The following is a 57550-nucleotide window of genomic DNA, read 5'->3' as shown; positions in this document are numbered from 1 at the left end:
GCCGCAGTGGCCACAATGCCTGGGGGCACCTGGCCCGCGCCGAGCATTTGCAGCTCACCGGCAGAATGGATAGCGGTATTCGCCAACTGGGCATCGCCCGAGACGCTGCCCAGCAGGAGAACGACCAGCAGGCGCTGGCGCGCATCGAGCAGCGCCGCGAGGCGTTCATCGAGTACCGAGAGGCGCTGGAAAGGTTTTAGCCGCGCTGCCCAGCCACCGCTCAGCCAAATACGACAAGGCCCGGCGCCAAAGGGCGCCGGGCCTTGTGCATTCACGCCAGGCAGAGCCTATGCGTTGAAGTTCAGCATCCGCTCCAGCGGCTTGAGCGCCTGCTGACGCAAGGCCGCATCGACGAAAATTTCGCCGCTGCCTTCGCGCAGCGCGCCCGCCAGGTTATCCAGCGCGTTCATCGCCATCCACGGGCAGTGGGCACAGCTACGGCAGGTGGCCCCATTGCCTGCGGTCGGCGCTTCGAACAGCGTCTTGCCCGGCACGGCCTGCTGCATCTTGAAGAAGATGCCGCGGTCGGTGGCCACGATCAGCTTGTCGTTGGGCAGCGTTTGCGCAGCCTTGATCAATTGCGAGGTCGAACCGGCCACATCGGCGAGCTTGACGACCGCCTCCGGCGACTCCGGGTGCACCAGCACGGCCGCCTCGGGGTACAGGCGTTTCAGGTCCTCGATCCCCCTGGCCTTGAACTCCTCATGGACGATGCAGGCACCATCCCACATCAGCATGTCGGCGCCGGTTTTTTTCTGGATGTAGCCCCCCAGATGCTTGTCGGGAGCCCAGAGAATTTTTTCCCCCTTGGCCTGCAGGTGCTCGATCACCTCGACGGCGATCGAGGAGGTCACGACCCAGTCGGCACGCGCCTTGACGGCCGCCGAAGTGTTGGCGTAGACCACCACCGTGCGATCCGGGTGGGCATCGCAGAACGCGCTGAATTCGTCGATGGGGCAGCCGATATCCAGTGAGCAGGTGGCCTCCAGGGTGGGCATCAGCACCCGCTTTTCCGGGGAGAGGATCTTGGCCGTCTCGCCCATGAAGCGTACCCCGGCCACCACCAGAGTAGTGGCGTCGTGGCGAGCGCCAAACCGGGCCATTTCGAGGGAGTCTGCCACACAGCCACCGGTCTCTTCGGCCAGCTGTTGAATGGCATCATCGGTATAGTAGTGCGCCACCAGAACGGCGTTGTGGGCCTTGAGCAGCTGTTTGATCTCAGCCACGCGGGCTTCGTCTTCCGCCGGGATGCGCGTTGGGCAGTACGGGCTGGGAAGCGGTGCCTCCAGCGCCACTTGAGAAGTCAGAATAGTCATCGTGTCTACCACTGTGACGAACAGGGAATCCCCCCGTTAAACACCAGTTGCGACGTATGCGCTCCGCATGCGCCGCCCTCGGGGCAACTGGCCGCTGCGTCTGTCGCACTCGCCGGTTGCCGATCTGGCCTGCTATTGCGGGCCAGCGCTGCCGAGCATGATCGACAGCCAAATCCACACATCGTTACAGGTCCATTGTGGTGGACAAGTATTGCCTGCTGCAAGCAGAACCGCACGCTGCAGTGCGGCACGGTTTGCCGATGCACCCTGCCCATCGCCAGGGCAGAACGCGCATAGCAGAACGCCCCTGGCAGCAAGCTACCAGGGGCGTTGAATTTGGTGGGTCGTGTAGGATTCGAACCTACGACCAATTGATTAAAAGTCAACTGCTCTACCAACTGAGCTAACGACCCAAATCCTGCTGCTTTTCTGAGGGCTTTCGCCGCTCTGTACGGCGTTACCGTAGTGTATCACCAGATAACATCGCCGCTGTTCGAATGGTGGGTCGTGTAGGATTCGAACCTACGACCAATTGATTAAAAGTCAACTGCTCTACCAACTGAGCTAACGACCCGTCCGAACGGATGCATATAGTACGGATCACACCCGACAATAGCAAGCCTTTTTTGTCTTTCGTCTAAAAAAACCGCGCGGTGCTCGGTGTCCCCACACCGCGCGGCGAGCATCGCTTAACGACGCTTGGGCTTGCGCATGGCCTGAACCGGGCGACGCTTGTGCTTGTCGCGACTCCAGCGGTTTTTCTCGTCCGGCGTCAGCTCGGGCACCTTGCGGGTTTCCAGGTGGGCCAGGGTCGCCAGATCGTCGACTTCATCCTGGGAAAGCTCTACCCACTCGCCCGCCTTGGCACGCTTGTCGAGGAAGATATTACCGTAGCGCACGCGCTTCAGGCGGCTGACGGTGAGCCCCTGGGACTCCCACAAGCGGCGCACTTCGCGGTTGCGGCCTTCCAGAATCACCACGTGGAACCAGGTGTTGATGCCTTCGCCACCAAACTCCTGCACGTCGGTGAAACGAGCGGGGCCGTCTTCCAGCATGACGCCATCCACCATGGCGACGATATGCTCTCGCTTGACGTCGCCCATGACCCGCACCGCGTACTCACGCTCCACCTGGGTGGAGGGGTGCATCAAGCGGTTGGCCAGTTCACCGTCGGTGGTGAACAGCAGCAGGCCGCTGGTATTGATATCCAGCCGCCCGATGGCAATCCAGCGCTCGCCTTTCAGGCGCGGCAGACGCTCGAAGACCGTGCGACGGCCTTCCGGGTCCTTGCGGGTACACAGCTCGCCTTCCGGCTTGTTGTACATGATGACCCGACGCGGCACTTCTTCTTCCGGGCGCAGCGTGACCGGGCGGTCATCGAAGCTGACCTTGTCGCGGGCTTCCACGCGGTCACCCAGCTTGGCCACCTGACTGTTCACCTTCACCCGGCCATCGGCAATCGCGGTTTCCATTTCACGGCGGGAGCCAAGGCCCGCACGGGCCAGCACTTTCTGCAGCTTTTCGCTGGTGGGCGGCGTGGTGTTGTTACTCTGACTCATGGTCGTCTGACCTCACATCGTTGGTCTGCGTGCCCGCGTCCTCATCTCGACGCTGGGCACGTGCCGCAAGCCGTGCCTCCAGATCGGCAAAGCTCAGCGGCTGGGTTAACGCCGTCTCGGCGTGGGGGTCGGCACTCGCTGCCGACGTGTTCTGATCTTGCTGGGGTGGCGCATCCTGCACGGTTTCGACGGCTTCGTCCAGTGCGACATGCGTCGCAGCGGGCGGTTCCTCAGCCAATGCTTCTTCGTCGGCGGCCACCAGCGTGTGCATAGGCGGCAAGGCATCCAGCGTCTTGAGCCCGAAGTCGTCCAGAAAGCTGCGCGTCGTGGCATACACGGCGGGACGCCCCGGCACGTCGCGGTGCCCGACGATGCGTACCCAGCCCCGCTCCATCAGCGTGCGAATGATCGAGCTGCTGACGCTGACGCCCCGCACTTCCTCGATATCGCCCCGGGTCACCGGCTGGCGATAGGCAATCAGCGCCAGGGTTTCCAGCAGGGCACGGGAGTAGCGCTGGGGGCGCTCATCCCACAAACGCGACACCCAGTGCGACAGCCGCGGGCGAATGCGCAGCTGAAAGCCCGAGGCCGTTTCGACCAGCTCCAGCGCCCCGTCCTCGTGGCGCCGGGCCAACCGCGCGAGGGCGTCGCGCAGCGCCTTGCGAGACGGGCACTCATCCTCCAGAAACAGCGTCTCCAGCCGCTCCACGGGCAGCGGTTCTCCGGCCGCCAGCAGCGCGGCTTCGACAATATCGTCCAACGTGGTGTCTCTCACCGTGACTCCTCGTCAGGTTCGAAGGCAGACTCTTCGTCCGCAGGGTCATCACTTTCCCGCGCAAAGGGGTCCTCGTCTTCATCGGCCAGCGCCGCCTGCCGAGCACGCACATGGATCGGCGACAGCGGCGCGTTCTGGACGATTTCGATCATCGACTCCTTGGCCAGCTCCAGAATGGCCATGAACGTCACGACGACCCCCGCCCGCCCCTCCTCCAGGGAGAACAGCGCTTCGAAGGGGGTATAGCGCCCATGGGTGCCATCTTCGTGCAAGCGCTCCATGATCTTCAGCATGCGCTCCCGGGTCGAGAGCACCTCTCGGCTGATCTGGTGGGCCTGAGCCAGCTCGGCCCGCTTGAGAATGTCCGACAGCGCGCCCAGCAGTTCGTCCAGCTCGACATCGGGGTGAATCACGCGGGTTTCCAGCGGTGGCAGGCCCGCCTGCACGCTGAACCAGTCCCGGCCCACCCTGGGCAGGGCATCCAGCGCTTCAGCGGCCTCCTTGAGACGCTCGTACTCCTGCAGGCGGCGTATCAGCTCCGCCCGGGGGTCCTCTTCTTCCTCGCCTTCCGCCTTGGGGGGGCGCGGCAGCAGCGTGCGTGATTTTATCTCGGCCAGCATGGCCGCCATCAACAGGTACTCACCGGCCAGCTCGATCTCCATGGCCTTCATCATCTCCACGTACTCGATGTACTGATGGGTGATCACCGCCACGTTGATACTCAGAATGTCGAGATTCTGCCGACGAATCAGATACAGCAGCAGATCCAGCGGCCCCTCGAACGCTTCCAGGAAGACCCGTAGCGCCTCGGGGGGAATATAGAGATCTTCCGGCAGCTGCGTAATGGGCTCATCGAACAGGCGCCCAAGGGCCTCTACGGTGGGCTCCACCGTAGAGGGCATCGCGTCTTGATCCGGCACGGCGCTGGGCGTCTCGCTCACGCGGGTCGAGTCCTTGTCAGTTGAAAACGGCAGTGTAACAGCGCTCCATCAACGCGGCATCTCGGCCGCCTCGGCGGCTTTACGATAGCGGCCCTGATAGTCGAACAGCTTGTCGCGGATTTGAAAGTGGCGGCCTACCTTTCTGCCCACCACAAAGTCGGGATGGCGCAGGCGGGACTGGGCAGTCACCACGTCGTCTGGCGTTGCTGGCTGCCACGGCACGCCCGGCGCGCGCAGATGGGCGCGCAAGAAGACCGCATAAAAGGCGCGGCGCTGGGCGGCGGTCTCCAGGGCAAACCATTCACTCAGGCTCGCACCGTCTTCGTCATGGTAGGTCACTTTGAGACGCGGCAGGCCGCGCCCGTTGGTGGTCGCCTCCAGCTGCATGCCGCTCACCCGCAGCACTTTGGCGTCCTTGAGCCGCAGCGCCTCCTTGAGCTTGTCATCGGCATCCACCAGCAGCTTCTCGCAGCCATGGCAGCGGCGGGCAGCGATATCGTTCTCTGCCCCGCACGCATCACAGACCTTGAAGCGAAAGCGAAAGGTGCACTGGCTACGGCGTCCGGCGTCGTCCTCCACCAGCCCCTGGCAGCGGCGGCCAAAATGCTCGATCACCAGCTCGCCGTCGCGCTTGCCCCAGAACAGGTTGGCGTGCCCACACTCGGGGCACTCGACCTGCACCGGCTCGCTATCGCTGTCGGGACGCGGCTCGCCTACCTCAGGGGCATAGAGGTCCCAGGGGTTGCCCGCATAATCCAGTATCAGGCACGCCTCCTTGCCTGGCGAGAGGCGCAGTCCGCGCCCCACGATCTGCTGATAGAGGCTCACCGACTCGGTTGGGCGCAGGATCGCGATCAGATCCACATGCGGGGCATCGAACCCGGTGGTCAATACCGCCACGTTGACCAGATACTTGAGCTTGCGCGCCTTGAACGCATCGATCAGCGCGGTGCGCTCGGCGGAGACCGTCGCACCGGTGATCAGCGCGGATTGGTCGGCAGGCAGATACCCCATGATCTCTTCGGCGTGGGCGACCGTCGCGGCAAAAATCATCACGCCCTGGCAGTCGGCCGACTGCTCGACCACTTGGGCAATGATGCCCGGCGTGGCACGGCTTCCGGCCACCACCCGATTAAGCTCTTCTTCCCGAAACAGCCCGCTGGAAGAGGGAGCAAGCGCCGAGAAGTCGTACCCCTCAATGGCCATGTCCAGCCGCCGAGGAGCGGCCAGAAAACCCTGCTTGACCATCAGGCGCAGCGGCTGTTCGAACACGCAGTCGGTGAAGAAACTCTCTTCTCCCCCGCGCACCATGCCGTGGTAGTGGCGGTGGTAGATAAACCCCTGACCCAGCCGAAAGGGCGTGGCGGTGAGGCCGAGAATCTTCAGCTGCGGGTTTTGGCGCTGCAGATGGTCGATCACCTGGCGGTAGCTGGAATCCTCCTCCAACGACACCCGATGGCACTCGTCGATCACCAGCAGCGTGAAGCTGGCGTCGTTGAACTGCGCCAGGTTGCGCACCACCGACTGCACCGAGCCAAACACCACCTGCCGACTGGCCTCCTTGCGCTTCAACCCGGCGCTGAAGATATCCGCTACCAGGCCATAGGCCTGGTACTTGGCGTGGTTCTGCTCCACCAGCTCGCGAACGTGGGCCAGTACCAGCACCCGCCCACGGGCCAGCCTCGCCAGCTCGGCAATCACCAGCGACTTGCCGCTGCCCGTGGGCAGCACGACCACCGCCGGGTCGCTGGTGGCGCGAAAGTGGTGAACTACCCGCTTGACCGCTTCCTGCTGGTAGGCGCGCAGCTGCGGCGGCGCATCAGGCGAGAAAGGCGGCCCGGAGGCCGCCTTTTCAGGGTATGTCATGGCACACCAGCGTCATGCTGCGCCTGCCCATCAACCCAGCCATACCCGCGCATTGCGGAACAGCCGCAGCCAGGCGCCGTCCTCGGTCCACTCTGCCGGACGCCAGGAGTTGGTCACTGCCCGCGTCACCCGCTCCGGGTGAGGCATCATGATGGTCACACGGCCATCCGGCGTGGTCAGCCCCGTGATCCCCGACGGGGAACCATTGGGGTTGGCCGGATAGCGAGTGGTGACCTGACCGTAATTGTCGATGTAGCGCAGGGCAATTTGGCTGCTCGACTGCATGCTGCGCAGGTGCGCCGTATCGCGGAACTCGGCACGCCCTTCGCCGTGGGCCACGGCGATGGGCAGCGTCGAGCCTTCCATGCCGGCCAGCAGAATCGAGGGGCTTTTCTCTACCCGCACCATGGCCACGCGGGCTTCGAACTGCTCGGATTCGTTGCGCACGAAGCTGGGCCAGTTTTCGGCGCCCGGAATCAGCGTCTTGAGCTGAGACAGCATCTGGCAGCCATTGCACACGCCCAGCGAGAAGCTGTCGTCCCGGGTGAAGAACGCCGCAAACTGCTCGCGGGCGCGTTCGTTGAACAGCACCGACTTGGCCCAGCCGCCGCCTGCCCCCAGCACGTCGCCATAGGAGAAGCCCCCACAAGCCACCAGGCCCTGGAAGGTATCCAGCGAGACACGACCTTCCAGGATGTCGCTCATGTGCACATCCACCGCATCGAACCCGGCCTTGTGGAAGGCCCAGGCCATTTCCACCTGGCCATTGACCCCCTGCTCACGCAGGACGGCCACCGCTGGCTTGGCAGTGTTGACGTAAGGCGCACTGATGTCGTCATTGACATCGAAGGTCGGCGCCGCGCTGAGACCGGGGTCACGCACGTCGAGCAGGTTGTCGAATTCGTTCTTGGCGCATTCGGGGTTATCGCGCAGCGCCTGCAACCGGTAGCTGGTCTCGGCCCAGGTGCGCTGGGTCAGCTGACGGGTGGTTTCCAGCAGCGGCTCTTCGAACAGCGTCACGCGTACCTGATCGTCGTAGCGCGGGCGGGCAATCACCCCGCAGGTTTCGATACCGGCCATGGCGAACTGGGTCAGCACTTCTTCGGTGTGCTGGCGATTGACCTGGATCACCGCCCCCAGCTCTTCTGCAAACAGCGCATTGAAGGCTTCCACCGGCTCGTCGATCAGCCAGTCGAGCTTGATTTCGAGACCGGCATGACCCGCAAAGGCCATCTCCAGCAGCGTCACCAGCAGGCCGCCGTCGCTACGGTCGTGGTAGGCCAGCAGCTTGCCATCCCGGTTCAGGCCCTGAATGACCTCGAAGAACGCTTTCAGGTCTTCCGGGTCGTCCACGTCGGGGCATTCGTCGCCCACCTGGCCATACACCTGGGCCAGCGCCGAGCCGCCCAGCCGGTTCTGGCCGTTGCCCAGGTCGATCAGGATCAGGTCCGACTCATCCTGCTCGAGGTTGATCTGCGGGGTCAGCGTGGCCAGCGCATCGGTGACCGGCGCAAAGCCAGTGACCACCAGCGACAGCGGCGAGGTGATGCTCTTCTCTTCGGCATCATCGCCCTCCTGCCAGGCGGTACGCATCGACATGGAGTCCTTGCCCACCGGCACGGCAATCCCCAGCGCCGGACACAGCTCCATACCGACCGCATGCACGGCGTCGTACAGCGCCTGGTTTTCGCCGGGGTGGTCGGCGGCGCTCATCCAGTTGGCGGAGAGCTTGATGTCCGAGAGCTTGGCGATCGGCGCGGCGGCCAGGTTGGTAATCGCCTCTGCCACCGCCAAACGGGCGCTGGCGGCCGGGTCGATCAGCGCCACCGGCGGGCGCTCGCCCATGGCCATGGCTTCACCGGCATGGGTATCGAAGCTGGCGGTGGTCACTGCCACGTCGGCGACCGGCACCTGCCAGGGGCCGACCATCTGATCACGAGCCACCTGGCCTGTGATCGAACGGTCGCCGATGGTGATCAAAAAGCTTTTCGAGGCCACCGTGGGCAGACGCAGCACCCGGTCCATGGCTTCGCGCAGGTCCAGGTTGTCGAGCATCACGCCGGAAAGCTCGGGCGTCTGGCGCTCGAACGAGCGGGTCATCTTCGGCGGCTTGCCGAACAGCACGCTCATGGGCAAATCGACGGGTTTGGTTTCGAAGTGGCCATCGCGCACTTCCAGATGGTGCTCTGCCTGAGCTTCGCCCACCACCGCATAGGGGCAGCGCTCGCGTTTGCACAGCGCATCGAAGGTGTCGAGGTCTTCCGGGGCCACGGCCAGCACGTAACGTTCCTGGGCTTCGTTGCACCAGATTTCCAGCGGGCTCATGCCCGGCTCGGCGTTGGGCACGGCGCGCAGGTCGAACAGCCCGCCACGGTTACCGTCCTTGACCAGCTCCGGCAGCGCATTGGAGAGACCACCGGCACCCACGTCGTGGATGAAGCGAATGGGGTTTTTCTCACCCATTGCCCAGCAGCGGTCGATCACTTCCTGGGCACGGCGCTCGATTTCTGGGTTTTCCCGCTGCACCGAGGCGAAATCCAGATCGGCGCTCGACTCCCCCGACGCCATGCTGGACGCCGCACCGCCGCCCAGACCGATCAGCATCGCCGGGCCGCCCATCACGATCAGCTTGCCGCCCACCGGAATCTCGCCCTTCTGGACGTGCTGGGCACGAATGTTGCCGTACCCACCGGCAATCATGATCGGCTTGTGGTAACCGCGACGCTCGATGCCATTGGCACTGAGGGCATCCTGCTCGTAGGTGCGGAAGTAGCCGGTCAGGTTGGGGCGGCCGAACTCGTTATTGAAAGCCGCGCCACCAATCGGGCCTTCCAGCATGATGTTGAGCGCCGACTGCATGCGCTCGGGTTTGCCGTAATCGAAGGCCTCCCAGGGCTGCACGAACTCGGGGATACGCAGGTTTGAAACGGTGAAACCCGCCAGGCCCGCCTTCGGCTTGCCGCCGATACCGGTGGCGCCTTCGTCTCGGATCTCGCCGCCGGAGCCGGTGGCCGCCCCCGGGAAAGGCGCAATCGCCGTGGGGTGGTTGTGGGTTTCCACCTTCATCAGGATATGGATGGGCTCCTGATGAGCATCGTAGTGAGCGCGCTCACCCTCTGCGCCGGTCAGCGGCGTGGGGAAGAAACGACCGCCGTGACTGCCCTTGATCACCGCCGCGTTGTCACTGTAGGCCGACAGCACGTTGTCCGGTGAGGTGGCAAAGGTGTTCTTGATCATCTTGAACAGCGAATGGCTCTGGGCCTCGCCGTCGATGATCCAGTCCGCGTTGAAGATCTTGTGGCGGCAGTGCTCCGAGTTCGCCTGGGCAAACATCATCAGCTCCACGTCGCTGGGGTTGCGCCCCAGCTCGACGAAGGCCGCCACCAGATAGTCGATCTCGTCGTCTGCCAGCGCCAGGCCCAGCTCCCGATTGGCGACTTCCAGCGCGGCACGCCCGCCCTCCAGAATATCCACGCTGCCCAGCGGTGCCGGTGAGTGGTGGGCAAACAGCTGGCTGGCCGCCGCCGTGTCGGCCAGCACGTTTTCGGTCATGCGGTCGTGGAGCAGTGCACCGATGGCGTCCCACTGCTCTGCCGTGGCCGTGCCACGCAATGCAACACGGTAGTCGACGCCGCGCTCGATGCGATGGATCTGGCTCAGCCCGCAGTTATGGGCGATGTCCGTGGCTTTGGAAGACCAGGGCGACTGGGTGCCCAGGCGCGGCACCACCAGAAAACGCAGGGCTTGTTCGAGGGGTTCCTGGGCGGCTTGGCTGCCGTAATCGAGCAGCTTGGCCAGCCGTTCCTGGGAGGCGGTATCGAGCTCTTCGTGGTGGTCAATGAAGTGGACGTAGTGGGCGGACAGCGCTTCCACCTCTGGAACACATTCACGCAACACCGTTAGCAGCCGTTCATGACGGAAGGCAGAAAGGGCGGGCGCGCCTCGAAGTTCGAGCATATCTGGGAGCCTCTAAAGCAGGAAGAGTCGAGCAGGAAATCACCGGGCCGCTAAGCGACCGACACACGGACTGCGCACTATGATACTGGAAAGCGGCGGCCACACGAAATCAACAAGGTGACACGGCGATAAAGGCTGGGTATCGTGGCAGCTCGTTCCACGCCGACAAGACACCATGCCGACATTGATTTGCCGACATTTTAGCGCCTTTTATCGGGCATATTTCGCGATGATCGCGACTTTGTTGCTGGTTTTGATCCCGCGCCCATCGACCTTTCCCGACGGCGAACACCTCACCCGCGTGCTGGCCAAAGACTTCATCACCGTACATACCCGCAATACTCCCACCACCTACTACGAAGGCCGCCAGGGGCCAACCGGGTTCGAATACGAACTGATGCACCGCTTTGCGGACTCCCTCGGGGTCAGCCTCAATCTGAATGCCAGCCACCATCCGGACGGCGTCTTGCCTGCCGTGCGCGAACAGGGTGACCTGGGGGCAGCCGCGCTGCCGCTGATGGCCGACACCCCCGGCATTCACTACACGCGCCCGATCATCGAGATGCAGCCACTGGTGGTCTATCGGCGCGGCCTGTATGGCATCAACGCACCCGAAGACCTCGTCGGCTTGTCCATCGGCACGCTGAGCGAAGCGGGCACCAGCGATGCTCTGAAAGCCCTGCAAAGCGACTATCCCAGCCTGAGCTGGAAGGAGTCCAACGAACTGGAAGTGGCCGAGCTGATGGCCCGAGTCGAGAACGGCACCCTGGATGCGGCCATCATCTTCGACCACCAGTTCCGCCTGAACCGGCTGTTCTTTCCCAATGTCGAACGCGGTTTCTATCTGGGCGAGCCCCTCTCGCTGGTCTGGGCGCTGCCCAGCGGCCGAGGGCTGGGTCTACTCGACGCGGCCAACCAGTTCCTGCAGGAGCTGCATGAAAACGGCACCCTGGACCGTCTGATCAGCCGCTATTTTGGCCATGACGATTACCTGGAGTACGTGGGCACGCGCACATTTCTGGACCACCTGGATGAACGCCTGCCCCGCTACACCGAGCTCTTCAAGCAGGCCGCCCGAGACACGGGGTTCGACTGGAAACTGCTGGCCGCCGTGGGCTACCAGGAGTCCCACTGGGACCCTAACGCCGTCTCCCCCACGGGGGTGCGGGGCCTAATGATGCTGACCAACCCTACGGCCAGCGAGATGGGCGTTTCGGACCGCACCGATGCCGCCCAGAGCATCGACGGCGGAGCCCGCTATCTGCGCAGCATCAAGGACCGCTTACCGGACAGCATCACCGGCGAAGACCGCCTCTATATGGCCATGGCGGCTTACAACGTGGGGCTTGGCCACCTTTATGATGCCCGCAACATTGCCGAACGACGCGGCGGCGACCCCAACCTGTGGCAGGACGTGCGTGCCGCGCTGCCACTGCTGCAGCAGCGCGAGTGGCATAGCCAGACGCGCCACGGGTACGCCCGTGGCGGGGAGCCAGTGATCTACGTGCGCAACATTCGCCGCTACTACGAAATGATCGAATACGTGGAGCGCAGTCGACAGCAGTTTTTCCAACTGGAGCAGACACCGGCCAGTGAAGAGCCGCTGCTGCTGTTCGAGATCGTGCCGCCGCTCACCCCGTGATACCGGGGACGGCGCTAGCGCTTGTCGGCAAAGAACTGCTTGAGCAGCTTGCTGGCTTGCGCCGCCAGCACCCCGCCGGTGACGTCGACATGGTGATTGAACCAAGGCTGGGCGAGCAGATTGGCCTTTGACTCCACCATTCCCGCCCGTGGCTCGGCGGCAGCGTACACCAGCCGCTGAATGCGGGCATGCACCATGGTGCCGGTGCACATCATGCAGGGCTCCAGGGTCACGTAGAGCGTACAGCCCTCCAGACGGTAGTTGCCCAGCCGCTGCCCGGCATCGCGCAGCGCACGCACTTCCGCATGGCCACTGGGGTCGCAGCTGGACAGCGGCGCATTGTGGCCCACCCCGACGATCTCCCCCCCGGCGTCCACCACCACGGCCCCCACCGGCACCTCTCCGGCGGCCATCGCCAGGTGCGCTTGGTCCAGCGCGCGGTGCATGTAAAATTCATCGCTGCGTATCAAGACAAACTCCGTTAAGGTAGCAAAACGATCGTTTCAATGGCGTGATCGCCAAACGCTGAGGGCGGCCTCCTCAGTGATCAAGCAGACAGCACCAAGGATACCGAGAATGAACGATGCGCTGAAGTCACTGGTTAGCTTGCTGGAGCTGGAACCCCTGGAAGAGACGCTGTTTCGCGGCCAAAGCCAGGACCTTGGGTTTCCCCAGCTGTACGGTGGGCAGGTACTTGGCCAGGCGCTGGCCGCCGCCGCCCGCACCGTCCCCGAGGAGCGTCGCCCTCACTCCCAGCACGGCTACTTTCTGCGCCCCGGTGACCCCCATCGCCCGGTGGTTTACCAGGTCGATACCATTCGCGACGGCGGCAGTTTTACCACCCGCCGAGTCACCGCCATTCAAAAGGGGCGGCCCATCTTCTTCTGCAGCGCCTCGTTTCAAAGCCCGGAAGAGAGCATCAGCCATCAGCGCGCCATGCCTGACGTGCCCACGCCAGAAGCGCTGCTGGAGAGCGGTGACGCCAAGCACGCCCGCTTTCCGGGCCATCCCATCGAGTTCCTGCACCTGAAGAACAATCCGGACAGCGCCTCGCCTGCCGGGCAGTGCCTATGGTTCCGGTTCGCGGGCGGCCCGCTGCCCGACGACCCCGCGCTGCATCGCCACCTGCTCTCCTACGCGTCGGACTTCAACCTGCTGACCACCGGGCTGATCCCTCACGGCATCAAGTACACGGACCCGAAGCTGCGCATCGCCAGCCTCGACCACGCGCTGTGGCTGCACGAAGATACGCGGCTGGACGAGTGGCTGCTGTACGCCATCGACTCCCCCTGGAGCGGCAGTGCCAGAGGGCTGGCGCGAGGCCATATCTATCGCCGCGATGGGCAGCTGATTGCCTCGACGGCACAAGAGGGGCTGGTACGCTACCCGCTCACCTGACGCCCAACACCCATACGAACACCACACACGACAACGCCCGCAGAAAGCGGGCGTTGTCGTCATGGCGTCTCGAACAGCCAATCTCGTGTCAAGCGGCGCTTAACTGCCGTAGACATCGTTGATGGTCTTGAGCGGATAGTGCGCCGGGTAGGGCTTGCGGGCAACCCCGGAGTCCACCGCCGCCTGGGCCACCGCCGAGGAGACACGCTCCAGCAGGCGAATATCGACCGGCGTGGGGATGATGTACTCACGACCAAAGCTCATCTCGGTACGCTCGTAGGCGTTCAGCACTTCCTGGGGCACCGGCTCGCGGGCCAGATCTTTCAGCGCATGCACGGCGGCCAGCTTCATCGCTTCATTGATGCGCGTGGCGCGTACGTCAAGCGCCCCACGGAAGATGAACGGGAAGCCCAGCACGTTGTTGACCTGGTTCGGGAAATCCGAGCGGCCGGTGGCCATGATGACGTCCGGGCGCGCTGCCCGAGCCACATCAGGATGAATTTCCGGGTCCGGGTTGGTGCAGGCAAAAATGACCGGATCCGCCGCCATCTTCTTCACCTGCTCGGCAGACAGCAGCCCGGGGCCAGACAGACCGATGAACACGTCGGCACCGTCGATGGCATCGTCCAGAGTGCGCATGTCGGTATCACGGGCAAACTCGGCCTTGTACTCGTTGATGCCATCGCGGTCGGTGTGGATCACGCCGCGACGGTCGAGCATGACCAGATGCTCTTTCTTGGCACCACAGGAGATCAGCAGACGCATGCAGGCAATCGCCGCAGCACCCGCGCCCATGCAGACGATCTTCACGTCTTCGATGCGCTTGCCGGCGATATCCAGGGCATTGAGCATGCCGGCAGCGGTGACGATGGCCGTGCCGTGCTGATCGTCATGAAACACGGGAATGTTGCAGCGTTCGATCAGCGCCTTTTCGATTTCGAAGCACTCGGGGGCCTTGATGTCTTCCAGGTTGATACCGCCCCAGGTATCGGCGATGCGTGCCACGGTATCGATGAACGCCTGCGGATTCTCGGCATCCACTTCGATGTCCACCGAGTTGATGCCCGCGAAGCACTTGAACAGCACGCCCTTGCCTTCCATCACCGGCTTGCTGGCCAGCGGCCCCAGGTTACCCAGGCCCAGAATGGCACTGCCGTCTGAAATGACCGCCACCAGATTTCCCTTGCCGGTATAACGGTAGGCATTTTCCGCTTCGCGAGCGATTTCGCGAACCGGTTCAGCCACCCCCGGGCTATACGCTAGGGCCAGATCCCGCGCCGTCGCGGTGGGCTTGGTCAGCTCAACGGAGAGCTTACCGGGGATCGGTTTAGCGTGATAATCCAGAGCTGCCTGCTTATTTGCATCCGTCATGGTCAAGGTCCAATCAGCCTAAAGTAGAAAAGTCATATCAGAATATAGAAAAAACCCAAGCGTCTCAAGCAGCTAGTCAACCAGCCTATGAAACGTGCGTTTTAGCGGCTTTTCCCATCCATTCGGAACTTTTCAGCTTCATTTGCTGCAACTTATGCATAGCACCCTGACCCATAACGGTTTCGTTATGGATGCACTGCAGCATAAGCTGGAAATAGATTCCAAAACGACGAGCAGACTTATCCACACCCGCCGCGAGATAGCGGCTGTGGACAACGTCGCAACAGGAGGCTCAGGGCCATGGCTTCATCACACAGCGTTCGGCCAGCGTTCAGATGCCGGTGCCGCCAGGGAGCGGCCAAATAAGGCAGGGACAAAAAACCCACGCCGTAGCGTGGGTTTTTGCACAGGGCACATGGCGTGCCTGCGATGGGCTGAATCCGTCGGGATCAGCCGCGCTTGACGGCAGCGCCAAAACGCTTGTTGAAGCGCTCTACGCGGCCACCAGTGCTCGCCTGCTTCTGCTTGCCCGTGTAGAAGGGGTGGCAGTTGGAGCATACGTCCAGAGAGAAGTCCTGACCAGAAGTAGAACCAACCTGGAAGCTGGCACCGCAAGAGCAGTTGGCGGTGACCGTGTTGTAATTCGGGTGGATACCTTGTTTCATCTTGAGCCTCATGAGCTATATGCCGCCACCTGATCCGCTGCCAGGCACCGCATACGGGTGTGAAAAACTGCTAACCGGTTAGCCGCTCGATCCGATAGATTGAGAGCGGCCGCGCATTCTAGCAAACTAAACGCCGGAGGCCAATTGTCTGATTCTGTTTCTTCCCCGTCCGCCACGGCAGAGCGTACTCCGGGCGCTTTTCAGGTGCTGAAAGTGGCCTTGCCATCGCCGCTGCGCCGCCTGTTCGACTACCTGCCAGCACCCCGTGCGCCCGCCTGCGGCTGGCTGCCGGGGCTGCGGGTGCGGGTACCGTTTGGCCGCCGCGACGTGGTGGGGGTCGTCGTCTCTCTGGCTTCCGGCAGCGAGCTGCCCCGCGCCCAGCTGCGCGCGGTCAGTGAAGCGCTGGACGACGCGCCGCTCCCCGAAGACTGGCAGTGGCTGTGCCAGTTCACCGCCCGCTATTACCAGCACAGCCTGGGCGACACCATGCAGCACGCCATGCCCGCACGCCTGCGCCAGGGCCACCCCATGGTGGGCCGCACGCAAACCCTGTGGCATGCGCGTCAAGGCGATGACACGCCGCTACAGCGCGCGCCGCGGCAGGCCGAGCTCTACCGCCTGTTGCGCCAGCACCCCCACGGGCTGGCAGGGCGGGCCATCAGTGCCCACGGGTTCACCCGTGAACAGCTCCAGGCGCTGCAAAAAAAGGGTCTGGCCGAACCCCAGGAGATCACCCTGACGGCGGGGCAGCCCGTCTCCGGCAGCTTGCTGGCAACGCCGTCATTACCCCTCAACCGTGAGCAGGCCACGGCCCTGGCGGCGCTGCACGAAAAGCTGGACGGCTACCACCCATGCCTGCTGGAAGGCGTGACCGGCAGCGGCAAGACCGAAGTCTACCTGCAGTTGATCGAGGCGCTGGCCGCCAAGGGCAAGCAATCGCTGGTGCTGGTACCCGAAATCGGCCTGACGCCGCAAACCCTGGCGCGCTTCAAGAGCCGCTTCCGGGTGCCCGTGGTGGCCCTGCATTCGGGCCTCACCGACCCGGAGCGCCTGGACGTCTGGGAAGCCGCCGCCAGCGGGCGCGCCATGGTCATCATCGGCACCCGCTCGGCCATTTTCACACCGCTGGCCAAGCCTGGTGCGATCATCGTCGACGAGGAGCACGACGGCTCTTACAAGCAGCACGACGGGCTTCGTTACCACGCCCGGGATCTCGCCGTGGCCCGGGCACACCACCACCAGATCCCACTGCTGCTGGGTAGCGCCACCCCTTCGCTGGAAAGCCTTCAGCAAGCGCTCTCGGGCGTCTATCGGCACCTGCGCCTGACCCAGCGCCCCAGCCGCCACCCGCCCGCCAAGCTGGAACTCCTGGACATGCGCCATCAGCGTCGCCAGGGAGGCCTTCTGCCCGGGGCGCTGCAAGCCATCCGCCAGACGCTGAAAGCCGGCAAGCAGGCGCTGGTCTTCATCAACCGGCGCGGCTTTGCCCCCAGCCTGGCGTGCCACAACTGTGGCTGGCTGGCCGAGTGCCATCAGTGCGATGCCCGCATGACGCTGCACAGACAGCCCCCTCTGTTGGCCTGCCACCACTGTGACAGCCGACGCGCCCTGCCTGATGCCTGCCCCGAGTGCGGCAGCGGCGACCTGCGCGCACTGGGGAGCGGCACCGAACGTACCGAAGAGACCCTGCAGGGGCTCTTTCCTGACACCGTCGTACACCGTATCGACCGCGACAGCACCCGCAAGAAGGAGAGCTTCGAGCAGGTGCTCAAGGAGATCCATCGCGGCGAGCCCTGCCTGCTGGTGGGCACGCAAATGCTGGCCAAGGGCCACCACTTGCCCCATGTCACCCTGGTCGTGGTGGTCAATGCCGATGGCGGCCTTTATGCCGCCGACTTCCGCGCGCTGGAGCATAGCGCCCAGCTGCTGGAGCAGGTGGCTGGCCGAGCCGGGCGGGCCGCTCATCCCGGCCGGGTGCTGGTGCAGACCCTGCACCCCGACGACCCCCATCTGGGCCAGCTGGCCGAACATGGCTATGGCGCCCTGGCCCGCAACCTTCTGGAGGAGCGGCGCTTGGCACAGCTTCCCCCGTTTTGTTTCATGGCGCTACTGCGCGTCGAGAGCCCCCAGGAGCCTGCTGCCATGGCGCTGGCTCAGCAGGCTGCACAGGCCTTGCGCCAGTGGCTCACGGATGCCAACCTGCCGGTACGCTGCCTGGGGCCAGTGCCAGCCCCCATGGAGCGCCGCCAGAATCGCTACCACCTGCATGTCATGATCACGGCCCAGAAACGCAGCCACCGACACACGGCGGCCCACTGGCTGGTACAGTGGCTGGAAGCTCATCGCGATGCGCGCAAGGTGCGCTGGTCCGTGGACATCGACCCGCAAACACTGGCCTAGCCATGACCACGCCCGCGACGCCCAGCCTGCCCCGGCCTGGAATACGGCTTTGAAACTGCGCGCCAATTGCCGATAATGGCCGCTTTGACGCTGCACCATTTGGGCGCTTGCACACGCCGCCACCGAAGACACCCGGATATTGACATGAAAGACACGATTATTGCTTTGCTCGAAGGCGCCGTTGATGCGCTCAAGCACCAAGGCGTGCTGCCCAACGATGTACAGCCGGCCATCAAGGTCGACCCCACCAAGGACAAAGCCCACGGCGACTACGCCACCAACCTGGCCCTGATGCTGGCCAAACCCGCCAGCATGAAGCCCCGAGAGCTGGCCGACGCCCTGGTAGCCGCCCTGCCCGCCAGCGACGCCATTCAGAAAACCGACATCGCAGGCCCCGGCTTCATCAACTTCTTCGCCGCCGCCGATGCCGCCGCCCAGATCGTTGCCCAGGTGCTGGATAGCGGCGACGCCTTTGGTCGCAGCCTGATCGGCAAGGGTGAAAAAGTGCAGGTGGAGTTCGTCTCGGCCAACCCCACGGGCCCGCTGCACGTGGGCCATGGCCGCGGCGCGGCGATTGGCGACTGCCTCTGCCGCCTGCTGGAAGCCAGCGGCTATGACGTCACTCGGGAGTTCTACTACAACGACGCGGGCGCGCAAATCAACAATCTCGCGCTCTCCGTGCAGGCCCGTGCCAAGGGGCTGGGCCCCGAGGATGAGAGCTGGCCTGCCGATGGCTATCGCGGTGAATACATCGTCGATGTGGCCACCGATTACATGGCTGGCAAGACGGTCACCGCCGACGACCGCAAGGTGACGGCCAAGGCCGATGCCGACGACCTGGAAGCCATTCAGGCGTTCGCCGTGGCCTGGCTGCGCCGCGAACAGGATCTGGATCTCAAGGCCTTCGGCGTCGAATTCGACGTCTACTTCCTCGAATCATCTCTCTACGAGGACGGCAAGGTCGAGGCCACTGTCGAGACGCTGGTCGCCAACGGCCACACCTACGAGCAGGATGGCGCGCTATGGCTGCGCACCACCGACTTCGGCGACGACAAGGACCGCGTCATGCGCAAGCGTGAAGGCGGCTACACCTACTTCCTGCCCGACGTGGCCTACCACCTGAACAAGTGGCAGCGCGGCTTCAAGACCGTGATCAACGAGCAGGGCGCCGACCACCACTCTACCGTTACCCGCGTACGTGCGGGCTTGCAGGCACTTGGCGTGGGCATTCCGCAGAGCTGGCCCGACTACGTGCTGCACCAGATGGTCATGGTGACCCGGTCGGGCGTGGAAGTGAAACTGTCCAAGCGCGCAGGTAGCTATGTCACCATACGTGACCTGATCGACGAAGTCGGCCGCGATGCCACCCGCTTCTTCCTGGCCGCGCGCCGCGCCGACTCGCAGCTGACCTTCGATATCGACCTGGCGCGCTCCCAGTCCAACGACAACCCGGTGTACTACATCCAGTACGCCCATGCCCGGGTATGCAGCATGCTGCGCAAGGCCGAAGAGGCAGGCCAGCCCTTCGACCACGGCGTGGCGATGGCCAACCTGGCGCTGCTGGATAGCGATCAGGAAAAAGCCGTGCTCAACCGCCTGGCCCGCTACCCGGAAGTGGTGGAGCATGCGACCCGCAACCGCGAGCCTCAGCAGGTGGCCCAGTACCTGCTGGATCTGGCGGGCGACTTCCACACCTGTTACAACGCCGTCAAGGTCATGGTCGAGGACGACACGCTGCGCAACACCCGCCTGGCGCTCGGTCTGGCCACGCGTCAGGTGCTGCGCAACGGGCTGGATCTGATGGGGGTCAGTGCCCCAGAGGAGATGTAATTCATGGCCAGCCCGCGTAACAAGCCTTCCCGTCGAGGCGCCACCTCGCAGCGTAAATCTGCTCGCCGCTCCGGCGACGGGTGGCGTATTCCCGGCTGGCTGTGGGGGGTGGCCGGGGTGGCCGCTGGCTTCTTCCTGGCGCAGCATCAGCACGGCACCGCCCCGTGGCAGGAGCAGAGCAGCACGCCCCAGGCCACGGTGCTGCCCAAGCCCTCCAGCGATGAGCGCGGAGACGCCCAGGGCACTGGGCAGGCAGCCTCGGCAGAACCGGCCATGCCCACCTTCGAGTTCTACACGCTGCTCCCCGAAACCGAGGTCATCGCCCCAGGCGGCGCCATTCCGGCCAATATCACTCGGCCTGAGATCGCCGAAGCCGCCGCAGAGGCCGCCAGCAACGCGGCAGCCGCGGACGACGCCTCGCCGGGCAGCACCGGCAGCAGCGCCAACGACCCGATTGCTCAGGTCATTGCCGCCAACACGCGGCCCAACGAGCAGGCCGCCGTGGCGGCTACCCAGCCGCCTGCCGCTAGCAGCACTAGCACCAGCAGCAGTTCCAGCACGCCGAATCGCTACATGCTGCAAGCCGCTTCGTTTCGCGACCTCAGCGACGCCGAGCAGCTGCGCGGCCGGCTGCGCAACCTGAGTTTGCTGGCACAGATCAGCGAAGTGCAGGCCAATGGCGACACCTGGCACCGCGTGCAGGTGGGCCCTTACGAGGATACCCGGGAGCTGAACCGCGCCCAGGACCTGATGAGCACTCAAGGGATCGAACCCCTGCTGATACAGCTGCAGAACTGATCCATCCCCTGACCGCGCCTGAAGGCGCGGTTTTATCACTTGGCTTTCTCGAGCGGGCGGTTGATTTTTCATCAGCCGCCCGCATTTTGTTGGGAATCGCTTTTTTTACGGCCACCCAGGGTGGCCGATCAGTCATCGGGAGCGCGTCTCCCCCAAGGAGTTATCTCCATGACCACCATTGTCTCCGTTCGCCGCGGTAACCAGGTCGCCCTTGCTGGCGACGGCCAAGTATCGCTGGGCAACACCGTGATGAAAGGCAACGCCAGCAAGGTTCGCCGCCTCTATCGCGGCAAGGTACTGGCCGGTTTTGCCGGCGGCACAGCAGATGCCTTTACACTGTTCGAACGTTTCGAAGCTCAGCTGGAGAAGTACCAGGGCCATCTCACCAAGGCGGCCGTGGAGCTTGCCAAGGATTGGCGCACCGACCGCGCCCTGCGCCGCCTGGAAGCGCTACTGGCCGTGGCCGACCACAGCGCCTCGCTGATCATCACCGGCAACGGTGACGTGGTCGAACCCGAACGCGGCATCATCGCCATCGGCTCGGGGGGCAACTACGCTCAGGCCAGCGCCCGCGCGCTGCTAGAAAACACCGATCTCTCCGCCCGTGAAATCACCGAAAAATCCCTGCAAATCGCGGGTGACATCTGCGTATTCACTAACCACCACGTCACGCTCGAAGAGCTGAACATCGACGACCGTTGAGGCCCCTTTATGACTCAGATGACACCCCGTGAAATCGTCCATGCGCTGGACCAGTACATTATCGGCCAGCAGGATGCCAAACGCGCCGTTGCCATCGCGCTGCGCAACCGCTGGCGGCGCATGCAGCTCGACGATGACCTGCGCCCGGAAGTCACCCCCAAGAACATTCTGATGATCGGCCCCACCGGCGTGGGTAAAACCGAAATCGCTCGCCGCCTGGCCAAACTGGCCCGTGCGCCCTTCATCAAGGTCGAAGCCACCAAGTTCACGGAAGTGGGCTACGTGGGTCGCGACGTGGAGTCGATCATCCGCGACCTGATGGAAGCCGCCATCAAGATGGTGCGCGAGCACGCCAAGGAAGAAGTCGGTCACCGCGCCGAGGATGCCGCCGAAGACCGCGTTCTCGATGCGCTGCTGCCGCCGCCACGCGGCCAGGAAGAGCAGCCCCGGGACGATAGCAGCACGCGCCAGCTGTTCCGCAAGAAACTGCGCGAAGGCCAGCTGAACGACAAGGAAATCGACATCGAAATCACCGCCCAGAGCCAGGGCATCGACATCATGACGCCGCCGGGCATGGAGGAGATGACCAGCCAGTTGCAGAGCCTGTTCTCCAACATGGGCCAGCAAAAGCGTGAAACGCGTCGCGTTACCGTCAAGGAAGCCCTGGTGCTGCTGCGTGACGAAGAAGCGGGCAAGCTGGTCAACGAAGAGGAGATCAAGGCCCGCGCCGTCGAGGCCGTCGAGCAGCACGGCATCGTCTTCCTGGACGAGATCGACAAGGTGGCCAAGGGCAGCGGCCAGTCCAGCGGTGGAGAAGTGTCTCGCGAGGGCGTTCAGCGCGATTTGCTGCCGCTGATCGAAGGCTCCACGGTGTCGACCAAATATGGCATGGTGAAGACTGACCATATCCTGTTCATCGCCTCCGGTGCTTTCCACCTGGCGCGGCCTTCCGACCTGATCCCCGAGCTGCAGGGCCGCTTGCCCATTCGCGTGGAGCTGGATGCCCTTACTCCCGGCGACTTCAAGCGCATTCTCACCGAGCCTTCCGCCTCGCTGACCAAGCAGTATCAGGCGCTGCTGGGCACCGAAGGGCTGGACGTGGAGTTCACTCCCGACGGCATCGAGCGCATCGCGGAGATCTCCTGGCAGGTCAACGAAGGCACCGAAAACATCGGTGCGCGCCGTCTGCACACGGTCATGGAGCGGCTACTGGAAGAGGCCTCGTTCAAGGGCGGCGATATGGATAGCCCGCTGGTGATCGATGCAGATTACGTCAACGCGCAGCTGGGAGAACTGGCGGTAGACGAAGATCTCTCCCGCTATATTCTGTAACCTCTGTCGCACCCCGACACCTGGCTACCCTGGCCAGGTGTCGCTCGTGCCTGAGCGACGTAACGCCAACCATGAGTGCCCCGACCATGAACGCCTCCAACACCCACACGTCTACCCACACTCCCTCTACCCCCGATGCCCCGGTCCCCACCCGAGTGCACTACCACAAGCAGGCCCGCGAGCTGGAACTCGGCTACGCCTCGGGCGACACCTACCGGCTGCCCGTGGAACTGCTGCGCGTCTACTCCCCCTCTGCCGAAGTGCGTGGCCACGGTGGCGACACGGCGGTACTGCAAGTGGGCAAGAAGGACGTCGGCCTGCAGAACATCACCCAGGCGGGTAACTACGCCCTCAAGCTGCACTTCGACGATGGTCACGACAGCGGCCTCTACAGCTGGAACTACCTGCACGACCTCGCGACGCATCAACACGCTTACTGGAACAACTACCTAGAGCGGCTGGAAGCAGCAGGCGCCTCCCGCGAGCCTGCGGGCATTCAATTCAAGCAGCTGTGACGCCGCGCCCCAGGTGAAGCGCAGACAAAGCAGGCTCGAGAAGGCTACAATGTTGCCAATCAATGATTGCGATGACCTTATGGTCGACTACTACCGCCTCGAACTCGGGAGCTGAAGCCCCATGAGCCCCACGGAAAAACGCACCACCCATTTTGGCTACCAGGAAGTCCCGGTCGACGAAAAAGCCTCACGCGTCGCCGATGTCTTCCACTCGGTCGCCGCTCGCTACGACGTCATGAACGACCTGATGTCCATGGGCATCCACCGTGTGTGGAAGCGCCTCACCATCGAGCGTGCTGGCGTTCGTCCCGGCCATCATGTGCTGGACATCGCTGGCGGCACGGGGGACCTGACCCTCAAGTTCTCGCGTCTGGTCGGCCCCCGCGGCAAGGTCGTCCTGGCCGACATCAACGCCTCCATGCTCAAGGTAGGCCGCGACAAGCTGATGGACAACGGCGTCGGTGGCAACGTCGAGTACGTCCAGGCCAATGCCGAGTGTCTGCCCTTCCCGGACAACAGTTTCGACTGCATCACCATCGCCTTTGGCCTGCGCAACGTGACCGACAAGGACGCCGCGCTACGCTCCATGGCACGGGTGCTCAAGCCCGGCGGCCGACTGCTGGTGCTGGAATTTTCCAAGCCCAACAACCCACTGCTCTCCAGGGCCTACGATGAGTACTCGTTCCGGCTGTTGCCCAAAATGGGCGAACTGGTCGCCGGCGACGGCGAAAGCTACCGTTACCTGGCCGAATCGATCCGCATGCACCCCGACCAGGAAACCCTGAAGGGCATGATGGAAACCGCCGGACTCGATCGAGTGGAGTACACCAACCTGACCGGCGGCATCGTCGCCCTGCACCGCGGCATCAAGCTATGACGCCTCGCACGCTGACCCAACGGACGATGAGGCCCGCATGCTAGTCACCCCGACCCTGCTGCTGGCCGGTTGTGAACGTACGCTGAACGCACTGCTTGCCCGTGACCCTGCTGCTCCTGGGCGGCTGGCCGCGCTGGCGGGCAGCCGCCTGCTGGTGCGTCTGGAAAAGCCACAGCTGGCGCTGCTGCTTTGCTATCACAATGCCGGACTGGACCTGCAGCACGGCGACGACGTCGATGAAAGCGACGTGGATGCGGTGGTCGAACTGACCCCGGAAACCCTCTCGGAGTGGCTCAGCGGTGCCTCCGTGGAGCGGCTGATGTTCGAGGGCAAGCTGGCCATTCGAGGCCAGGTGCACTTGCTGGAGGCCACCCGGGAGCTGCTGCTGGACTTGGAGATCGACTGGGAAGGCGAGCTGGCGCACTGGCTGGGTGACATGCCCGCCCATTCGCTGGCCGAAGGGCTACGCCGAGCCGCGCGCTGGGGGCTGCGCGCCAAGGACGAGCTACTGCAGGATGTCTCGGAGTATGTCTTCGAAGAGGCACGCCTGCTGCCGGGCCGTCAGCAGCGCGACGTGCTGCGCGATCACCTCACCGAGCTGGAAATCGCCACCGACCGCCTGGATGCCAGACTGCAGCGCTTGAATCGGCGTCTCACGCAGTTGGCCAAGGCCAGCGCGCCCGAGGAGCCGAGCGAATGAGCCTGCGGCTGTTCAAGATTCTCTGGGTAGTCACGCGGCACCGTTTGGACACGCTCGTACCTGCCGAGCGCATGCCGCTCTGGCTGCGGCTGCTGACCCGTTTTTCGCCTCTCCAACTGGTGCCGGTGGGCAAGCGCAGTCGCGGCGAGCGCCTGCGGCTGGCGCTGGAGGCACTGGGCCCAATCTTCATCAAATTCGGCCAAATGCTCTCGACCCGCCGCGACCTGCTGCCGGAAGACATTGCCGACGAGCTGAAACGTCTGCAGGATCAGGTGCCGCCCTTTGCTGGCGAGCTGGCAGCGGCCCGGGTGGAGAAAGAGCTGGGCATGACCCTGGTGGAGGCCTTTGCGGCCTTCGACCGCGTGCCCCTCGCCTCGGCCTCCATCGCCCAGGTGCATGCCGCCACCCTGCACGGTGGCGAAGAGGTAGTGGTCAAGATCATTCGCCCCGGCATCGACCGAATCATGCGTCAGGACATGGGGCTGATGTACCAGGTGGCGAAGCTGCTGGCCAAAGTGCCCGAAGCCAGACGCCTGCGCCCGGTAGAAGTCATTCGCGACTATGAAGCCACCCTGTTCGACGAGCTGGACCTCTACAAGGAGGCGGCCAACACCTCTCAGCTCAAGCGTAATTTCAAGGACTCGCCGCTCCTCTTCGTGCCCACCATCTACTGGCCCTACACGCGGCGACACGTGATGGTGCAGGAGCGCATTCGCGGCGTACCGGTGGCCGACCTGGAGACCTTGCGGGCCCGCGGCACCAATCTGAAAAAGCTCGCCGAGCGCGGCGTGGAGCTGTTCTTCACCCAGGTATTCCGGGACAACTTCTTCCACGCGGACATGCATCCCGGCAATATCTTCGTCAACTGTGACGACCCGGACGACCCCCAGTACATCGCCATCGACTGCGGCATCGTGGGCAGCCTCACCCGGGAAGACCAGGATTACCTGGCGCGCAACCTGCTGGCTTTTTTCCATCAGGACTATTACGAGGTCGCCTCCCTGCACATCGAGTCGGGATGGGTGGGCGAGAACACCCGTGCCAACGAGTTTGCCGCGGCCATTCGTACCGTGTGCGAACCGATTCTGGAAAAGCCTCTGAAGGATATTTCCTTTGGGCAGGTGCTGCTGGGGCTGTTTCAAACGGCGCGACGCTTCAACATGGAAGTTCAGCCGCAGCTGGTGCTGCTGCAGAAAACCCTGCTCAACATCGAAGGGCTGGGGCGTCAGCTCTACCCGGAGCTGGACCTGTGGAGCACCGCCAAGCCCTACCTGGAGAAGTGGATGAGAGAGCGCGCGGGTATCGGCGGGCTCTGGGCATCGCTCAAGCGCCAGGCGCCGGAGCTTTCGCATCAGCTGCCAGAGCTGCCGGTACTGGCACATCAGGCGCTCAGCCGCATGGAACATGAACACCGCCAGCGGCATCAGCAGGTCACCGCGCTCAGCCAGATGCGCCACCAGTTGAAACAACAGGGCAAACGCCAGCATCGGCTGCGCATCGGTTTGGCACTAGTGGCCATCGCGCTTGCCTGGCAGCCGCTGAGCAGTTGGGCCGCCACCCAGGATTGGCCGATTCTGGCAGCTGCCGGGGTCGGGTTGCTGCTGCTGATCTGGCAGTGAGCCTTCCCAGCGCGTGCCGGATGACACTCTATTGCGATGAATAACGAGAACACCATGACAGATGCCAACCAAGCTCCCGTACTGGACGCTCTGGCCGACGTTTTGAAACAGCGTCGCCATGCGCAACCAGAAGAATCTTATGTTGCCTCCTTGCATCATAAGGGTTTGAACAAGATACTCGAGAAAGTGGGCGAAGAGGCCACCGAAACGCTGCTGGCCGCCAAGGATGCCGAGCACGGCGATGAGCAGGCCCGTCAAGCGTTGATCGCCGAAACGGCCGACCTGTGGTTTCATAGCCTGGTCATGCTGTCGCATCTGGATCTGGACCATCAGCCCGTGCTGGACGAGCTTGCGCGACGGTTTGGAATCTCTGGTCACGACGAAAAAGCGTCCCGATCACAACGTTAACCCTGCATCCATGAGGAAACGCATATGTTAGGTGGTATCAGTATTTGGCAGCTGCTGATTGTTCTGGGCATCATCATCCTGATTTTCGGCACCAAGAAACTGCGTAACGTGGGCACCGACCTGGGCGGCGCGGTCAAGGGCTTCAAGAAAGCCATGCACGAGGAAGAGAAGGACGGCGACAAGCCCTCTGACCAGCCTCAAGCCAAGGTCGCCCACGAAGAGAACGGCAACACCTATGACGTTCAAGCTGAGCAGAAATCAGCAGCAGACGTTCACTCTGGCGACCGCAACGAAGAGCGCAAATAACCCATGCTGGATATCGGCTTTCTTGAACTCATGCTCATCAGCGTGGTGGCACTGCTGGTGCTGGGCCCGGAACGCTTGCCCAAGGCGGCACGCACAGCGGGTTTATGGATTGGCAAGATCAAGCGTACGGTATCCGGTATGCAGCGTGAAATCAGTGCCCAACTGGAAGCCGAAGAGCTGCGGCAGAAGCTGAATGAGCAGCAGAGCAAGCTCAATGACAGCCTGAAAAAAGCCAAACAGGATGTCGAGAGCATTGCTGACGCCCCTTCAGCCTCGTCTGCCCAGCCTTCCGCCCAGGCAGACACCGAGCAGCGGGTCGCCAGGGCCAGCGCACGACTGGATGACGCCTTGCAGACCGTACGTGAAGACCTGCCGAGCGACACCGACACGGCCGATCAAAAGGATAGACCCCACTCATGAGCACGTCTGGCAACTCCCAGCCACCGCACAACGACCAGGGCCAGGCGCCCCTCATCGAGCATCTGATCGAACTGCGTTCGCGTTTGATGAAAGCGGTCGTGGTGATTCTGGTGATTTTTCTGGGGCTCTACGCCTTTGCCAACGATATCTACACCTTCGTGGCCGAGCCGCTGATGGCGCTGTTGCCCGAAGGCTCTCAGATGATTGCCACCGAGGTCGCCTCGCCCTTCATGGCGCCTTTCAAGCTGACGCTGGTGGTGGCGGTCTTCATTGCCATTCCTTTCGTACTGCACCAGGCCTGGGCCTTCGTGGCACCGGGGCTCTACGATAACGAGAAAGCGCTGGCCATTCCGATCCTCGTTTCCAGCGTGGCGCTGTTTTATGCCGGGGCTGCATTTGCCTATTACGTGGTGTTTCCGCTGCTGTTCGAGTTTTTTACTCAAACGGGGCCGGAAAATGTCGCGGTGATGACCGACATCAATCAGTACCTGAACTTCGTGCTCAAGCTGTTCTTTGCATTTGGCGTGGCCTTTGAAATACCCATCGCCACCTTCCTGCTGATTCTCTCCGGCGCGACGACCGTGGAAAGCCTGTCGAAGAAGCGCCCGTATATCATACTGGGCTGCTTTGTCGTCGGTATGCTGCTCACCCCACCCGACGTGATTTCCCAGAGTCTGCTGGCGGTCCCCATGTACCTGCTGTATGAAGTGGGCCTGCTGTTTGGCCGCCTGGTGCGCAAGCCAAAAACCACCGAGGAAGAGCAGACCGACTAGCGCTCCTGTATGCTCAAGGCCATTAAAAAGCCTCTGTCATCCCACGATGACAGAGGCTTTTTCCCTACGGGCGGGCTTGCCAGCCTAGCCCATCATTTCATCGATACGGTCCACCAGTTTGAAGATGCCCGTGGCAGCTTCACTGATGCGCGTTGCCAGCATATAGGCAGGCGTGGTGACCACGCGATGTTCGAGATCCACGACGATCTCTTCCACGCCGCAGCTACGGTGCAACCCGCCCATGGCACTGATCGCCCCGGATACGCCCGGATCATGACCTACCGTGACGGCGATGCCATCCCCCAACAGCCGGGGCACCATGACCGGGGCAATGCACATCAAGCCAATCGGCTTGGCGTCTTCCTTGAATCCTGCCAGCGCCTCCTTGACGCTTTCCAGCACCTGCATCTCGTCACCTTGCATGGCAAAGTCACACAGGTTCTTGGCAACGCCAAAGCCACCGGGCACGATCACCGCATCGAAGTCATCGGATACCAGCTCGGTGATCGGACTGATCTCGCCACGCGCCAGACGGGCCGATTCCTGCAGCACATTGCGTCGTTCACCCTCCACCGGCGTCTGGTCCAGGTGGTTGATGACGTGATGCTGCTCTACATCGGGTGCAAAGCAGCGATACCCGATGCCCAACTGATCCAGACGCAGCAGTGTCAGGGTCGTTTCGTAGATTTCCGAACCGTCGAACACGCCACAGCCGGCTAATACCACCGCTACCTGCTTGGTCATACCTCTACTCCTTGTCGAAGCCATGCGAATGGCTGAGTGACTCACTTTAGTCAGTCTGCCCTGCGGCCACAAGGCGGCTTTCGCTGCATGGCATGACTGATATACTCAACCCACGCCCAGAGAGTTGTCCGCGCTATTGGCCAATGCTCGTGGGGCACCCTTTTCGAGACTGTCTGGAGAGAGCCGTTGAACACCTCAAGCCCGCGCCATTTCCCCGCCACCCGCATGCGCCGCATGCGCCGGGACGACTTCTCACGCCGTTTGATGCAGGAGTCGACCCTGACGCCCAACGACCTGATCCTGCCGGTGTTCGTGCTGGAAGGCGAAAATCAGCGTGAAGCGGTGGCCTCCATGCCCGGCGTGGAGCGTCTGTCCATCGACCTGTTGATCGAACAGGCCAAGGAGGCCCATGCACTCGGCATACCGGCGCTGGCGCTGTTCCCGGTGATCGGCGCCGAGCAAAAAAGCGAGCTGGCCGAAGAAGCCTACAATGCCAGTGGCCTGGTACAGCGCACCGTGCGTGCTCTCAAGGAAGCCGTGCCAGAGCTTGGCATCATCACCGATGTGGCGCTGGACCCCTACACCAGCCACGGTCAAGACGGCATTCTCGATGCCCAAGGCTACGTGCAAAATGATCGCACGGTGGACACGCTGCTCAAGCAGGCCCTTTCTCATGCGGAAGCCGGCGCCGATGTCGTGGCCCCCTCCGACATGATGGATGGCCGGATTGGTGCGATTCGCCAGGTACTGGAGCAGGAGCAGCTGCACAATGTGCGCATCATGGCGTACAGCGCCAAGTACGCCTCGAACTACTACGGCCCCTTCCGGGATGCCGTCGGCTCCGCCGCCAATCTGGGCAAGGCCGACAAACGCACCTACCAGATGGACCCCGCCAACAGCGACGAAGCTCTGCACGAAGTGGCGCTGGACATCGCCGAAGGTGCCGACATGGTGATGGTCAAGCCGGGCATGCCTTATCTTGACGTAGTGCGGCGTGTCAAAAGCGAGCTGCAGGTGCCAACCTTCGCCTATCAGGTGAGCGGTGAGTACGCCATGCACCGCGCGGCCTTCGACAACGGCTGGCTGGCCGCAGAGCCGGTGATTCTCGAATCGCTGATGTGCTTCAAGCGGGCGGGGGCCGACGGCATATTGACCTACTTCGCGTTGGAAGCGGCGCGTCTTTTGCAGCGCTGACGCCACCAGGATGACAAATCGGTGACACCTGTTTGTCATCTTCCCCCTGCATACTTAACGCAATCCGCGTTATAACAAGCAGCATGGGCAAGCGCCATTACCGCAGGGGGCCAGCATGGAAGACAACTCAACCGATTCCAACACCGATGTCAGCAGTGCAGTGCCCGGTAACGAGACTTTCGTGAGCGACAGTACCGAGGCACTGCCTTTACGGGTCAACCGTACACCGACGGGAGTACAGGCCCGTGAAGTGCTTCCGGAAGCCGACCTGGATGACCCACAGCTCTACTTCAACCGCGAGCTTTCGCACCTGCAGTTCAATATTCGCGTGCTGGAGCAGGCGCTGGACGATGCGCATCCGCTGCTGAACCGTCTCATGTTCCTGCTGATCTTCTCGTCCAACATGGACGAGTTTTTCGAAATCAGGGTCGCGGGGCTCAAGCACCAAATGGCGCTGGGCGATGACACCACCGCCGCCGATGGTCGTTTACCCAAGGCCGTGCTGGGGGAGATTTCCACCATTGCCCACCAGCAAATCGCCCGCCAATACGCGATCCTCAATGACACCCTGCTGCCTGCCCTGGAAGCCCAGGGGCTACGTTTTCGCCGCCGTGATCAATGGACCGAGGCGCAGAAGGCCTGGGCGCGGGAGTTTTTCGATAACGAGATCATGCCGGTCATCAGCCCCATCGGCCTGGATCCCTCGCATCCGTTCCCTCGGCTGGTCAATAAAAGCCTCAACTTCATCGTCGAGCTCGACGGTAAAGACGCCTTTGGCCGTGCTGGCGGCATGGCGATTCTGCCCGCCCCACGCTCGCTGCCACGGCTGATGGCCTTGCCCAGAGAGCTGTGTGCAGAGGGCTACACCGAGTATGTCTTTTTGTCTTCGCTCATTCATGCCCATGCCGAAGAGCTGTTCCCCGGCATGCGCGTGCGCGGCTGCTACCAGTTCCGCCTGACCCGCAATGCGGACATGACCGTCGACCCGGAAGAGGTCTCCGACCTGGCATCGGCGTTACGCGGCGAGCTGCTGGCACGGCGCTATGGCAGCGGCGTACGCCTGGAGGTCGCCGATAACTGCCCGGATGAGCTCATCAACTTCCTGCTGCGCCAGTTCGAGCTGGACAACGACGACCTGTACCGCGTACAGGGGCCAGTGAACCTGACCCGCATGATGGCCGTGCTGGGCGACGTGGACCGCCCCGAGCTGCTCTATCGCCCGTTTACCCCCAGCGTGCCCAAGGGCTTGAAGGGCGGCAGCCTGTTCAGCGCCATTTCCAAAAACGACATTCTGCTGCACCACCCCTTCCAGGCCTTCTCCCCCATCGAAGACCTGCTGCGTGAAGCCGCACGCGATCCGGACGTGCTGGCCATCAAGCAGACGCTCTACCGTACCGGGGCCGACTCCTCCATCGTCAGCGCGCTGGTGGATGCCGCCAGCCAGGGCAAGGAGGTCACCGTGGTCATCGAGCTCCGGGCACGCTTCGACGAAGCAGACAACCTTCAGCTTGCCTCGCGCCTGCAGGAAGCCGGGGCCATCGTCATCTACGGCATCATGGCCTACAAGACCCACGCCAAGATGCTGCACATCGTCCGCCGCGAGCGCGGCGAGCTGCGTCACTATGCGCACCTGGGCACGGGCAACTACCACGCCAGGACCGCCAAGCTGTATACCGACTACAGCCTGCTGACTGCCAACAAGGCGCTGTGTGCCGACGTGCACAAGGTCTTCCAGCAGCTCTCGGGCATGGGCCGCGCGCGCAAGATCGATACGCTGCTACACGCGCCGTTCACGCTGCACGAGCGGCTGGTGGAAATGATCGACCGGGAAGCCCAGGTCGCCCGCAAGGGCAAACGTGGCCATATCATCATCAAGTGCAACTCGCTGACCGAGCCCAAGCTGATCAAGGCGCTTTACCGAGCCTCTCAGGCGGGCGTGGAGTGCGACCTGATCATTCGCGGCATGTGCTGCCTGAAACCCGGCGTGCCGGGCGTGTCGGAAAACATTCGCGTGCGCTCGATCATTGGCCGCTTTCTGGAACACACCCGAGTCTTTCACTTCCACAACGACGGCAAACCGGAAATCTGGTGCTCCAGCGCCGACTTCATGTCGCGCAACATGTTCCACCGCGTGGAAACCTGCTTCCCGCTGCTGGACAAGAAACTCGCCACCCGGGTGCGCAAGGACCTGGAGACCTACCTGGTCGATAACTGCCAGAGCTGGCTACTGCAGAGCGATGGCAGCTACCAGCTTCAGGACCCGGGCCACGGCGATGCCATCAGCGCCCAGGAAACACTGCTCTACGCTTACGCCACGAAGAGCTGACGCCGAGGCCGCCGCCCAGCCGGGGCGGCTCAGGCACACTTCCCTCTCACGTGTGTTGCTGGCGCAGCTGGCGGGCAGCTTTCACCATATTGGCCAGGGCCGGCTCCACATCGGCCCACTCACGGGTTTTCAGCCCGCAGTCAGGATTGACCCATAGCCGTTCAGCGGGAATCTTTTCCAACGCCTTCTCCATGAGCGCGGCCATCCAGCTCACCTCGGGAGTGTTGGGCGTGTGAATGTCGTATACCCCAGGCCCAATTTCATTAGGGTAAGCAAAGTCCTGGAAAGCATCCAACAGCTGCATGTCAGAGCGCGATGTTTCGATGGTGATCACGTCCGCGTCCAGGGCCGCAATGGCACCGATGATATCGTTGAACTCCGAGTAACACATATGGGTGTGAATCTGGGTACTGTCGGCAACCCCGGCCGCACTGAGCTGAAAGCTCTCGACGGCCCAATCCAGGTAGGGCTGCCACTCGCTCTGGCGCAGCGGCAAGCCTTCACGCAGGGCGGGCTCGTCAATCTGGATCACCCGAATTCCCGCGCTTTCCAGGTCACGAACTTCATCACGCAGTGCCAGGGCTATCTGGCGACAGGTGAGGGCTCGGGGCTGGTCATCACGCACGAAGGACCATTGGAGAATCGTCACCGGGCCGGTCAACATGCCCTTCATCGGCTTTTGCGTCAGCGACTGGGCGTACTCACTCCAGCGCACCGTCATGGGCGCGGGGCGGGCTACATCACCATAGATGATCGGCGGTTTGACGCAGCGTGAACCGTAGCTTTGTACCCAGCCAAATCGGGTAAAGGCAAAGCCGTCCAGCTGTTCACCGAAGTATTCCACCATGTCGTTACGTTCGGCTTCGCCATGTACCAATACATCCAGCCCCAGAGCTTCCTGGCGTGCGATGACATAGGCAATTTCCTGCTCCATTCTCGCGTCGTAATCGGCCTGTCCAAGCTCACCGGCTCTGAATGCTCGTCGTGCTTCACGAATCTCGCTGGTTTGCGGGAAGGAGCCAATGGTAGTGGTGGGAAACAGTGGGAGCGCCAGCGCACGCCGCTGTTCCAGCGCGCGTTGGGGGTAAGCTGACCGTCGCTGGCTATCTGCTGGTGTGATGCCTGCGAGGCGCGTGCTTACCTCGAGCTGGTGGATACGCCGCGACTCACGCCGCGTGTCCAGCGCACGTGTGGCCTCGTTCAAGCGCTGCTCATCGGCAGGCGTGGCGCGGTTGTCGATCAGACGCGCTAGGCTGACCACCTCGTCCAATTTCTGACGAGCGAAGGCCAGCCATGATCGCAGCTCCGGGTCCAGGCTATCTTCCTGGGCCAAATCCACGGGCACATGGAGCAGCGAGCAGCTGGGCGCCAGCCAGAGCCGCCGGCCGAGACGCACCTTGATGGGCAGCAGGCGTTCACGCAAGGCGGCCAAATCGGCCCGCCAGACATTGCGGCCATCGACCAAACCGAGCGAAAGAATCTGGTGCGGACTCAAACGGTCAATGACACTTTCGACCTGCTCTGGAGCACGCACAGCATCGATATGCAGCCCAGCGACCGGCAGTCGAGTGGTCAAGGCAAGGTTATCGCCCAGGGCGCCAAAATAGGTCGCCAGCAACAGTTTCGACGGTGCCGCCTGAAGGCGATGATAAGCGCGTTCGTACGCCTGCTGCCAAGCCACGGGCAAGTCCTGCACCAGAGCAGGCTCATCGAGCTGCACCCACTCCACGCCCTGGGTCGCCAAGCGCGCCAGGATATCGCTGTAGACATCCAGCACGCTATCCAACAGCGTGAGTCGATCAAAACGGCTGCCCTTGGTCTTGCCCAGCCACAACCAGGTCAGAGGCCCCACCAGTGTGACCTTGGGGGTGAACCCTGCCTGCAGCGCTTCATCGACCTCATCGAACAGCCGCTCCGAGGCCAGTGTGAAGCGTTGGCCCTGGTGCAGCTCGGGCACCAGGTAGTGATAGTTGGTATCGAAATACTTGGTCATCTCGCAAGCGGCGGCGGGCTTTCCGCTGGGTGCTCGCCCGCGAGCCATACGAAACGCGGTATCCAGGTCTACCCTACCGTGACTGACTTCATCGGCAGCATCAAAGCGCTCGGGTACCGCCCCCAACATGGCCGAGACATTCAACACCTGATCGTAAAAGGCGAAGTCACCGACGCTGACCATGTCCAATCCAGCCGCCTGCTGAATTTGCCAATGATGGAGCCGTAGCGCCTGAGCGGTGCTCTCCAGGGCTTCTCGGGTGGCGTCACCGCGCCAGTAGGCCTCGGTGATTTTCTTCAGCTCACGTTGTGCACCAATGCGGGGGTAGCCGAGTATATGAGACACTGTCATGATGGATCCTTCCCATGCGAATGATGTCACTCAGTTTGCTCACCGCACCAAAGTGAATCAAACTAAAGATTCTAATATAAAACATGAAAACCACTCACCATGATTGAGCTACGCCATTTGCGCACGCTGCTGGCGCTAAGGGAGACAGGATCGCTGGTGGAAGCCGCCGAGCGCGTGCACCTCACCCAGTCGGCGCTTTCCCACCAGTTGAAAGACCTGGAAGGCCGTATCGATAGCGCACTGTTCGTGCGCAAGACGCGCCCCGTGGAATTTACTCGCGCCGGTTTGCGCCTGTTGGCGCTGGCCGATGATATTTTGCCCGAAGTACGCAAGGCCGAGCGGGACCTGGCGCGCTTGGCAGGCACCGAGCAGGGGCGCCTGCACATGGCCATCGAATGCCACAGCTGCTTTCAGTGGCTGATGCCCACCGTGGACTATTTTCGTGACCACTGGCCGGAAGTGGAAATCGACATTCCCAGCGGCCACCATTTCGACCCGCTACCTGCCTTGGCCCGCGAACAGCTGGACCTGGTCATCACCGCCGACCCTCAGCCGCTGGAAGGGGTGCACTACGAGCCATTGTTTCGTTACGAGGGATTGTTGGCCGTAGCCCGCCAGCATCGGCTGGCGGGCAGTGCCTATGTTCTGCCCGCCGCGCTGGCCGAAGAGACGTTGATCACCTACCCGGTGGAGCAGTCACGACTGGACGTCTTCACCCAATTCCTGACGCCCGCCAATGTGCGCCCCAGGGAGATTCGTACGGCCGAATTGACCATCATGATGATGCAGCTGGTGGCCAGCGGCCGTGGGGTTTGCGCGCTGCCCAACTGGGCCTTGACCGAGTATCTGGAGCGCCACTACGTTAGTGCCGTCAAGCTGGGCGAACAGGGCATCTGGAGCACGCTGTACGCGGCCATTCGTGAAGAGACCATGGAGGCGCCGTGGATGCAGGACTTTTTACGCACGGCTCAGGAGACCTCCTTTGCGGTACTCTCCGGGATCAGGCCGGCGAATCGCGACGAGGAATCAGCAGGGTAAAGCGGGCGCCGCCCAGCGCTGGGCTGCTGTCCACGGTGACGCTGCCACCATGGCCACTCATGATTTTCTGCACGATGGACAACCCGAGGCCATAGCCGCCCGAGCTGCGGGCTCGGCTATCGTCCAGCCGGGCAAACGGCTTGAAGATATCGGCCCGGGCTTCCAGCGGTATGCCCGGCCCATCGTCTTCCACGTCGATGCGTACGAGGTGGGGCTCATCCCAGAGCCGAATGACCACCTGTGACTTGCTGTAGCGGCAAGCATTTCCCACCAGGTTCTGAAGCGCCCGCTGGAGGTAGCGAGGCTCGGCCAGCAGTTCGATGTCCGGACCCGAGTCGAGGGCAAGGGTCAGCCCACCATGCAGTGGCGCCAGAGTCTCGATGACTCGATGGGCCATGGCACGGCAGTCGACCAGGCTCATTTCAAGCTCGGCACCGTGCAGGGTTTCTCCCCCCAGTCGTGCATAGGTCAGAATCTCATCGACCAGTTCATCCAGCTCGGCGATATCGGCATCGATGCCCTGTAGCTGCCTCTGAATGGCCGGCTGGTCGGTCATGTCTTCCACCATCTGCACGGCAAAGCGGATACGCGCCACCGGGGTACGCAGCTCATGGGAGACCGCGCGGATCATCTCCTGCTGGCCACGCAGCAAGCTCTGCACCTGATTGGCCATACCGTTGAACGCCATGCCGACACGACCGAGAAAATCACCGCTTTCCACTTTTACACGGGTTTCCAGGCGGCCACTGGCGATGCGGGTTGCCGCCAACTCCAGTCGCGCCATGCGTGATTCGATACTACGCATGATCAGATAAACGATCAGACTGAGCACGGCCATCAGGCCAACCAGTAAAGGAAGATGCAAGTTGAGCGGCAGCGTGTCGCCCCGGGTCACCGGCCCTGCCTGTAGCCACTGGGGAGCGTCGCCCGGCGGGACGGGGAGCTGGTAGACCAGCGTGATGGCGAGCTTGTCGGACATCAGTCGGGTAATGACGCCCCCGAGCGTCATCTGAAAGCGCTGTTCGGCAGTCAGGTCTTCTGGTGGTGCGCTCAGCAGCGTCAATGGCCAGCTGCCAGGGCGCAAGTGGCTGAGGGTATCGGCCCGTCCCTGAGGCGGCATGCTGGCCAGCCACTCGCCCAACGCCACCAGGCTACCCTGCCATTGGCGCTCCCCCCAGGCCGCAAAATTCGCTTCCAGCAGCCATACCTCATGCTGGCGAGGAGAATCCGGCAAACGTTGGCGCAGTTGCCAGGGGGATTCCGCCACCAGCACACGCCCCCGCTCGATGCGTGATCGTTCGAAATAGCCCAGCGGGGTATCAGCCATGCGACGCAGCGCTAGCTGCATGCCCAGGCGCTCGGAGAGCTCGCCCAATAGCGCGTCACGCTCCTCCTCTGCCACGCTGGCCAGGCGCTGAGTCATCATCGACATGGGCAACGCAGCCAGCTGTTCTCGGTAATCCTCTCGACGCACCTGCTCGATGAACGAGCGCCCACCCAGGGCAATCAGAAACACCACGCATAGCGCTAACCCGAGGAGCAGGTAGAAGCGTAAAAACGAGCCGTGACTCAGCACTCGCCGCATTGGGCGACCTCTCCTGGTTAGCTGTCCTTGACGAACAGATAGCCCTTGCTACGCACCGTCTTGATGCGGTGAGGCTGATTGGGGTCATCGCCAATCTTGGGGCGAATACGGGAGACCCGCACATCGATCGAGCGATCCTGGCCATCGTACTTGATGCCGCGCAAATCGCTGAAGATCTCTTCCCGCGTCAACACCCGCCCCGCATTGCGGGCAAGCAACCATAAAAGGTCGAACTCGGCGCTGGTCAGATCGATCCGATCACCTGCCAACCAGGCCTCGCGGGTGGCATTGTCGATTTCCAGATTCTCGAACTTCAGACGCATTTCACCATCGGGAGCAGGGCCGTCGGCACGTCGCAACAGGGCACGCATACGGGCCAGCAACACCCTGGGCTGTACCGGCTTCGGTACGTAGTCATCGGCGCCCATCTCCAGCCCCAGCACCTGATCCAGGTCGTCGGTGCGCGCGGTGAGCATCATGATCGGCCCGGCAAAGTTGGGGCGCACGCGGCGGCAGATGGCCAAACCATCCTCACCGGGCAGCATGAGATCCAGAATCACCAGATCCGGCTGCAGCGTCAGGATACGATCTACCCCCTTGGCACCATCCGCTTCGATCGTCACTTGAAAGCCGTTGGCTTCCAGGTAGTCACGGGTGAGCTCCGCCAAGCGCTGATCATCTTCAATAATCAGCACATGATCCTGGTCGGGGTAGTCGGGCGTTACCGCCTCCTGCGACCCAAGTGCTTGAAATTGCTGTTCCAAGTGATCCACCATCCTTTTCCTTCACTCCGCTTAGGCAGTTTGTGTTGTCACCCGCACACCCCTCTGCAACCGCAGGTTGTGACCGCTTTCAGGATACCCTAAAACCGCGGTAACGCCTGCCCCTTGATCAACGTTCAGTACCCATCTCTCTGACGTTTCCGTGGGTGGCTTGATTCTTCCACCATCAAGCGCTAATGTGAAGGCGCAACTGTCGACAATGTGGCAGGAGGATATCGCCATGGAAAATGGCAAGGCAAAAAGTGTGATCAAGCGTGTTTATGTACCCACCCAAGTGCGCGATCTGCCCAACGGTGAGAAGTTGAAAATCCCGGGGCATTACAAGGCCCCACCCAGCGATAGTAACAGCTGACTCGAGCGCGTCCATCGTATTGATCGCAAAAAGGCAGGCCCGTAGGGCCTGCCTTTTTTAATACCTGACTGTTCAACAGTGTTAGCCGTTGGTTACGCTACCCTTTGGGGCCCAACAAAAACCAGGCAATCAAGCCCACCAGCGGGAACATCAACAGCACGATAATCCATAGCAATTTGGCAAGGCCGCCCGCCGAACTCTTGGCGACCTTGACGATGGCCCACACGACAATGACGAGCCAAATCAAACCTAACAAACCGCCGACTTCAATACCCATGGTAACTCCTTGTTGGGTTGCATCCGTGAGCATTTAGCTAAGCACATGTTAGGCAAGCGCACAAGGTTGGTTCAAGGTTCTGGCACACGTAGAATCATTTCACCACCGCGAATCTCGATGGCCAGGTGATTCAAAAAACTCATGCCCAACAGGACGGTATCCCGCTCCATGCCCGGGCTGATGGAGCCTTGCACGTTACTCATGCGGATGCCGCCCAGCGCCACTTCATCCAGCTGAGTCAGGCTGCCTTCGACACGGCCATTGGCAGTATTGAACCAGGCACGTCGACCAGGCTCCAGGCCCAGCTGCGCTGCCAACTCCCCGGGCACGGCCACATAGGTCGCGCCGGTATCCAGCAAAAACGTAACGCTTTCGCCGTTGATCTCCCCCGGCGCTTCAAAGTGGCCGGCACGGTTGCGCCTGAGCGTGACAGGACCGTTTTCCGGCGACGTATTCATGATCTGGGCATTGGGGTACAGCATCTGCTCGAGCCCTCCCTGGACCCACCAGGTGCCGACACCGATCAGCAGCACCCAGAACAGCAGCATCATGACGATACCGCCCTGCTGTGACTTGGCTGTCGTCATGACGTACCTCACGAGTTCAGGAGCTTTTCCAGGCCGCCGCTGCATCGCGACCCCGTCGTTCATTCACGAACATACAAATCAGCATAGCCGTTATGAACAGCACCACACACAGAAGAATGGAGGCCTGCAGGCCTATCAGGGCCTGCAACACCCCCAGCATGACGATGCCCATCACCCCTGCGAGCTTGTTGGCCAGCCCCCAGAAACCAAAAAACTCGGCAGATTTCGGCAACGGGGAAAAGACCCCCACCAGGGCACGGCTGGCGGACTGGCTGGATCCCAGGCTCAACCCGGCCAGGCACCCCACCCACAAGAAGATATGCTGCGCCTGCCACGCCAGCCCAAACTGGTCGTTCAACCAGGCAGTGAGTTCCGGCGTAGCCCATATAGCGACGATGGCGGCTACCCATAGCCCCAGTGTCATCTGATAAGTGCGTTTGGCGCCCAGGCGATCCTGCAAAAAGCCAAAACCGATGGCCCCAGTGGCCGCGGTCACCTGGACGATGATGAACATGATGTTGCGTACGCTCTCATCCCAGCCAATGACCTGGGCCCCGTAAATAAAGGCAAAGGCGATGATGATGTAAACGCCGGCCATGGAGAACAGCAGCGACACCAGAAAGATGCTCAAGTCTTTGAAGTAACGCAGCTCATGAAAGGTCCCCATGATCCGCTGCCGAGCAATCTGAGCATAGGAAACGCCTGTAGGCTGCGGCACTCCTCGCTCTTTCAGCCATAAGAACGTGGGAATCGCCGCCACCAGGAAGAACCCGGCAGCGAAGGGCCCCACCCAGCGGATCTGCTCGAAATTATCCGCCGTCGCCTCGCCCAGCACCATCAGCGTGAAACCTGCAGCCACCAGTCCACCCACATAGCCCAACGCCCAGCCAAACCCGGAAATCCGTCCCAATGCATCAGGTGGCCCCAGCTCGGGAAGAAAGGCAGCAATGAACGACTCTCCCATGGAGTAGGCATAGTTCGAAAGCACGATCAGCAGCAGCCCCAACACCACGTAGCCTGGCGTCACGAAATAGAGCATGGCAGTGGTCAGCACCGTAGCCAGATAGCTGAAGAACAGAAAGCGCTTCTTCTCGGCACGATAATCCATGATCGCGCCACACAAGGGAGCCGTGATCACCACCATCAGATAACTGATCGCCAGCGCAAGGCTCCACAAAAAGTTGGCCAGGCGAAAGCCGTCATTGCGGTCCCCCACAATGACGGTGGTAAACAGCTCGCCAAATACCACGGTAATAATTAATAACGTATAGGCCTGATTGGCAAAATCGAACATTGCCCAGCCGAAAATTTCCCGGCGGGAAGCATAAGGCGTTTTAATCACTGGCGCAGCACTGGGCAGCATATAAAGGACTCACAGGAAAAGAAGCTCAAGATTAGCAGTGGCAACGCGGTGCACGCCAGCATCAGCCCTTGTCGGTGATTTTTATCGATATCGACAACTTCAAGGAGTTCAACGATCACTATGGCCACGCCATGGGTGACGACACGCTGCGTGCTGTCGCTGAGGCGCTCAATGGCTGCATCACACCGCACCGCGACCTGCTGGCACGTTACGGCGGGGAAGAGTTTGTGTGTGTGCTTCCCGGCGTGGATGCCGATGAAGCCATGCAAACCGCCCACTGCCTACATCAGGCCATTCTTGCCTTGGCCATTCCCCATGCTTATTCCACCACGCATTCGCACTTGACCGCCAGCATGGGCATCGCCACGACCACCCCCGACCACCCCTTGGGTCATGACGACTTGCTGAGCAGCGCCGACCAGCAGCTCTATCATGCCAAGCGTCGGGGACGAAACCGCATCGAAACGCAAAAACGCCCGGCTTAGCCGGGCGTTTTTGCAATGGCACCACACCGCTGGGCTCGTCACAGCAGCCAGTGCGCCAGTACGGCGGAAAGCCCCACCAACATCGCAGTCACCACTGCCACCGTCACGATGCGATCCAGCCAGCGGTCGAAGGCCATCCCCTTGGGCTGCCTTCGCGTGGCTCCGTGACGTCCCTGTCGGGCCATCAGCACGCCTGCTCCATTGGTGCTTCCTCTATGATTGACGCTGTTGACTAGCTGTTGATACGCCGATTCACCACATTGGGCGCACGACGCAGCCGCTCCTCTTCACCCAGCAGTTCGGCCTCGAAGGCATCTGCCCCCACCGGGGTTTCCCCGTGACGCCGATACAGCTGAGTCAGCATGGCTTTGCGGTCGGCACGCAGCTCGCGCACCAGGACGACTACCATCATAAACAAAATGAACGTAAACGGTAGCGCCGACAGCACCGCTGCCGACTGCAGCCCGGAGAGCCCGCCTGCCACGATCAGCGTCAGACAAATCGCCGCGATCAGCACGCCCCAGATAATCCGCTTGTACAACGGCGGATTGATGGAACCATTATCGGTCATTTGCGCCACGATATACGACGCCGAGTCTGCCGAGGTCACCAGAAAAATGAAGATCAGCATCATGGCAATGACCGACAGCACACCGGAAAACGGCATCAGGGCAAACATCTCGAACAGCGCCACCGTGATATTCGCCTCCGTGGCCGCCGCCAGGCCCACATCCCCGTTGAGCTCCATGTTCAACGCAGCGCCGCCAAATACGCCGATCCACAGGCAAGCCAGCAAAGGCGGGACGAACAGCACGCCAAACACGTACTCCTTGATCGTACGCCCACGGGAAACCCGAGCCACGAAGGTGCCGACGAAAGGAGACCAGGCAATCACCCAGGCCCAGTAGAAGATCGTCCAGTTGCTGGCCCATTCGTTGTCGCTGTAGGGAGAGATACGCAGGCTCATGCCAATGAAGTTCTGCAGATAATCCCCGATCCCCAGCGTGATGGTTTCCAGAATGGCGACCGTCGGCCCGGTAACCAGCACATAGACCATCAAGCCGATGCACAGCACCATGTTGAGATTGGATAGCCGCTTGATGCCTTTATCCAGCCCTGACCAGGTAGAAGCCATGTAGGCACAGAACATCACCAGCAGGATCACGAACTGCCACCAGCCGCTCTCAGGCAAGCCAAAAACGGCGTTCAAGCCACCGTTCATCTGCAGTACGCCCAACCCCAGCGAGGTCGCGACCCCCATGACCGTGGCGACGACCGCAAACACATCCAGCCAGGACGCGTAGGGGCGCACTCGTGGATGTTTTGCGGTAACCGAAGAGAGAACCGACGACACCAGCCCCGCCTGGCCTTTGCGAAACTGAAAGTAGGCAATGATCAGCCCCACGACCGAAAATGCCGCCCACTGGTGGATGCCCCAATTGAAATAGCTGTACTGAATGGCGTAACGGGCAGCGGCTTCGCTTTCTGCAGGAACGTCGCCGTAAGGGGGTTCGATGTAATGCGACATGGGTTCGGCCATTCCATAGAACACCAGGCCTACCCCAAAACCGGCCGCCAGCAGCATGCTGATCCATGAAAAAAAGCTATAGCTGGGTGTACTGTCCTGCGGGCCAAGACGTACTTTGCCGTATTTGCTCAAGGCAAGACCGACCAGAAAAACCACAAAGCCAAACACCGAAAACAGATAAAACCAGCCAAACAGTTCCGTGATGGTTGTCAGTGCCGTTTCGGCGGCATTGCCAAAGGCCTCTGGAAAGGCTGCACCAATAATGACCAAGCCGAAAATAATGATCGCTGATGCGACAAATACCGACTTACCTCCATGGTTCGTCATATCACCACCCTGGTTAATGAACTTGGTAAACACTTTTGTGCGCTCGCATAAATCCTAACACTCAATGTGGGAAGTCGCATGTCAGGCGCTTCACACCGCACAATTAGCGTTTACTCATTTACGAATCAGCCAAATGCAGATTGCAAGAGTGAACTTGCCTACCGGGGTATGTTCCAATAAAGGCAAACGAACGATGGAGGCATATATGCCACAGATGAATCGCGATCAACGTAATGCTGCCTGGCAAGCTGCGCACCAGTGGCGCGCCCGAGCTGCTCAGTCACGCCCCACTGGCGTAATGGGCAGCGTCAAGCTGCTGCTGACCTGGCTTGCCTTCGGGGCGCTGATGATCGTCGGCATGGTACTGGGCCTGATATTTTTGCTGATCGGCTGGGCTATGATGCCCTTCGTGCGCCACAAGATGAAAAAGCGCATGGAACAGATGCGTGCCGAGCAGGCTCAGGATATCGGTGGCGGCTATGCCTCTCAACGTCATGCCTCTTCCCAAAACCAGACATCTCATGGCCATCGCCCACACCAGGACGTTCTGGAAGGCAGCTATGAAGTGAAGGACGAGCCGCGCCACTGAGTCGGCACGCCATCTGGTAAGCACTTCATTCTCTTCATTAGGGCGGTGCTTGTATCCAGGCAAAGGCCGCTGCCAGCGCCAGCGGCATGACCACCAGACTGCCCAGATTACCGATCAGTACCAGCGAAGCCACCTTGTGTGGTCCCAGCTTGTACTGTTCCGCGACCAGATAGTTGAGCACTGCCGGGGGCAGCACTGCAAATACCAGCAGCACGGCGGTCTGCAGCGAGTTCAACGGCAGTAGCCACATCAAGGGCAAGGCAACCACCAGCCCCGACAGCGGGCACAGCACGGCACCCAGCAACCCTGTGCGCCAGTCGCTGAAATCGATCTCCAGCAGCCGTACCCCCAAGGCAAACAGCATCAACGGGATACAGATACCTCCCAACATGTGCATGGCTTCCAACAGCCAACTGGGCAGTGCTACTCCCCCCACATTGACCAGCAGCCCTGCCACACTGGCAGCCACGATGGGCATGCGCAGCATCCGCCACAGGGAAGTACGCGGGTCCAGCATGTAAAGCCCTACCGAAAAATGCAGCAGCATTTCGATGATGAACACCACCACGGCAGCGGGCAGCGCCTCGGGCCCAAAGGCAAGCACCAGTAGCGGCACTCCCATGTTTCCGGAGTTGTTGAACATCATGGGCGGCAGGAAGACCTTGATGTCCAGCGAGAGCCACTTGGCCACTGGCCACAGCACCAGGCCGGAACCCAGCACCACCAGGGCAGCCGCCGTTGCCAGCCAGGCATAGTCGGCCAGCGGCGCTTGGCGGTCTGCCAGTACGGCAAATACCAGCAGCGGCACGAACAGCTCCATGTTCAGGGTATTCAGGCTGCCAATGTCGGGGCTGCGGTAGCGCCCGTAGGCAGCGCCGCAGCCAGCAATGAGGAACACCGGCAGCAGCGTGGCGAGTATGTGGCCGGTCATGGGCGGTCCTGCCGAACCGGCGAGCCCGCTGGGGTTGTGGCATGCATGTCCTGTCGTCCTTGTTGTTATCAGGCTACTGCTTATCAGGCTATCTTTTTCAGCCTATCTTTTCTGCATGGCGGCTGCCCATTAGCCCTTGGTGGATCAGGCGCCCAGAAAACGCTGCCACAGGTCTGCCACCACGTGACGATGGCTCGCCAGCTCGCGGGCATCGCCTTCGGCCTTTTCGCCGGTCAGCGCGGCCCGGTGTGTACGGCTGCGGTAAGCCAGGTAAGCCTCTTTCAACTGTTCGGCTTCGCTGGGGGTGATATGCCCGCTGTCGGCCAGGGTTTCCAGAATGCGGATATTGTCGCTGTAGGTCAGCAGCGCGGGCGTCTGGTGGGCAAAGGCCAGCACGGCATACTGGCACAGGAATTCGATGTCCACCATGCCACCCGCATCGTGTTTCAAGTCGAAGGTGCCCTCGGTGCTCACGGTATTGGCCACCCCCTTGCTGCCCAAATGGTCACGCATCTTGTGGCGCATGTTGACCACATCGCTGCGCAAGGTGTCCTGGGCACGTTCGACGCCCAGAATCGCACCTCGCAGCGTCTCGAAGCGAGCGGCCAGTGCGTCACTGCCCGCCACTACGCGGGCCCTCACCAGCGCCTGGTGCTCCCAGGTCCAGGCATTCTGACGCTGATAGTCGGCGAAAGCCTCCAGCGAGGTCACCAGCAGGCCAGCGTTGCCCGAAGGCCTCAGCCGCATATCCACCTCGTAAAGGCTGCCCGCAGGCGTGATGGCCGTCAGCAGGTGAATGATGCGCTGCCCCAGGCGAGTAAAGAAGACCGGGGTGTCCAGCGAACGCGGACCATCGGTGGCGCCCTTGCCGTCGCTGTCGTGCAGGAACACCAGATCGAGATCCGAGCCGTAGCCCAGCTCGATGCCGCCCAGCTTGCCATAGCCAATGATCAGAAACGTCGGCTCACGGTTATTACAGCCAGGGGGCACGCCATGCTTGCGGGCCAAGTGCTTCCAGGCCATGGCCAGCACCGCTTCCAGAATCACTTCCGCAATGAAGGTCAGGTAATCGCTCACTTTCATCAGATGCCGCGTACCGACCACATCCGATGCCGCCACGTGCAGCATCTGGGCGTGCTTGAATACCCGCAGTGCTTCCAGCTGCGCCTCTTCGTCATCCTCGGGCAGGCGATTGAGCGTCTGACGTAGCTCGTCGGCAAGACGCGCCTTGTCGGCAGGTGTGTAGAGCGTGTCCGGAGTGAGCAGCTCATCGAGCAGGATGGGGTATCTGGCCAGCTGCTCGGCAATCCAGGGGCTGGCGCAGCAGAGCCGCATCAGATGCTCCAGCGCATGGGGGTTTTCACGCAGCAGCGCCAGATAGGCCGTCCGCCGCAGCACGGCCTCGATCAAGGGCTGCACCCGCGCCAATGCCGTGTCCGGCGCGTCGCTGCTGGCCAACGCCTCCAGCAGGAGCGGCATCAGGGCGTCCAGCCGCTCGAAGCCTATGCGCTGCATGCTCTGCACTGCCCGTGAGTGGTAGAGGCTGACCAGCCGCTTGTGGGCTCGCTCCGGCTCATGGAACCCTGCCCCGGCCAGCAAGGCCTGCGCCTCGTCGGGTTCCAGCTCTTCGCGCCACAGCAAGCGCCACTGCGCCAGGGCGTTTTCGCTTTGCGGCTCGTCGGCTTCTTCTTCGGGGTCGGCAATCACGGCATCGAAGTGTCGACGCACCCGCTCACGCACGCGGTTCAACTGCTCCTGCAGGGATGACCAGCCGTCGTAGCCCAGCGCGAAGGCAACCCGCTCGCGATCATCGTCATCGGTGGGCAGTTGCTGGGTCTGGCGATCTTCCAGGGCTTGAATGGCATGTTCCAGATCACGCAAGAAGGCGTAATCCGGCAGCAGCTCGTCCACCACGGCAGTGGGCAGCAAGCCCAGTTCAGGCAGACGATTGAGGGCCGTGTACAGCGACGTCACTTGCAGCTCGGTATCCCGCCCACCGCGAATCAATTGAAACGCCTGCACGATGAACTCGACTTCGCGAATGCCCCCGGGCCCCAGCTTGATATTGCTCTCCATGCCCTTGCGTTTGACTTCCCGGTTGATCATCGCCTTGAGTTCGCGCAACGACTCGATGGCGCCGAAGTCCAGATAGCGGCGATAGACGAACGGGCGCAGGCTCGCCAGCAGCGTCTGCCCGGCATCGATATCCCCTGCCACGGGGCGCGCCTTGAGCATGGCGTAACGCTCCCACTCACGCCCCTGATCCTGATAATAGCTGTCCAGCATCGAGAAGCTGCCCACCAGCGGTCCACCGTCGCCCAACGGGCGCAGACGCATGTCCACGCGAAACACGAAGCCGTCAGCCGTCATGGCATCCAGGGCAGCAATCAAGCGCTGGCCGAGCTTGGTAAAATACTCCTGATGCTCGAGGGGTTTGCGCCCTCCCTGGGTTTCGCCTTTTTCGGGGAAAGCAAAGATCAGGTCGATATCGGAGGAGAGGTTCAGCTCGCCCGCGCCCAGCTTGCCCATGCCCAGCACCACCAGGCGCTGGGGTGAGCCATCACTTCGCCCGTCAGGCAGCCCCCATCGGGAGGCGTAAAAGTTTTCCAGCCAACCCAGTGCCGCCTCAATGCACACTTCTGCCAGCCAGGAAACCGACTGCGCCGTCTGCCACATGGTGGCGCCTGCAGGCCGATTCAGGTCACGCCAGACGATGCCCAGCATACGGGCACGGCGAAAGCGGCGCAGGGTACGCTGCAGGTTCTCTTCCTCCTCGCAGCCTGCCAGGGCGTCGTGCAGCCACTGCACGAGCGTCGCCTTGTCGGGAGCGCGGTCCAGCTCCCCAGAAGCCTCCAGCTCGGCCAGCCAGTGGGGAAAGCGCGCCAGGGTTTCCAATGCGAACGTCGAGACCGTCACCACGCGGGCCAGCGCTTCACGACGCGCCTCTGGCAGGTCATGCCATGGCCCGGAAGGCAGTGCCTTGCCGGTCATCGAGGCCAAGTTGTCGGCCTGTGTCAGGGCATCTACGAGGCGCTGCCGAGCGTCGGCGGCCGGGCCTGACAGTGCGTCAGGCAGCGTGGTGGTGGAAAAGAGAGCCTGCGGTGTCTGCATATCTACCTCTGCGCCTAACGCACGTCGAAGTGACACGACTCATTGCTTGTCGGTCATTGCTGGGGCCTTTCATTGCTTGCCTGGGCCATGGGAGCGGGTCAGCCCAGCCACTTCTCCCAGCCTAACAGGCCCCAGGTGAGCCCCGCCATGATGAGTGACAGCATGACCGCCGCCGAGCCGATATCCTTGGCACGGCCAGAGAGTTCGTGGTGTTCGGTGCCGATACGGTCCACCACATTCTCGATGGCGCTGTTCAACAGCTCCACAATCAGTACCAGCAGCAGGCTGCCCACCAGCAGCAGCCAGCTGACCGGGCCCTCGCCGATCCACCAGGCAAACGGCAGCAGTACGGCGGCAATGGCCAACTCTTGACGGAAGGCGGCTTCGTTACGAAACGCGGCCTTCAGGCCTTTCCATGAGTAGCGCGTGGAGTGAACCAGATGGGTTAACCCGGTGTGTTGTGGCTTCATGCCCGTTGTCTCGTCTGCACGTTGATTAATGAGCCAGGATCATGGCATCCAGATCCAGGGAGAGCGGGTCGAGCACTTCCGGCCAGCTCAGATAAGGGGTACTGCCGCTGCCGTTGACCAGTACGCTGAAGACTCCCCAGCGCCCTTGCGCCGTGCGGAAATAGCCCGCCACTGCGCGCACGGCAAAGGGTTGATTCAGCGTACCGGTCTTGAGCATGACGTTATTCTGGAACGTGGGCGAACCGCGGCGAATGAAGCGCATCACTCCGTTGGCAGGCGACTGAAACGATGCCACGAAGCTCGGAAACAGCGCGCTCTGACGATACATGTCTTCCAGCATCACGTTGGTACCATGGGCAGACGTGCGGTTGTCCGTGGTCAAGCCGCTACCGCTGGAAAGCGTGATCGGGCCGTGGCCAGACAGCCCCTGGGCATAGGCCTCGATGGCCTGGCCCGCCTGACGCAGCTGTGCCTGGGGCGTTTCCACCAGGTTCAGCGCCAGCACATCGGCCATGTAGTTGTTGGAATAGTTCATCGTCCGCAGCAGCAGCTCCTGCAACGGCTGACCGTCGACGGCGGCCAGACGACGCGCTTCGCTGGGCGGACGCGTCGAGCCCACTCGCCAAGGGTCACGTACCGTCACCCCCGCCTGATTCAGCATGGCCAGCAGAAGCTGTGCCGTTTGCTCTGCCGCATCGCCAGCCCCACGATAGACATCCCGGGCCGCCGCGTTGGTGGAAATCTGTCCCGTCAGGCGCATGACGTCGCCACGCTCATCGGTGATCCGCTCTGCGCTGATTTCCGTACCGCTATTGGCCGGACGTGTGACGACCTGATTGTCGATCACGATCAGCGGCGCGGTGCTGTCGCACAAGCCCGTGCGCGCAGGCTGACCGGCAGTGGTGGCGGGCGCCACGTTGACGCACCAGGTGCCAAAGTTGACCCCCGCCGAGGTCAGCGGCGCACTGTAGGCATTGGCGACCCGCGTGCGTGCGTTGCAGCGGTCGGTGGTGATGCACTCCACCGGGCCAAAGCGCCACTGGCTGACCACCAGCGCGCCGTCCACATGCTCGACGCCGGCCAGCTGCAGGCGCTGCACCAGCCGCCAGAGGTCTTCGCTGGTCAGTCCGGGGTCACCGCCGCCCTCGAACACCAGGTCACCACGGAGCACGCCATTCTCCACGGGCGCGGTGCTCACCAGCTGGCTGGTAAAGCGGTGTTGAGGGCCAAAGCGGTTGAGCAGCGCGGCCGCCATATAGGCTTTGGTCACCGACGCAGGCGCCAGCTGACGCTCGGGGTTCAGGCTTCCCAGCAGCAGGTCACCGGGGCTGCCACCCTCCAGCAGGCGCGCCTCGGCACTCACCGAAAACCCTTTGGCTTCCAGCTGGCTCAACCGAGTGAAATCCGCCCACAGGGAGGTACTGGCGCAGAGCGCGGCACTGGCGATACCCGCCACGACACTGCCACGCAGCCAGCGCGCAGGTAAATTAAAAAAACACGTCACGTTGGACTACCTCAGTACACAGTATCAATACAGATTCATCGTGGAAAACGCTGGCCATGCTCAGGAAGAGACTCGCTACGGCCGCTCTAAATCGATGGTCAAGCGCCATAGCGCCTGGCCACTTTGATCATACTTGGCTTCGAACGGCGTCAGATAATCGCCGCTGGGCGTTACTTGTGCCACCGCCGCCTCGCGACCGGTGACCACCTGTACGGCCTGGGCAAACTCCTCCACGTAGAGGTCCCAGTTCGAGCGCAGCTCCAGCCGCCCACCCAGCGCCAACAGTGTGGGGAAAACCGGGTGACCATGCCAGCGCATTTTCAAGTGGGCCGACTTGGGGTAAGGGTTGGGATAGAGCAGATAATGACGCGCAGACGCCCACTGGGCTTCCCGCGCCAAACGCCAGAAATCCACCAGGTCAGCGCGCACCAGCAGCGCATTGCCCGGCAGCTCGCCGTGATCTCGCCCCAGCCGATCTGCGCTGCGGTCAACGCCGATCACACAGTGATCAGGGAACCTCTGCGCCAAACGGCGGGTCGATAGCCCGACCCCGCATCCTGCATCGATGATCAACGGTGCGGGATGCTGTCGCCGCCAGGCCTCCGCCTGCTCGAAAGCCAGGCGAGTATGGTCGGCGATGGGTTTGCGCAGCGGATGCGCCAAGGCACGCTCAACGCGCCGCACCACATCCTGGTGTGGGCCCGGTTGATTGGAAGTCACCGATCGTGAGGTGTGCTGCATGACATCCCCTGCATGAAAAAAACGTGATTCTACCAGTCTCCCGGCTGCGCGGCATGACGCCGTTGCTCGCCCGGTGCTATGATCACGCCAGAGTCGATGTTCAAGCTCACTATTAAGTTCAGGTAAGGCGCCATGAAAGGGCCCCCTGGCGATAACTGTCATTAAACACCACCGCACCACGAGGAACCCGGCTTGTCACACTTACCGGTGATTGTCGGCATGGGCGGCATCAATCCCGCCGGCAGAACCTCGGGCCATCAGGCCTTCCGCCGCACCGTGCTTGATGCTTTACCAGCCGATCAGCAGCGCCAGACACTGGAAGGCTTGGCCGCGCTCATGCGTCTTGCCGAGCACTCCGACCATGGATGGCAAGACAGCACAGGCCAGCCTATTGACTCGCCTGCCAGCCTGCTGCGTGAGCAGGTGCTCGACCACACCTTGATCCGTCGGAACGAGGACCCCCGCTTCCAGGCGCCGGGCCTACCTGCCAACCGCCGTGCAGAACTGGCGTTGGCAGAGCCCGTGCGCGTCACCCTGCGCCGTCGGCAACTGCCCGAGCAACTGCCGGAAGGCTGGGAAGTACGCGAGCTGGATGCACGAGAGGTAGAAGTGACCCTGCCGGCAGGCATGCTGGAGGTCCTGCTACCCGATGCCCAGGAACCCAAGGTTCAGGCCGCCGCACAGCTGCCCTCCGGGTTCGACCCGGCCAGCCTGTACCGCAGCGTGCATCATCCGCGCGGGTTGGCCATGGCCATTTTCGGGGCCAGCGACTGCCTCGGCGCCAGTGGCCTTGACTGGGAGACCCTGCGCCAGCAGCTCAACCCTGACCATATCGCCGTCTATGCGGGCAATTCGATTGGCCAATTGGATGACGAAGGCTGGGGCGGGCTGCTGAAAAGCCTGGTCAGCGGGCAGCGCGCAACGTCCAAGCAGATGCCCTTGGGGTATGGGCAGATGCCGGCCGATTTCCTCAATGCCTATGTACTGGGCAGCGTGGGCGGCACCGGCGCGGCCCTGGGCGCCTGCGCCAGCTTCCTCTACAACCTGCGCCTGGGCATCGACGACATTCGCGCCGGACGCCGCCGAGTGGTCATGGTCGGCACCGCCGATGCGCCGATCACCCCCGAGATCATCGAAGGCTTTCGGGCCATGGGCGCGCTGGCAGACGACGCCAGCTTGAAAGCCCTGGACGCCCTGACCCTGCTCACCGATGCCGACTACCAGCGCGCCTGCCGCCCGTTTGCCCGCAACTGCGGCTTCACCATGGCCGAAGCCAGCCAGTTCGTGCTGTTGATGGACGATGCGCTGGCCCTGGAGCTGGGGGCCGACATTCTGGGAGCCGTCCCTGACGTGTTCGTCAACGCCGACGGTTTCAAGCGCTCCATTTCGGCACCCGGGATCGGCAACTACATCACGCTGGGCAAGGCTGCGGCGCTGGTCAGGAACATGCTGGGAGAGACCGCGCTCAAGGAGCGTACCTATCTGCATGCCCATGGCACCAGTACGCCGAAGAACCGCACCACGGAATCCCATGTATTCGATGAGATTGCCCGCGCGAACGGAATCGAGCAGTGGCCGGTGGTAGCCATCAAGGCGTTCATTGGCCACTCCCAGGGCTCTGCGGCGGGCGATCAACTGGCCAGCGCACTGGGCAGCTTCGCCCACGGCCTGCTGCCGGGCATTCCCACCCTGGATGCAGTAGCCGATGACGTCTATGCCGAGCGGCTGCGCTTTTCCACGACGCCCCAGGCGTTCAGCGCCGATGCGGCCTTCATCAACGCCAAAGGGTTTGGTGGCAATAACGCCACCGGCGTGGTGCTGTCCCCCCAGGTCACCGAGCGGCTGCTCCTCCAGCGCCATGGCAGCGCTGCCGTGGAGGCCTGGAAAGCCAAGCGGGAAACCGTGCGTGCCCAGGCCGCCGCGTATCTCAGCCAGGCGGACAAGGGCCACTACGCCCCGCGCTACCAGTTTGGCGAAGCCGTGCTGGAAGGCCCGGAGCTGGATATCCAGGCAGACCGCATTCATATCCCCGGCTACCACCAGGCGGTATCGCTGAACGTCGACAACCCGTTTGGCTCACTGAACGGCGAGGGGCAGTCATGAGCGCCCCACGCCGCAATATCGCGGTCTACCCCGGCACCTTCGACCCCATCACCAATGGCCACTTCGATCTCATCGAGCGGGGTGCGCGCATGTTCGATCAGGTGGTCATCGCCGTGGCGGCCAGCCCCGGCAAACGCCCCGCCCTGGAGCTGCCGACCCGCATTGCGCTGGCTCAGGAGGTGTGCGCCTCGCTGGAGAACGTGTCGGTGATCGGCTTCTCGTCGCTGCTCACCACCATGATGCACGAACAGGGCGCGACGATCATTCTGCGCGGCCTGCGCGCCGTCTCGGATTTCGAGTACGAGCTACAGCTGGCCAACATGAATCGCGCCCAGAACCCCGAGCTGGAAAGTGTCTTTCTGACGCCTGCGGTGGAAAACTCCTACATCTCTTCGACCATCGTGCGTGAAATCGCCAAGCTGGGCGGCGATATTTCAGCACTGGTGCATCCGCAGGTCGCAGAGGCGCTGCGTAAGCACTACACTGGTTAACCATCGCTATTGTTGAGTAAAACACTCGGGTATATCACCGCCCGAGTGTTCCGCCATTCGTGAGGTATGCCCATGGCCCTGATGATTACTGACGAATGCATTAACTGCGACGTCTGTGAACCCGAATGCCCCAACGATGCCATTTCTCCCGGCGAGGAGATTTATGTCATCAACCCCAACCTGTGCACCGAGTGCGTTGGCCACTTCGACGAGCCTCAGTGCCAGCAGGTTTGCCCGGTCGACTGTATTCCTCTGGACCCGGAACGTCCCGAGACTCAGGAACAGCTGATGGAGAAGTATCGCATCATCACTGCAGCCTGACCCGTGCGTATCTGGGCGTTAGCCTGGCCCATCATCCTCTCCAACATCACCGTCCCGCTGCTGGGACTGGTGGATACCGCCGTGGTGGGCCACCTGCCCGACCCCCGCTACCTGGCAGGCGTCACGCTGGGGGCCACCCTGTTCAGCTTTCTCTATTGGGGCTTCGGGTTCCTGCGCATGGGCACCACTGGCCTGGTGGCGCAAGCCATGGGGCGCGATGCACCAAGCGATGTACGCAACCTGCTGGGCCAGTCGCTGATCATCGCCGCCGGGATTGGCGTGCTGCTGATCCTGCTGGGCTCCCCCTTGATCTCGCTGGGGCTGTGGCTGCTGGACGGCAGCGCCGAGGCCACCCCGCTGGCCCGGGAATACGCTGAAATCCGACTCTGGTCGGCCCCTGCCGTGCTGGCCAACTATGCCATCCTGGGCTGGTTTCTGGGGCAGCAGAATTCCCGAGTGACGCTGATGATCCTGCTGCTGACCAACGGTGTGAACATCCTTCTGGACGTTTGGTTCGTGGTGGGGCTGGGCATGACCAGTAACGGCGTTGCGCTGGCCAGCGTGCTGGCCGACTACAGCGCGCTGGCGTTTGGCGGTTATCTGGTGATGCGCCAACTGGGGCTTCTCGAGGGCCACTTTCAGCGCCAGCGGCTGCTGGCATGGAACGCCTATGCGGCGCTGTTCAATGTCAACGCCAACCTGTTCGTGCGCACACTGGGGCTGCTGTTCGCCATGGCATTCTTCACCGCTCAGGGGGCTCGCCAGGGGGATACCGTGCTGGCCGCCAACGCCGTGCTGCTGCAGTTCATCATGCTGACCAGCTACGCTCTGGATGGCTTTGCCCACGCCGCAGAATCGCTGGTGGGCAGAGCCTACGGGCGCCGTGATTGGCCAGCATTCGCCGCCACCGTCCGGGCCACGGCACGCTTCTCCTTCTGGACCGCCGGGGCCGCCGCCCTGCTGTTTGCCCTGTTCGGCAACCAGCTGATTGCCCTGCTCACCGGGCTGGAAGAAGTGCGCGCGGTGGCCGCCGTCTATCTGCCCTGGATGGTGCTGATGCCGTTGATCGCCGTGTGGAGCTACCTGCTGGACGGCGTTTTCATTGGCACCACCGCCGTCAGCCAAATGCGTAACAGCATCTTTGCCGGGCTGGCCGTCTACCTGCCCTGCTGGTGGTGGCTGCAGGATGCTGGCAATCATGGCCTGTGGCTGGCACTCACCCTGTTCACCGTGACACGTTCGCTGGTGCTGATTCTCTATTACCGCCACTACCGGCGCACCCGGTGGTGCGACCATCCAGCTCGCTAAGCTAGCGTTGAAGCCCACAACGGGCGGCTTTGGCCAATTACGCTAACGTGAGCTTGAGGGGGCCGCTCCGTGAGTCGTCGAGGGGTGAAAATTATGCCGCACCGCCGTATATTAGCCGCGCACTTCCTAATAACGAATAAAGAGAGCACTCCATGCTAAAACTCATCTCGAAACCGGCGGTCAAGCTGGTCGAACGCTATTTACCCGACCCGTATATATTTGTGCTGCTGCTGACACTGGTAGCGGCGGTAGCGGCCATCGCCGTCGAGCGACAAACGCCCCTGGCCGTACTGCGCATGTGGGGAGATGGCTTCTGGGGACTGCTGACCTTCTCCATGCAGATGCTGCTGGTGCTGGTCACCGGCTTCATGCTGGCCAGCTCGCCGCCGGTCAAGCGCATCCTGCAGAAAATTGCCGGTACCGCCAAAACGCCGGGCGGGGCCATCATTCTGGTCACCCTGGTCTCGCTGGCCGCCAGCTGGATCAACTGGGGCTTCGGCCTGGTCGTCGGGGCCCTGTTCGCCAAGGAACTGGCCCGCCTGATCAAGGTGGACTATCGCCTGCTGGTGGCCAGCGCCTACTCCGGCTTCGTGGTCTGGCACGGCGGGCTCGCAGGCTCGGTGCCGCTCACCATCGCCACCGAGGGGCATTTCTCTGCCGATCAGATCGGCGTCATCAGTACCAGCTCGACGATTTTTGCCTTCTTCAACCTGGCCATCGTGGTGTGTCTGTTCATTGCCGTACCGCTGGTCAATCGTCTGATGCTGCCGGATGAAAAGGACAGCGTGTATGTAGACCCCAGGCTGCTGGATGACGAGCCCGAGCCCGTCGGTCGCATTACCCGTCCTGCCGAAAAGCTCGAAAACAGCATGCCGCTGGCCCTGCTGGTGGGTGTACCTGGCCTGCTGTTCTTGCTGGACCACTTCCTGCTGCGCGGCGGCAGCCTGAACCTGAACGTGGTGAATTTCATGTTCCTGTTCCTGGCGATCGTGCTGCACCGCACGCCGCGCAACCTGCTTACCAGCCTGAACGAAGCCATCAAGGGCGGCGCGGGCATCGTCATCCAGTTCCCTTTCTATGCGGGGATCATGGCCATCATGGTGCAGTCGGGCCTGGCGCAGAGCATGTCGGAGTGGCTGGTCTCGTTTGCCACGGCTAACTCGCTGCCGTTCTGGTCGTTCATCAGCGCCGGTATCGTCAACCTGTTCGTGCCCTCCGGCGGCGGCCAGTGGGCCGTTCAAGCACCGGTCATGCTACCGGCAGCCGAAGCACTCGGAGCGGATATCGCTCGGGTCGCCATGGCGGTTGCCTGGGGCGACGCCTGGACCAACCTGCTGCAACCCTTCTGGGCGCTGCCGGTACTGGCCATTGCCGGGCTCAAGGCCAAGGACATCATGGGCTTCTGTCTGATCCAGCTGTTCATTACCGGCGCGATCATCTCGATAGGGCTGGTCTGGTTCTAAGCCACCCGCTACGCTGTTGACCACCCGCCCCACTCGGCCAGCGCGCCAGGGGGCGGGTATTTTTTGGCTTTCACAAGGTGATCTCCATGACCGACACGACGCTTGAACACAGCCCACTGCCTGGCCAGCACGAACTGTCCATGACGGTCCTGATGACCCCCGACATGGCCAATTTCAGTGGCAAAGTGCATGGCGGTGCTATCCTGAAGAAGCTGGACGAGGTGGCTTATGCCTGTGCCAGCCGCTACTCGGGCCACTACGTGGTGACGCTCTCGGTGGATCAGGTCCTGTTCAAGCAGCCCATCCATGTGGGTGAGCTGGTCACCTTTTTGGCCAGCGTCAATCACGTTGGCCGCTCCTCCATGGAAATCGGCATCAAAGTGGTGGCGGAAGACATTCGCGCCAAGCTGATACGCCACACCAACAGCTGCTACCTGACCATGGTGGCCGTGGACGAGCAGGGCAAACCGGCTCGCGTGCCGCCGCTGGCACTGGAGACGCCGCTACAGAAGCTGCGCTTCGAAAAAGCCGCCCTGCGCAAGAAGCTGCGCAAGCAGGCCGAACAGGAAGAGGAGCGGGCCCAGCAGCATCACCGGCAGCGCTAGTCGCTGCCCTATTCGTCATGACAAGGAGTCACCATGCCCATCAGGCGGCGCTACCCCCATCTGCCCAAGGGGGTCGAATACGCACATATCGGCTGGGATTTGCTGATCCTGACGGCAGTGGCCGTCAATTTGGGCCTGCTGCTGTTCGACTCGCTGTTTCTGATCGAGCCGCTCAATCAAGCCTTCGCCGCCATGGCCCCGAGCGCCCATGCGGCCTACGACACGACGATCCATAGCCGCTTCACCACCATCGACCTGATGTTTGTCGGCCTGTTCGTGGCCGATGTCCTGCTGGGCTGGACGGTGGCCATCGCCGAACGGCGCTATCACCGCTGGTTTTTCTACCCGTTCGTCCACTGGTACGACGTACTGGGCTGTATTCCGGTGGGCGGTTTCCGGCTGCTGCGCATCCTGCGTGTGGTGTCGCTGCTGCACCGCTTGCATCGGCTTGGTCTCATCACGGTCACCCAGTGGCCGCTCTACCGCTTCTTTGCCAAGTATTACGACATTCTGCTGGAAGAGCTCTCGGACCGTATCGCTCTGCGCCTGCTAGGCAACGTTCAACAGCAGATCACGTCCAGCGACTCCCTCTCGGAGCGGGTCATCGAGCGGGTCATCATGCCGCGCAAACGCCAGCTGATCCATGAGATCACCCAGCGCCTGGAAGCCACCGCAGGGCAGGCCTATCAGCAGAACCGCAGCGCCATCCAGACCGCCATCAGCGAGCTGGTCAGCCGTACGCTGCGCGAAAGCCCGGAGATCCGTCGCCTGCAGCGCCTGCCCATGGGGCACGCGGCATCCAGCGCCCTGG

51 protein-coding genes, 2 tRNA genes and 1 pseudogene (2 of these 54 running past the window's edge) are annotated in these 57550 nt (G+C 62.3%); 29 read left to right on the top strand and 25 right to left on the bottom strand.

Features of this window, described 5'->3' with window-relative positions; genetic code table 11:
* Positions 1-200, top strand: partial view of a M48 family metalloprotease gene (locus tag IE061_RS03900; RefSeq protein WP_193461025.1) — the 3' portion only. The gene continues 1261 nt to the left of window position 1, outside the view; only the last 200 of its 1461 coding nucleotides appear in the window; its start codon lies beyond the left edge, outside the window; it ends in the stop codon at positions 198-200.
* A gap of 87 nt (positions 201-287) precedes the next feature.
* On the opposite strand, the gene nadA is transcribed toward IE061_RS03900, so the two are convergent.
* The 8 genes from nadA to purL form a co-directional block, all read right to left on the bottom strand.
* Positions 288-1316, bottom strand: a complete 1029-nt coding sequence (gene nadA / locus IE061_RS03895; protein ID WP_016916150.1) for a quinolinate synthase NadA — start codon at positions 1314-1316, stop codon at positions 288-290.
* A gap of 337 nt (positions 1317-1653) precedes the next feature.
* Positions 1654-1729 (bottom strand) — tRNA-Lys (locus IE061_RS03890).
* Between the two features lie 85 nt (positions 1730-1814).
* A tRNA-Lys gene (locus tag IE061_RS03885) sits at positions 1815-1890 on the bottom strand.
* Positions 1891-2005: 115 nt separating this feature from the next.
* Positions 2006-2875 carry a 23S rRNA pseudouridine(2605) synthase RluB gene (gene rluB, locus IE061_RS03880; protein WP_016916149.1) on the bottom strand — a complete coding sequence of 290 codons (870 nt, stop codon included), beginning with the start codon at positions 2873-2875 and terminating at the stop codon, positions 2006-2008.
* Positions 2862-3650, bottom strand: a complete 789-nt coding sequence (gene scpB / locus IE061_RS03875) for an SMC-Scp complex subunit ScpB (protein WP_096921466.1) — start codon at positions 3648-3650, stop codon at positions 2862-2864. The genes rluB and scpB overlap by 14 nt, the downstream gene beginning before the upstream one ends.
* Positions 3647-4591 (bottom strand): segregation and condensation protein A, encoded by a 945-nt coding sequence (locus tag IE061_RS03870; protein ID WP_189462511.1) that lies wholly within the window; start codon positions 4589-4591, stop codon positions 3647-3649. The genes scpB and IE061_RS03870 overlap by 4 nt, the downstream gene beginning before the upstream one ends.
* A 48-nt stretch (positions 4592-4639) precedes the next feature.
* Positions 4640-6457, bottom strand: coding sequence for a DEAD/DEAH box helicase (locus tag IE061_RS03865; protein WP_189462510.1), 1818 nt, complete (start codon positions 6455-6457; stop codon positions 4640-4642).
* 30 nt (positions 6458-6487) lie between these two features.
* Entirely contained in the window at positions 6488-10414 is a 3927-nt protein-coding gene (gene purL, locus IE061_RS03860; RefSeq protein WP_039181630.1) for a phosphoribosylformylglycinamidine synthase, read from the bottom strand.
* Between the two features lie 175 nt (positions 10415-10589).
* On the opposite strand from purL, the gene mltF reads away from it, so the two are divergent.
* Positions 10590-12056 carry a membrane-bound lytic murein transglycosylase MltF gene (gene mltF / locus IE061_RS03855; protein ID WP_039181633.1) on the top strand — a complete coding sequence of 489 codons (1467 nt, stop codon included), beginning with the start codon at positions 10590-10592 and terminating at the stop codon, positions 12054-12056.
* 14 nt (positions 12057-12070) lie between these two features.
* Here mltF and tadA read toward each other — a convergent pair whose 3' ends face one another.
* On the bottom strand, positions 12071-12523 hold the full coding sequence (gene tadA / locus IE061_RS03850) for a tRNA adenosine(34) deaminase TadA (RefSeq protein WP_230478377.1): 453 nt from the start codon (positions 12521-12523) through the stop codon (positions 12071-12073).
* 109 nt (positions 12524-12632) lie between these two features.
* Here tadA and IE061_RS03845 point away from each other — a divergent pair, with 109 nt between their 5' ends.
* Positions 12633-13454: an acyl-CoA thioesterase gene (locus tag IE061_RS03845; RefSeq protein ID WP_016916141.1), complete on the top strand. Its 822-nt coding sequence runs from the start codon at positions 12633-12635 to the stop codon at positions 13452-13454.
* A gap of 99 nt (positions 13455-13553) precedes the next feature.
* Here IE061_RS03845 and IE061_RS03840 read toward each other — a convergent pair whose 3' ends face one another.
* Both IE061_RS03840 and rpmE read right to left on the bottom strand, forming a co-directional pair.
* On the bottom strand, positions 13554-14825 hold the full coding sequence (locus IE061_RS03840; RefSeq protein ID WP_081192686.1) for a malic enzyme-like NAD(P)-binding protein: 1272 nt from the start codon (positions 14823-14825) through the stop codon (positions 13554-13556).
* Between the two features lie 449 nt (positions 14826-15274).
* Positions 15275-15490 (bottom strand): 50S ribosomal protein L31, encoded by a 216-nt coding sequence (gene rpmE, locus IE061_RS03835; RefSeq protein WP_016916139.1) that lies wholly within the window; start codon positions 15488-15490, stop codon positions 15275-15277.
* A 144-nt stretch (positions 15491-15634) separates the two neighbouring features.
* Between rpmE and IE061_RS03830 the strand changes: the two genes are divergently transcribed.
* The 13 genes from IE061_RS03830 (at position 15635) to tatC (ending at position 28170) form a co-directional block, all read left to right on the top strand.
* Positions 15635-17890, top strand: coding sequence for a primosomal protein N' (locus IE061_RS03830; protein ID WP_230478373.1), 2256 nt, complete (start codon positions 15635-15637; stop codon positions 17888-17890).
* A gap of 144 nt (positions 17891-18034) precedes the next feature.
* Entirely contained in the window at positions 18035-19720 is a 1686-nt protein-coding gene (gene argS / locus IE061_RS03825) for an arginine--tRNA ligase (protein WP_193461024.1), read from the top strand.
* Positions 19721-19723: 3 nt separating this feature from the next.
* Positions 19724-20518 carry an SPOR domain-containing protein gene (locus IE061_RS03820; protein WP_016916136.1) on the top strand — a complete coding sequence of 265 codons (795 nt, stop codon included), beginning with the start codon at positions 19724-19726 and terminating at the stop codon, positions 20516-20518.
* A 168-nt stretch (positions 20519-20686) separates the two neighbouring features.
* Positions 20687-21220 (top strand): ATP-dependent protease subunit HslV, encoded by a 534-nt coding sequence (hslV, locus tag IE061_RS03815; protein ID WP_016916135.1) that lies wholly within the window; start codon positions 20687-20689, stop codon positions 21218-21220.
* A gap of 9 nt (positions 21221-21229) precedes the next feature.
* Positions 21230-22552, top strand: coding sequence for an ATP-dependent protease ATPase subunit HslU (gene hslU, locus IE061_RS03810; RefSeq protein WP_193461023.1), 1323 nt, complete (start codon positions 21230-21232; stop codon positions 22550-22552).
* Between the two features lie 86 nt (positions 22553-22638).
* A complete protein-coding gene (locus IE061_RS03805) occupies positions 22639-23067 on the top strand; it encodes a gamma-butyrobetaine hydroxylase family protein (protein WP_016916133.1) in 429 nt (142 codons plus the stop codon).
* 121 nt (positions 23068-23188) lie between these two features.
* Entirely contained in the window at positions 23189-23944 is a 756-nt protein-coding gene (ubiE, locus tag IE061_RS03800) for a bifunctional demethylmenaquinone methyltransferase/2-methoxy-6-polyprenyl-1,4-benzoquinol methylase UbiE (protein WP_016916132.1), read from the top strand.
* Between the two features lie 37 nt (positions 23945-23981).
* Positions 23982-24644 carry a ubiquinone biosynthesis accessory factor UbiJ gene (locus tag IE061_RS03795; protein WP_193461022.1) on the top strand — a complete coding sequence of 221 codons (663 nt, stop codon included), beginning with the start codon at positions 23982-23984 and terminating at the stop codon, positions 24642-24644.
* Entirely contained in the window at positions 24641-26263 is a 1623-nt protein-coding gene (gene ubiB / locus IE061_RS03790) for a ubiquinone biosynthesis regulatory protein kinase UbiB (RefSeq protein ID WP_081136348.1), read from the top strand. The genes IE061_RS03795 and ubiB overlap by 4 nt, the downstream gene beginning before the upstream one ends.
* Before the next feature lie 54 nt (positions 26264-26317).
* Complete coding sequence (locus tag IE061_RS03785) at positions 26318-26671, top strand: phosphoribosyl-ATP diphosphatase (RefSeq protein ID WP_016916129.1); 354 nt, start codon at positions 26318-26320, stop codon at positions 26669-26671.
* Positions 26672-26695: 24 nt separating this feature from the next.
* Positions 26696-26977, top strand: coding sequence for a Sec-independent protein translocase subunit TatA (gene tatA / locus IE061_RS03780; protein WP_016916128.1), 282 nt, complete (start codon positions 26696-26698; stop codon positions 26975-26977).
* 3 nt (positions 26978-26980) lie between these two features.
* Positions 26981-27397 (top strand): Sec-independent protein translocase protein TatB, encoded by a 417-nt coding sequence (gene tatB, locus IE061_RS03775; RefSeq protein ID WP_016916127.1) that lies wholly within the window; start codon positions 26981-26983, stop codon positions 27395-27397.
* Entirely contained in the window at positions 27394-28170 is a 777-nt protein-coding gene (gene tatC, locus IE061_RS03770) for a twin-arginine translocase subunit TatC (protein ID WP_193461021.1), read from the top strand. Before tatB ends, tatC begins: the two co-directional genes overlap by 4 nt.
* An 84-nt stretch (positions 28171-28254) precedes the next feature.
* Here the strand turns inward: tatC and elbB are convergent, their stop codons facing one another.
* Positions 28255-28914 (bottom strand): isoprenoid biosynthesis glyoxalase ElbB, encoded by a 660-nt coding sequence (gene elbB, locus IE061_RS03765; RefSeq protein WP_016916125.1) that lies wholly within the window; start codon positions 28912-28914, stop codon positions 28255-28257.
* A 186-nt stretch (positions 28915-29100) separates the two neighbouring features.
* Between elbB and hemB the strand changes: the two genes are divergently transcribed.
* Entirely contained in the window at positions 29101-30108 is a 1008-nt protein-coding gene (hemB, locus tag IE061_RS03760; RefSeq protein WP_016916124.1) for a porphobilinogen synthase, read from the top strand.
* A 115-nt stretch (positions 30109-30223) separates the two neighbouring features.
* Entirely contained in the window at positions 30224-32434 is a 2211-nt protein-coding gene (gene ppk1, locus IE061_RS03755; protein ID WP_193461020.1) for a polyphosphate kinase 1, read from the top strand.
* A gap of 46 nt (positions 32435-32480) precedes the next feature.
* On the opposite strand, the gene metE is transcribed toward ppk1, so the two are convergent.
* On the bottom strand, positions 32481-34778 hold the full coding sequence (gene metE / locus IE061_RS03750; RefSeq protein WP_193461019.1) for a 5-methyltetrahydropteroyltriglutamate--homocysteine S-methyltransferase: 2298 nt from the start codon (positions 34776-34778) through the stop codon (positions 32481-32483).
* Positions 34779-34877: 99 nt separating this feature from the next.
* Between metE and IE061_RS03745 the strand changes: the two genes are divergently transcribed.
* Positions 34878-35816, top strand: a complete 939-nt coding sequence (locus IE061_RS03745; protein ID WP_193461018.1) for a LysR family transcriptional regulator — start codon at positions 34878-34880, stop codon at positions 35814-35816.
* On the opposite strand, the gene IE061_RS03740 is transcribed toward IE061_RS03745, so the two are convergent.
* Positions 35779-37401, bottom strand: a complete 1623-nt coding sequence (locus IE061_RS03740) for an ATP-binding protein (protein WP_193461017.1) — start codon at positions 37399-37401, stop codon at positions 35779-35781. The genes IE061_RS03745 and IE061_RS03740 overlap by 38 nt on opposite strands.
* A 17-nt stretch (positions 37402-37418) precedes the next feature.
* On the bottom strand, positions 37419-38177 hold the full coding sequence (locus IE061_RS03735) for a winged helix-turn-helix domain-containing protein (RefSeq protein ID WP_016916119.1): 759 nt from the start codon (positions 38175-38177) through the stop codon (positions 37419-37421).
* A 226-nt stretch (positions 38178-38403) separates the two neighbouring features.
* Here IE061_RS03735 and IE061_RS18180 point away from each other — a divergent pair, with 226 nt between their 5' ends.
* A complete protein-coding gene (locus IE061_RS18180) occupies positions 38404-38535 on the top strand; it encodes a hypothetical protein (protein WP_016916118.1) in 132 nt (43 codons plus the stop codon).
* A gap of 97 nt (positions 38536-38632) precedes the next feature.
* Here IE061_RS18180 and IE061_RS03730 read toward each other — a convergent pair whose 3' ends face one another.
* The 3 genes from IE061_RS03730 to IE061_RS03720 all read right to left on the bottom strand — a co-directional run bounded on the left by IE061_RS03730 (position 38633) and on the right by IE061_RS03720 (position 40762).
* On the bottom strand, positions 38633-38812 hold the full coding sequence (locus tag IE061_RS03730) for a PLDc N-terminal domain-containing protein (RefSeq protein ID WP_039181690.1): 180 nt from the start codon (positions 38810-38812) through the stop codon (positions 38633-38635).
* A 71-nt stretch (positions 38813-38883) separates the two neighbouring features.
* On the bottom strand, positions 38884-39399 hold the full coding sequence (locus IE061_RS03725; protein WP_193461016.1) for a retropepsin-like aspartic protease family protein: 516 nt from the start codon (positions 39397-39399) through the stop codon (positions 38884-38886).
* Between the two features lie 16 nt (positions 39400-39415).
* The gene (locus IE061_RS03720) at positions 39416-40762 is read right to left on the bottom strand and encodes an MFS transporter (RefSeq protein ID WP_193461015.1); all 1347 of its coding nucleotides are present in this window, start codon (positions 40760-40762) and stop codon (positions 39416-39418) included.
* A 47-nt stretch (positions 40763-40809) separates the two neighbouring features.
* On the opposite strand from IE061_RS03720, the pseudogene IE061_RS03715 reads away from it, so the two are divergent.
* Positions 40810-41247 (top strand): annotated as a pseudogene (locus IE061_RS03715) (GGDEF domain-containing protein); the annotation flags it as partial.
* 38 nt (positions 41248-41285) lie between these two features.
* On the opposite strand, the gene IE061_RS03710 reads toward IE061_RS03715, so the two are convergent.
* Together IE061_RS03710 and IE061_RS03705 are read right to left on the bottom strand one after the other, a co-directional pair.
* The gene (locus tag IE061_RS03710; RefSeq protein WP_157779947.1) at positions 41286-41438 is read right to left on the bottom strand and encodes a hypothetical protein; all 153 of its coding nucleotides are present in this window, start codon (positions 41436-41438) and stop codon (positions 41286-41288) included.
* Between the two features lie 41 nt (positions 41439-41479).
* On the bottom strand, positions 41480-43102 hold the full coding sequence (locus IE061_RS03705) for a BCCT family transporter (RefSeq protein ID WP_193461014.1): 1623 nt from the start codon (positions 43100-43102) through the stop codon (positions 41480-41482).
* Between the two features lie 205 nt (positions 43103-43307).
* Here IE061_RS03705 and IE061_RS03700 point away from each other — a divergent pair, with 205 nt between their 5' ends.
* Positions 43308-43691 (top strand): hypothetical protein, encoded by a 384-nt coding sequence (locus IE061_RS03700; RefSeq protein WP_096921484.1) that lies wholly within the window; start codon positions 43308-43310, stop codon positions 43689-43691.
* A 37-nt stretch (positions 43692-43728) separates the two neighbouring features.
* On the opposite strand, the gene IE061_RS03695 is transcribed toward IE061_RS03700, so the two are convergent.
* From IE061_RS03695 to trmB, 5 genes are all read right to left on the bottom strand, one after another.
* Positions 43729-44622, bottom strand: coding sequence for an AEC family transporter (locus IE061_RS03695; protein WP_193461013.1), 894 nt, complete (start codon positions 44620-44622; stop codon positions 43729-43731).
* Positions 44623-44766: 144 nt separating this feature from the next.
* Positions 44767-47733: a bifunctional [glutamate--ammonia ligase]-adenylyl-L-tyrosine phosphorylase/[glutamate--ammonia-ligase] adenylyltransferase gene (gene glnE, locus IE061_RS03690; RefSeq protein WP_193461012.1), complete on the bottom strand. Its 2967-nt coding sequence runs from the start codon at positions 47731-47733 to the stop codon at positions 44767-44769.
* A gap of 98 nt (positions 47734-47831) precedes the next feature.
* Complete coding sequence (locus IE061_RS03685; protein WP_016916107.1) at positions 47832-48203, bottom strand: diacylglycerol kinase; 372 nt, start codon at positions 48201-48203, stop codon at positions 47832-47834.
* 25 nt (positions 48204-48228) lie between these two features.
* On the bottom strand, positions 48229-49707 hold the full coding sequence (gene dacB, locus IE061_RS03680) for a D-alanyl-D-alanine carboxypeptidase/D-alanyl-D-alanine endopeptidase (protein ID WP_189463904.1): 1479 nt from the start codon (positions 49705-49707) through the stop codon (positions 48229-48231).
* A gap of 75 nt (positions 49708-49782) precedes the next feature.
* Complete coding sequence (trmB, locus tag IE061_RS03675; RefSeq protein WP_193461011.1) at positions 49783-50448, bottom strand: tRNA (guanine(46)-N(7))-methyltransferase TrmB; 666 nt, start codon at positions 50446-50448, stop codon at positions 49783-49785.
* 219 nt (positions 50449-50667) lie between these two features.
* Between trmB and IE061_RS03670 the strand changes: the two genes are divergently transcribed.
* The 7 genes from IE061_RS03670 to IE061_RS03640 form a co-directional block, all read left to right on the top strand.
* Positions 50668-52551: a beta-ketoacyl synthase gene (locus IE061_RS03670; RefSeq protein WP_039182882.1), complete on the top strand. Its 1884-nt coding sequence runs from the start codon at positions 50668-50670 to the stop codon at positions 52549-52551.
* On the top strand, positions 52548-53042 hold the full coding sequence (coaD, locus tag IE061_RS03665) for a pantetheine-phosphate adenylyltransferase (RefSeq protein ID WP_189463903.1): 495 nt from the start codon (positions 52548-52550) through the stop codon (positions 53040-53042). The genes IE061_RS03670 and coaD overlap by 4 nt, the downstream gene beginning before the upstream one ends.
* A 72-nt stretch (positions 53043-53114) precedes the next feature.
* The gene (locus IE061_RS03660) at positions 53115-53363 is read left to right on the top strand and encodes a YfhL family 4Fe-4S dicluster ferredoxin (RefSeq protein ID WP_039182874.1); all 249 of its coding nucleotides are present in this window, start codon (positions 53115-53117) and stop codon (positions 53361-53363) included.
* Between the two features lie 3 nt (positions 53364-53366).
* A complete protein-coding gene (locus IE061_RS03655; protein WP_096921491.1) occupies positions 53367-54671 on the top strand; it encodes an MATE family efflux transporter in 1305 nt (434 codons plus the stop codon).
* Positions 54672-54823: 152 nt separating this feature from the next.
* A complete protein-coding gene (locus tag IE061_RS03650) occupies positions 54824-56134 on the top strand; it encodes a short-chain fatty acid transporter (RefSeq protein ID WP_096921492.1) in 1311 nt (436 codons plus the stop codon).
* Between the two features lie 86 nt (positions 56135-56220).
* Positions 56221-56739 (top strand): acyl-CoA thioesterase, encoded by a 519-nt coding sequence (locus IE061_RS03645; protein ID WP_039182865.1) that lies wholly within the window; start codon positions 56221-56223, stop codon positions 56737-56739.
* Positions 56740-56772: 33 nt separating this feature from the next.
* Positions 56773-57550: the 5' portion of an ion transporter gene (locus IE061_RS03640; RefSeq protein ID WP_193461010.1), read on the top strand. 227 nt of this gene lie beyond the right edge of the window; the window shows 778 of its 1005 coding nt (coding positions 1-778); its start codon is at positions 56773-56775; its stop codon lies off the right edge, out of view.

Origin of the sequence: Vreelandella hamiltonii (assembly GCF_014651795.1) — a bacterium.
Taxonomy (GTDB): domain Bacteria; phylum Pseudomonadota; class Gammaproteobacteria; order Pseudomonadales; family Halomonadaceae; genus Vreelandella; species Vreelandella hamiltonii.
This window is presented reverse-complemented; position numbering and strand designations above follow the sequence as displayed.

What these genes read in the sequence shown, in the direction of transcription:
- ubiE (WP_016916132.1), top strand. Translation starts at nt 23,189, where the DNA reads ATGAGCCCCACGGAAAAACGCACCACCCATTTTGGCTACCAGGAAGTC.
- tatC (WP_193461021.1), top strand. Translation starts at nt 27,394, where the DNA reads ATGAGCACGTCTGGCAACTCCCAGCCACCGCACAACGACCAGGGCCAG.
- IE061_RS03840 (WP_081192686.1), bottom strand. Translation starts at nt 14,825, where the DNA reads ATGACGGATGCAAATAAGCAGGCAGCTCTGGATTATCACGCTAAACCG.
- IE061_RS03735 (WP_016916119.1), bottom strand. Translation starts at nt 38,177, where the DNA reads ATGGTGGATCACTTGGAACAGCAATTTCAAGCACTTGGGTCGCAGGAG.
- IE061_RS03820 (WP_016916136.1), top strand. Translation starts at nt 19,724, where the DNA reads ATGGCCAGCCCGCGTAACAAGCCTTCCCGTCGAGGCGCCACCTCGCAG.
- argS (WP_193461024.1), top strand. Translation starts at nt 18,035, where the DNA reads ATGAAAGACACGATTATTGCTTTGCTCGAAGGCGCCGTTGATGCGCTC.
- ubiB (WP_081136348.1), top strand. Translation starts at nt 24,641, where the DNA reads ATGAGCCTGCGGCTGTTCAAGATTCTCTGGGTAGTCACGCGGCACCGT.
- tatB (WP_016916127.1), top strand. Translation starts at nt 26,981, where the DNA reads ATGCTGGATATCGGCTTTCTTGAACTCATGCTCATCAGCGTGGTGGCA.
- metE (WP_193461019.1), bottom strand. Translation starts at nt 34,778, where the DNA reads ATGACAGTGTCTCATATACTCGGCTACCCCCGCATTGGTGCACAACGT.
- ppk1 (WP_193461020.1), top strand. Translation starts at nt 30,224, where the DNA reads ATGGAAGACAACTCAACCGATTCCAACACCGATGTCAGCAGTGCAGTG.
- trmB (WP_193461011.1), bottom strand. Translation starts at nt 50,448, where the DNA reads ATGCAGCACACCTCACGATCGGTGACTTCCAATCAACCGGGCCCACAC.
- IE061_RS03805 (WP_016916133.1), top strand. Translation starts at nt 22,639, where the DNA reads ATGAACGCCTCCAACACCCACACGTCTACCCACACTCCCTCTACCCCC.
- elbB (WP_016916125.1), bottom strand. Translation starts at nt 28,914, where the DNA reads ATGACCAAGCAGGTAGCGGTGGTATTAGCCGGCTGTGGCGTGTTCGAC.
- IE061_RS03660 (WP_039182874.1), top strand. Translation starts at nt 53,115, where the DNA reads ATGGCCCTGATGATTACTGACGAATGCATTAACTGCGACGTCTGTGAA.
- IE061_RS03705 (WP_193461014.1), bottom strand. Translation starts at nt 43,102, where the DNA reads ATGACGAACCATGGAGGTAAGTCGGTATTTGTCGCATCAGCGATCATT.
- IE061_RS03685 (WP_016916107.1), bottom strand. Translation starts at nt 48,203, where the DNA reads ATGAAGCCACAACACACCGGGTTAACCCATCTGGTTCACTCCACGCGC.
- IE061_RS03670 (WP_039182882.1), top strand. Translation starts at nt 50,668, where the DNA reads ATGGGCGGCATCAATCCCGCCGGCAGAACCTCGGGCCATCAGGCCTTC.
- IE061_RS03720 (WP_193461015.1), bottom strand. Translation starts at nt 40,762, where the DNA reads ATGCTGCCCAGTGCTGCGCCAGTGATTAAAACGCCTTATGCTTCCCGC.
- IE061_RS03865 (WP_189462510.1), bottom strand. Translation starts at nt 6,457, where the DNA reads ATGACATACCCTGAAAAGGCGGCCTCCGGGCCGCCTTTCTCGCCTGAT.
- IE061_RS03645 (WP_039182865.1), top strand. Translation starts at nt 56,221, where the DNA reads ATGACCGACACGACGCTTGAACACAGCCCACTGCCTGGCCAGCACGAA.
- hslU (WP_193461023.1), top strand. Translation starts at nt 21,230, where the DNA reads ATGACTCAGATGACACCCCGTGAAATCGTCCATGCGCTGGACCAGTAC.
- rpmE (WP_016916139.1), bottom strand. Translation starts at nt 15,490, where the DNA reads ATGAAACAAGGTATCCACCCGAATTACAACACGGTCACCGCCAACTGC.
- IE061_RS03695 (WP_193461013.1), bottom strand. Translation starts at nt 44,622, where the DNA reads ATGACCGGCCACATACTCGCCACGCTGCTGCCGGTGTTCCTCATTGCT.
- nadA (WP_016916150.1), bottom strand. Translation starts at nt 1,316, where the DNA reads ATGACTATTCTGACTTCTCAAGTGGCGCTGGAGGCACCGCTTCCCAGC.
- IE061_RS03740 (WP_193461017.1), bottom strand. Translation starts at nt 37,401, where the DNA reads ATGCGGCGAGTGCTGAGTCACGGCTCGTTTTTACGCTTCTACCTGCTC.
- IE061_RS03845 (WP_016916141.1), top strand. Translation starts at nt 12,633, where the DNA reads ATGAACGATGCGCTGAAGTCACTGGTTAGCTTGCTGGAGCTGGAACCC.
- purL (WP_039181630.1), bottom strand. Translation starts at nt 10,414, where the DNA reads ATGCTCGAACTTCGAGGCGCGCCCGCCCTTTCTGCCTTCCGTCATGAA.
- IE061_RS03650 (WP_096921492.1), top strand. Translation starts at nt 54,824, where the DNA reads ATGCTAAAACTCATCTCGAAACCGGCGGTCAAGCTGGTCGAACGCTAT.
- IE061_RS03785 (WP_016916129.1), top strand. Translation starts at nt 26,318, where the DNA reads ATGACAGATGCCAACCAAGCTCCCGTACTGGACGCTCTGGCCGACGTT.
- coaD (WP_189463903.1), top strand. Translation starts at nt 52,548, where the DNA reads ATGAGCGCCCCACGCCGCAATATCGCGGTCTACCCCGGCACCTTCGAC.
- hslV (WP_016916135.1), top strand. Translation starts at nt 20,687, where the DNA reads ATGACCACCATTGTCTCCGTTCGCCGCGGTAACCAGGTCGCCCTTGCT.
- IE061_RS03745 (WP_193461018.1), top strand. Translation starts at nt 34,878, where the DNA reads ATGATTGAGCTACGCCATTTGCGCACGCTGCTGGCGCTAAGGGAGACA.
- IE061_RS03700 (WP_096921484.1), top strand. Translation starts at nt 43,308, where the DNA reads ATGCCACAGATGAATCGCGATCAACGTAATGCTGCCTGGCAAGCTGCG.
- rluB (WP_016916149.1), bottom strand. Translation starts at nt 2,875, where the DNA reads ATGAGTCAGAGTAACAACACCACGCCGCCCACCAGCGAAAAGCTGCAG.
- IE061_RS03730 (WP_039181690.1), bottom strand. Translation starts at nt 38,812, where the DNA reads ATGGGTATTGAAGTCGGCGGTTTGTTAGGTTTGATTTGGCTCGTCATT.
- glnE (WP_193461012.1), bottom strand. Translation starts at nt 47,733, where the DNA reads ATGCAGACACCGCAGGCTCTCTTTTCCACCACCACGCTGCCTGACGCA.
- mltF (WP_039181633.1), top strand. Translation starts at nt 10,590, where the DNA reads ATGCCGACATTGATTTGCCGACATTTTAGCGCCTTTTATCGGGCATAT.
- IE061_RS03795 (WP_193461022.1), top strand. Translation starts at nt 23,982, where the DNA reads ATGCTAGTCACCCCGACCCTGCTGCTGGCCGGTTGTGAACGTACGCTG.
- IE061_RS03725 (WP_193461016.1), bottom strand. Translation starts at nt 39,399, where the DNA reads ATGACGACAGCCAAGTCACAGCAGGGCGGTATCGTCATGATGCTGCTG.
- tatA (WP_016916128.1), top strand. Translation starts at nt 26,696, where the DNA reads ATGTTAGGTGGTATCAGTATTTGGCAGCTGCTGATTGTTCTGGGCATC.
- IE061_RS18180 (WP_016916118.1), top strand. Translation starts at nt 38,404, where the DNA reads ATGGAAAATGGCAAGGCAAAAAGTGTGATCAAGCGTGTTTATGTACCC.